The sequence below is a fragment of the Pseudomonas sp. FSL R10-1350 genome (genome assembly GCF_009600525.1).
Taxonomy (GTDB): domain Bacteria; phylum Pseudomonadota; class Gammaproteobacteria; order Pseudomonadales; family Pseudomonadaceae; genus Aquipseudomonas; species Aquipseudomonas helleri.
This window is the reverse complement of sequence record NZ_WIVR01000030.1, coordinates 1-56,125: the sequence shown is the minus strand read 5'-3', so window position 1 is coordinate 56,125 and position 56,125 is coordinate 1. Positions and strand designations below refer to the sequence as shown.

The 56,125-nt window shown below is 58.1% G+C and carries 47 protein-coding genes, 2 pseudogenes and 1 riboswitch; of the genes and pseudogenes, 26 read left to right on the top strand and 23 right to left on the bottom strand.

Features of this window, described 5'->3' with window-relative positions:
* Window positions 1-78: 78 nt before the first annotated feature.
* Window positions 79-426: pseudogene (locus GHO25_RS14825) on the bottom strand (2Fe-2S iron-sulfur cluster-binding protein); the annotation flags it as partial.
* Between the two features lie 348 nt (window positions 427-774).
* Between GHO25_RS14825 and GHO25_RS14820 the strand changes: the two are divergent.
* Complete coding sequence (locus tag GHO25_RS14820; RefSeq protein ID WP_048391500.1) at window positions 775-2,298, top strand: fumarate hydratase; 1,524 nt, start codon at window positions 775-777, stop codon at window positions 2,296-2,298.
* 184 nt (window positions 2,299-2,482) lie between these two features.
* Here GHO25_RS14820 and yiaY read toward each other — a convergent pair whose 3' ends face one another.
* Window positions 2,483-3,631: an L-threonine dehydrogenase gene (yiaY, locus tag GHO25_RS14815; protein WP_048391502.1), complete on the bottom strand. Its 1,149-nt coding sequence runs from the start codon at window positions 3,629-3,631 to the stop codon at window positions 2,483-2,485.
* A gap of 148 nt (window positions 3,632-3,779) precedes the next feature.
* Between yiaY and GHO25_RS14810 the strand changes: the two genes are divergently transcribed.
* From GHO25_RS14810 to GHO25_RS14795, 4 genes are all read left to right on the top strand, one after another.
* Entirely contained in the window at window positions 3,780-4,805 is a 1,026-nt protein-coding gene (locus GHO25_RS14810) for a DUF4917 family protein (protein WP_153391104.1), read from the top strand.
* A gap of 174 nt (window positions 4,806-4,979) precedes the next feature.
* Complete coding sequence (locus GHO25_RS14805) at window positions 4,980-5,519, top strand: RNA polymerase sigma factor (protein ID WP_048370618.1); 540 nt, start codon at window positions 4,980-4,982, stop codon at window positions 5,517-5,519.
* Window positions 5,516-6,466, top strand: a complete 951-nt coding sequence (locus GHO25_RS14800) for a FecR domain-containing protein (RefSeq protein ID WP_153391103.1) — start codon at window positions 5,516-5,518, stop codon at window positions 6,464-6,466. Before GHO25_RS14805 ends, GHO25_RS14800 begins: the two co-directional genes overlap by 4 nt.
* Before the next feature lie 123 nt (window positions 6,467-6,589).
* Window positions 6,590-9,142, top strand: a complete 2,553-nt coding sequence (locus GHO25_RS14795; protein WP_153391102.1) for a TonB-dependent receptor — start codon at window positions 6,590-6,592, stop codon at window positions 9,140-9,142.
* 136 nt (window positions 9,143-9,278) lie between these two features.
* On the opposite strand, the gene GHO25_RS14790 is transcribed toward GHO25_RS14795, so the two are convergent.
* From GHO25_RS14790 to GHO25_RS14780, 3 genes are all read right to left on the bottom strand, one after another.
* A complete protein-coding gene (locus GHO25_RS14790; RefSeq protein ID WP_048370622.1) occupies window positions 9,279-9,590 on the bottom strand; it encodes a ribbon-helix-helix domain-containing protein in 312 nt (103 codons plus the stop codon).
* A 15-nt stretch (window positions 9,591-9,605) separates the two neighbouring features.
* Window positions 9,606-10,187: a DJ-1/PfpI family protein gene (locus tag GHO25_RS14785; protein ID WP_048370625.1), complete on the bottom strand. Its 582-nt coding sequence runs from the start codon at window positions 10,185-10,187 to the stop codon at window positions 9,606-9,608.
* Between the two features lie 117 nt (window positions 10,188-10,304).
* A complete protein-coding gene (locus tag GHO25_RS14780) occupies window positions 10,305-11,522 on the bottom strand; it encodes an SAM-dependent methyltransferase (protein ID WP_153350849.1) in 1,218 nt (405 codons plus the stop codon).
* Between the two features lie 221 nt (window positions 11,523-11,743).
* On the opposite strand from GHO25_RS14780, the gene GHO25_RS14775 reads away from it, so the two are divergent.
* Window positions 11,744-16,495, top strand: coding sequence for a dermonecrotic toxin domain-containing protein (locus GHO25_RS14775; RefSeq protein ID WP_153391101.1), 4,752 nt, complete (start codon window positions 11,744-11,746; stop codon window positions 16,493-16,495).
* A gap of 30 nt (window positions 16,496-16,525) precedes the next feature.
* Here GHO25_RS14775 and GHO25_RS14770 read toward each other — a convergent pair whose 3' ends face one another.
* From GHO25_RS14770 to GHO25_RS14760, 3 genes are all read right to left on the bottom strand, one after another.
* On the bottom strand, window positions 16,526-17,140 hold the full coding sequence (locus GHO25_RS14770; RefSeq protein WP_153391100.1) for a TPM domain-containing protein: 615 nt from the start codon (window positions 17,138-17,140) through the stop codon (window positions 16,526-16,528).
* 27 nt (window positions 17,141-17,167) lie between these two features.
* Window positions 17,168-17,911, bottom strand: coding sequence for a YgcG family protein (locus GHO25_RS26755; RefSeq protein ID WP_153338291.1), 744 nt, complete (start codon window positions 17,909-17,911; stop codon window positions 17,168-17,170).
* 114 nt (window positions 17,912-18,025) lie between these two features.
* Window positions 18,026-18,634 (bottom strand): LemA family protein, encoded by a 609-nt coding sequence (locus GHO25_RS14760; protein WP_048370634.1) that lies wholly within the window; start codon window positions 18,632-18,634, stop codon window positions 18,026-18,028.
* A 264-nt stretch (window positions 18,635-18,898) separates the two neighbouring features.
* Between GHO25_RS14760 and bglX the strand changes: the two genes are divergently transcribed.
* Window positions 18,899-21,190 (top strand): beta-glucosidase BglX, encoded by a 2,292-nt coding sequence (gene bglX, locus GHO25_RS14755; RefSeq protein WP_153391099.1) that lies wholly within the window; start codon window positions 18,899-18,901, stop codon window positions 21,188-21,190.
* 697 nt (window positions 21,191-21,887) lie between these two features.
* On the top strand, window positions 21,888-24,761 hold the full coding sequence (locus GHO25_RS14750; RefSeq protein WP_048370638.1) for a ribonucleoside-diphosphate reductase subunit alpha: 2,874 nt from the start codon (window positions 21,888-21,890) through the stop codon (window positions 24,759-24,761).
* Between the two features lie 106 nt (window positions 24,762-24,867).
* Here the strand turns inward: GHO25_RS14750 and GHO25_RS14745 are convergent, their stop codons facing one another.
* From GHO25_RS14745 to GHO25_RS14720, 6 genes are all read right to left on the bottom strand, one after another.
* Window positions 24,868-25,818: a hypothetical protein gene (locus GHO25_RS14745; RefSeq protein WP_153391098.1), complete on the bottom strand. Its 951-nt coding sequence runs from the start codon at window positions 25,816-25,818 to the stop codon at window positions 24,868-24,870.
* Window positions 25,802-26,812, bottom strand: a complete 1,011-nt coding sequence (locus GHO25_RS14740; protein WP_153391097.1) for an HEXXH motif-containing putative peptide modification protein — start codon at window positions 26,810-26,812, stop codon at window positions 25,802-25,804. Before GHO25_RS14740 ends, GHO25_RS14745 begins: the two co-directional genes overlap by 17 nt.
* A 13-nt stretch (window positions 26,813-26,825) precedes the next feature.
* Window positions 26,826-27,752 carry an acetamidase/formamidase family protein gene (locus GHO25_RS14735; RefSeq protein ID WP_153329516.1) on the bottom strand — a complete coding sequence of 309 codons (927 nt, stop codon included), beginning with the start codon at window positions 27,750-27,752 and terminating at the stop codon, window positions 26,826-26,828.
* Entirely contained in the window at window positions 27,736-28,335 is a 600-nt protein-coding gene (locus tag GHO25_RS14730; RefSeq protein WP_153391096.1) for an ATP-dependent Clp protease proteolytic subunit, read from the bottom strand. Before GHO25_RS14730 ends, GHO25_RS14735 begins: the two co-directional genes overlap by 17 nt.
* Before the next feature lie 28 nt (window positions 28,336-28,363).
* Window positions 28,364-29,263, bottom strand: a complete 900-nt coding sequence (locus GHO25_RS14725) for an FkbM family methyltransferase (protein WP_178110097.1) — start codon at window positions 29,261-29,263, stop codon at window positions 28,364-28,366.
* Window positions 29,264-29,765: 502 nt separating this feature from the next.
* A complete protein-coding gene (locus GHO25_RS14720) occupies window positions 29,766-30,035 on the bottom strand; it encodes a short-chain dehydrogenase (RefSeq protein ID WP_153391094.1) in 270 nt (89 codons plus the stop codon).
* 637 nt (window positions 30,036-30,672) lie between these two features.
* Here GHO25_RS14720 and codB point away from each other — a divergent pair.
* The 4 genes from codB (at window position 30,673) to GHO25_RS14700 (ending at window position 35,534) form a co-directional block, all read left to right on the top strand.
* Window positions 30,673-31,923 carry a cytosine permease gene (codB, locus tag GHO25_RS14715; RefSeq protein ID WP_048370653.1) on the top strand — a complete coding sequence of 417 codons (1,251 nt, stop codon included), beginning with the start codon at window positions 30,673-30,675 and terminating at the stop codon, window positions 31,921-31,923.
* Window positions 31,920-33,143, top strand: a complete 1,224-nt coding sequence (locus GHO25_RS14710; RefSeq protein ID WP_048370655.1) for a PucR family transcriptional regulator — start codon at window positions 31,920-31,922, stop codon at window positions 33,141-33,143. The genes codB and GHO25_RS14710 overlap by 4 nt, the downstream gene beginning before the upstream one ends.
* A complete protein-coding gene (codA, locus tag GHO25_RS14705; RefSeq protein ID WP_153391093.1) occupies window positions 33,140-34,381 on the top strand; it encodes a cytosine deaminase in 1,242 nt (413 codons plus the stop codon). Before GHO25_RS14710 ends, codA begins: the two co-directional genes overlap by 4 nt.
* 127 nt (window positions 34,382-34,508) lie before the next feature.
* Complete coding sequence (locus tag GHO25_RS14700; protein WP_153391092.1) at window positions 34,509-35,534, top strand: hypothetical protein; 1,026 nt, start codon at window positions 34,509-34,511, stop codon at window positions 35,532-35,534.
* A 72-nt stretch (window positions 35,535-35,606) separates the two neighbouring features.
* On the opposite strand, the gene flgE is transcribed toward GHO25_RS14700, so the two are convergent.
* The 6 genes from flgE to GHO25_RS14670 all read right to left on the bottom strand — a co-directional run bounded on the left by flgE (window position 35,607) and on the right by GHO25_RS14670 (window position 40,624).
* Window positions 35,607-36,935, bottom strand: a complete 1,329-nt coding sequence (flgE, locus tag GHO25_RS14695; RefSeq protein WP_048370659.1) for a flagellar hook protein FlgE — start codon at window positions 36,933-36,935, stop codon at window positions 35,607-35,609.
* A 10-nt stretch (window positions 36,936-36,945) separates the two neighbouring features.
* Window positions 36,946-37,671 carry a flagellar hook assembly protein FlgD gene (gene flgD, locus GHO25_RS14690; protein WP_153391091.1) on the bottom strand — a complete coding sequence of 242 codons (726 nt, stop codon included), beginning with the start codon at window positions 37,669-37,671 and terminating at the stop codon, window positions 36,946-36,948.
* A 15-nt stretch (window positions 37,672-37,686) separates the two neighbouring features.
* Window positions 37,687-38,130: a flagellar basal body rod protein FlgC gene (gene flgC, locus GHO25_RS14685; RefSeq protein ID WP_048370663.1), complete on the bottom strand. Its 444-nt coding sequence runs from the start codon at window positions 38,128-38,130 to the stop codon at window positions 37,687-37,689.
* A gap of 3 nt (window positions 38,131-38,133) precedes the next feature.
* Entirely contained in the window at window positions 38,134-38,541 is a 408-nt protein-coding gene (gene flgB, locus GHO25_RS14680; protein ID WP_048370664.1) for a flagellar basal body rod protein FlgB, read from the bottom strand.
* A 277-nt stretch (window positions 38,542-38,818) separates the two neighbouring features.
* Entirely contained in the window at window positions 38,819-39,646 is an 828-nt protein-coding gene (gene cheR, locus GHO25_RS14675) for a protein-glutamate O-methyltransferase CheR (RefSeq protein WP_153330123.1), read from the bottom strand.
* A gap of 45 nt (window positions 39,647-39,691) precedes the next feature.
* A complete protein-coding gene (locus tag GHO25_RS14670) occupies window positions 39,692-40,624 on the bottom strand; it encodes a chemotaxis protein CheV (RefSeq protein ID WP_153391090.1) in 933 nt (310 codons plus the stop codon).
* A 75-nt stretch (window positions 40,625-40,699) separates the two neighbouring features.
* On the opposite strand from GHO25_RS14670, the gene flgA reads away from it, so the two are divergent.
* The 4 genes from flgA to GHO25_RS14650 all read left to right on the top strand — a co-directional run bounded on the left by flgA (window position 40,700) and on the right by GHO25_RS14650 (window position 43,284).
* Complete coding sequence (gene flgA, locus GHO25_RS14665; RefSeq protein WP_173430610.1) at window positions 40,700-41,470, top strand: flagellar basal body P-ring formation chaperone FlgA; 771 nt, start codon at window positions 40,700-40,702, stop codon at window positions 41,468-41,470.
* Between the two features lie 140 nt (window positions 41,471-41,610).
* The gene (gene flgM, locus GHO25_RS14660) at window positions 41,611-41,940 is read left to right on the top strand and encodes a flagellar biosynthesis anti-sigma factor FlgM (RefSeq protein WP_153391089.1); all 330 of its coding nucleotides are present in this window, start codon (window positions 41,611-41,613) and stop codon (window positions 41,938-41,940) included.
* A 49-nt stretch (window positions 41,941-41,989) separates the two neighbouring features.
* Window positions 41,990-42,457 (top strand): flagella synthesis protein FlgN, encoded by a 468-nt coding sequence (locus GHO25_RS14655; RefSeq protein WP_048370672.1) that lies wholly within the window; start codon window positions 41,990-41,992, stop codon window positions 42,455-42,457.
* A gap of 134 nt (window positions 42,458-42,591) precedes the next feature.
* Entirely contained in the window at window positions 42,592-43,284 is a 693-nt protein-coding gene (locus GHO25_RS14650) for a flagellar brake protein (RefSeq protein WP_153330132.1), read from the top strand.
* Window positions 43,285-43,347: 63 nt separating this feature from the next.
* On the opposite strand, the gene GHO25_RS14645 is transcribed toward GHO25_RS14650, so the two are convergent.
* Window positions 43,348-44,679, bottom strand: a complete 1,332-nt coding sequence (locus GHO25_RS14645) for an MFS transporter (protein ID WP_153391088.1) — start codon at window positions 44,677-44,679, stop codon at window positions 43,348-43,350.
* Between the two features lie 272 nt (window positions 44,680-44,951).
* On the opposite strand from GHO25_RS14645, the gene GHO25_RS14640 reads away from it, so the two are divergent.
* Window positions 44,952-45,218 (top strand): hypothetical protein, encoded by a 267-nt coding sequence (locus tag GHO25_RS14640; RefSeq protein ID WP_153330121.1) that lies wholly within the window; start codon window positions 44,952-44,954, stop codon window positions 45,216-45,218.
* Here the strand turns inward: GHO25_RS14640 and GHO25_RS14635 are convergent.
* Window positions 45,212-45,973, bottom strand: coding sequence for a FadR/GntR family transcriptional regulator (locus GHO25_RS14635; protein WP_048389530.1), 762 nt, complete (start codon window positions 45,971-45,973; stop codon window positions 45,212-45,214). The genes GHO25_RS14640 and GHO25_RS14635 overlap by 7 nt on opposite strands.
* A 268-nt stretch (window positions 45,974-46,241) precedes the next feature.
* Between GHO25_RS14635 and GHO25_RS14630 the strand changes: the two genes are divergently transcribed.
* The 9 genes and pseudogenes from GHO25_RS14630 to GHO25_RS14590 all read left to right on the top strand — a co-directional run bounded on the left by GHO25_RS14630 (window position 46,242) and on the right by GHO25_RS14590 (window position 54,940).
* Window positions 46,242-46,982, top strand: a complete 741-nt coding sequence (locus GHO25_RS14630; RefSeq protein ID WP_153391087.1) for an SDR family oxidoreductase — start codon at window positions 46,242-46,244, stop codon at window positions 46,980-46,982.
* 153 nt (window positions 46,983-47,135) lie between these two features.
* A complete protein-coding gene (locus GHO25_RS14625; protein WP_153391086.1) occupies window positions 47,136-47,984 on the top strand; it encodes a fumarylacetoacetate hydrolase family protein in 849 nt (282 codons plus the stop codon).
* Between the two features lie 13 nt (window positions 47,985-47,997).
* Window positions 47,998-49,275, top strand: coding sequence for an L-fuconate dehydratase (locus tag GHO25_RS14620; protein ID WP_048370685.1), 1,278 nt, complete (start codon window positions 47,998-48,000; stop codon window positions 49,273-49,275).
* 32 nt (window positions 49,276-49,307) lie between these two features.
* Window positions 49,308-50,171 (top strand): amidohydrolase, encoded by an 864-nt coding sequence (locus GHO25_RS14615; RefSeq protein WP_153391085.1) that lies wholly within the window; start codon window positions 49,308-49,310, stop codon window positions 50,169-50,171.
* Window positions 50,168-50,943, top strand: a pseudogene (locus tag GHO25_RS14610) (SDR family oxidoreductase). Before GHO25_RS14615 ends, GHO25_RS14610 begins: the two are co-directional and overlap by 4 nt.
* 154 nt (window positions 50,944-51,097) lie before the next feature.
* Window positions 51,098-52,324: a sugar MFS transporter gene (locus GHO25_RS14605; RefSeq protein ID WP_153391084.1), complete on the top strand. Its 1,227-nt coding sequence runs from the start codon at window positions 51,098-51,100 to the stop codon at window positions 52,322-52,324.
* 49 nt (window positions 52,325-52,373) lie between these two features.
* Entirely contained in the window at window positions 52,374-53,690 is a 1,317-nt protein-coding gene (locus GHO25_RS14600; protein WP_153391083.1) for an MFS transporter, read from the top strand.
* A gap of 149 nt (window positions 53,691-53,839) precedes the next feature.
* Window positions 53,840-53,947, top strand: a riboswitch (cobalamin riboswitch).
* Between the two features lie 27 nt (window positions 53,948-53,974).
* Complete coding sequence (locus tag GHO25_RS14595) at window positions 53,975-54,187, top strand: CbtB-domain containing protein (RefSeq protein ID WP_048370696.1); 213 nt, start codon at window positions 53,975-53,977, stop codon at window positions 54,185-54,187.
* A 15-nt stretch (window positions 54,188-54,202) separates the two neighbouring features.
* Window positions 54,203-54,940 carry a CbtA family protein gene (locus tag GHO25_RS14590; RefSeq protein WP_082148739.1) on the top strand — a complete coding sequence of 246 codons (738 nt, stop codon included), beginning with the start codon at window positions 54,203-54,205 and terminating at the stop codon, window positions 54,938-54,940.
* A 75-nt stretch (window positions 54,941-55,015) separates the two neighbouring features.
* Here GHO25_RS14590 and GHO25_RS14585 read toward each other — a convergent pair.
* The coding region (locus GHO25_RS14585; RefSeq protein WP_153391082.1) for an efflux transporter outer membrane subunit at window positions 55,016-56,125 on the bottom strand (1,110 nt) is incomplete at its 5' end.

Below are 56,125 nucleotides of genomic sequence, written 5' to 3'. Positions count from 1 at the left end.
GTCCCGGGATCATTTCCCACGAAGCTGTCAGCCCGGCCAGAGAATTTTCAATGTAGTGTCTGGCTTTTTCGACCCTGCCGGGCGCTGCGCCCCCAAGCGCAGGCGCAACACCGTGGCGCTGAGCCAGTCGACTGCCGCCACCTCGGCGGGCAGGCCGTCGCGTTGCGGGTCAAAGGCTTCTATATGCAGGTCAGCGCTCACTTGGCACTGGCACGCCAGGCGCCAGCCTTGCTCGCGCTGCGCACGGCTCAGCGCCTCGGGCTTGAGGTCATGCGGCTCACCTTGCACACAACGCACCAGACAGGCATGGCAACTGCCCGCCCGGCAACTGTAAGGCACAGACACGCCTGCCTGATTCAAGGCATCCAGCAAATTGCAGCCATCAGCAACTGACCAGCGTTTGTCAGCGACGTGTAACTCGGGCACTTCTGGCCTCCTGTAAGCAGTTGAATCTGTAGCAGTTGCCGAAGGCTACGTCCGATCGCGAAGCGATCGTAAAACCTGAGTGTGCGGTGTAACTGAGGTACCGCGGTAGGGGATTCTACGACGGCTTCGCCGCCGGACGTAGCCTACGGCAACTGCTACGACGCCCCCTACTTTCGTTTGGCCCTCAGCAGGTGTAACAAAGACAGGGGCGGGTTATACTGCCGCGCCTTTTTTGTACCGGTCATGCGTGCCCGGTACATCTCTCAAGTTGTTTACGACAGACCGAAACACCCAGGTCGCAAACACCTTATTGATTGAATGTTCCCGTCTTATAGAGGAGCGCGACCCATGACCGTGATCAAGCAAGACGATCTGATCCAGAGCGTTGCTGACGCCCTGCAATTCATTTCTTACTACCACCCCGTTGACTTCATTCAGTCCATGCACGAAGCCTACCTGCGCGAAGAATCGCCAGCGGCCCGTGACTCGATGGCGCAAATCCTGATCAACTCGCGCATGTGTGCCACCGGCCACCGCCCGATTTGCCAGGACACCGGCATCGTCACCGTGTTCGTGCGTGTGGGCATGGATGTGCGCTGGACCGGCGCCACCATGAGCCTGGACGACATGATCAACGAAGGCGTGCGTCGCGCGTACAACCTGCCAGAAAACGTCCTGCGTGCATCCATCTTGGCCGACCCGGCCGGTGCTCGCCGCAACACCAAGGACAACACCCCGGCAGTCATCCACTACTCCATCGTCCCGGGCAACACCGTGGAAGTGGACGTGGCGGCCAAGGGCGGCGGTTCCGAGAACAAGTCGAAAATGGCCATGCTCAACCCGTCCGACTCGATCGTTGACTGGGTGCTCAAGACCGTTCCGACCATGGGCGCGGGCTGGTGCCCACCGGGCATGCTCGGCATCGGCATCGGCGGCACGGCTGAAAAGGCGGCAGTGATGGCCAAAGAAGTGTTGATGGAGTCCATCGACATTCATGACCTGATCAAGCGCGGCCCGAGCAACCGTATCGAAGAGATGCGTATCGAGCTGTTCGAGAAGGTCAACCAACTGGGCATCGGCGCCCAGGGCCTGGGCGGTCTGACCACCGTGCTCGACGTTAAAATCATGGACTACCCGACCCACGCCGCTTCCCTGCCGGTGTGCATGATCCCGAACTGCGCGGCCACCCGCCACGCGCACTTCGTGCTCGACGGTTCCGGCCCTGCCGAACTCGAAGCGCCGCCGCTCGACGCCTACCCGGAAATCGTCTGGGAAGCCGGCCCGTCGGCCCGCCGTGTCAACCTCGACACCCTGACCCCGGAAGACGTACAAAGCTGGAAGCCGGGCGAAACCGTATTGCTCAACGGCAAAATGCTCACCGGTCGCGACGCGGCGCACAAGCGCATGGTCGAAATGCTCAACAAGGGTGAAACCTTGCCGGTCGACCTCAAAGGCCGCTTCATCTACTACGTTGGCCCGGTTGATCCGGTAGGCGACGAAGTGGTTGGCCCGGCAGGCCCGACCACCGCTACGCGGATGGACAAATTCACCCGCCAGATCCTCGATCAAACCGGCCTGCTGGGCATGATCGGTAAATCCGAGCGCGGCCCGACTGCCATCGAAGCGATCAAGGAACACAAAGCCGTGTACCTGATGGCCGTGGGCGGTGCAGCCTACCTGGTTGCCCAGGCGATCAAAAAATCGCGCGTGGTGGCGTTTGCCGAACTGGGCATGGAAGCGATCTACGAGTTCGACGTTAAAGACATGCCAGTGACCGTGGCAGTCGACAGCAAAGGCGAGTCGGTGCACATCACCGGCCCGGCGATCTGGCAACAAAAGATCCACGACAGCCTGGCCGTAGAAGTGCAATAAGCACATCCACGCCAGACACAAAAACGGCCGGGTGAATAACCCGGCCGTTTTTTTATGCGCGCCTCCTTGTGGGAGCGGGCTTGCTCGCGATTCAAGCGATACGGTTTGCCTGATGAACTGCGGCGATGCCATCGCGAGCAAGCCCGCTCCCACAGGTTTTCAACAGTCCAAACCTGCCCTGCGCTTAGAACGCGTTACGGAAGATCTCTTCAATCTGCGCCTGATCAGCCTTGCGCGGGTTAGTGAAGCCGCACGCATCTTTCAGCGCATTGGTGGCCAGGACCGGGATGTCATCCAGTTTGGCGCCCAGATCACGAAGGCCTGCCGGGATTTCTACGTCCTTGGCCAAAGTACGAATTGCCGCAATGGCCGCCTGTGCGCCCTCTTCCGGGCTCAGGCCGCGCACGTCGGCGCCCAGCGCGTGTGCCACGTCCGTCAGGCGCTGCGCACAGACATTGGCGTTAAAGGTTTGCACATGGGGCAGCAACACGGCGTTGCACACACCGTGCGGCAGGTCGTAGTAACCGCCCAACTGGTGCGCCATGGCATGCACAAAACCCAACGACGCGTTGTTGAACGCCATACCCGCCAGGAACTGCGCATACGCCATGTTTTCACGCGCTACCAGGTCTTTGCCGTCACGCACCGCCTGACGCAGGTTCTGGCTGATCAGCTCCATGGCCTTGATCGCACAGGCATCGGTAATCGGCGTGGCCGCCGTCGACACATAGGCTTCAATGGCGTGGGTCAAGGCATCCATGCCAGTGGCGGCAGTCAGGCCTTTAGGCATCGCCACCATCAATTCAGGGTCATTGACCGACAACAGCGGGGTCACGTTACGGTCGACAATGGCCATTTTTACGTGGCGCTCTTCATCGGTAATGATGCAAAAACGCGTCATCTCACTGGCCGTGCCGGCCGTGGTGTTGATCGACACCAGCGGCAGTTGCGGCTTGGCCGACTGATCGACGCCCTCATAGTCACGAATATGCCCACCGTTAGTGGCGCACAGGGCAATGCCCTTGGCGCAGTCATGGGGCGAGCCGCCGCCCAGTGACACCACGAAATCACACGCGTGCTCCTTGAGGACTTTCAAACCGGCTTCGACGTTAGCAATGCTCGGGTTCGGCTTGGCCCCGTCAAAAATCACCGATTGCACGTCCTGCAACGCCAGCTTTTCAGCAATCAACGTCGCCACCCCGGCCTTGGCCAGCCCTGCGTCCGTAACGATCAACGCCTTGCGAAAGCCATAATTGCGAATCGCGGCCATGGCTTCGTCCAGACAGCCGTTGCCCATGATATTTACCGCAGGGATGAAAAAGGTGCTGGTCATCGAGAGTCCTCAGCGCGGGCACTGCCCGCAACGCTTGTTGTGTCGGTGGGGGTAGCTTCCTCCAATCAAATGGCGCAGATCTTGACTTGGCTCAACGGTTGGGCGTGATAAAGTCCCGCACCGCCCCAGTATCGAGACACAAATAGACATGACCCCCTTCCAGGAATTTGATGCCGAACTAGAAGACTGGAACACGCTCAGCGCCAGCCAGCCTTGCAGCGGGTTGCTGCTGGGTAACGGCGCGAGCATGGCCGTGTGGCATGACTTTTATTACGACTCATTGTTTGAGAAAGCCAAAAGCGTCAGCGAAAAGCCCCTGAGCCAGACCGAACTCAGCGTGTTTGACGCCTTGGGCACGCGCAACTTCGAACACGTGCTCAGCGCCCTGAAAACCGCGAGCAAGGTCAACAAAGCGCTGGCGATCAGCTCGGCCTCGCCGCGCAAACGCTATTACGCGATCAAAGAAGCCCTGATCAACTGCACCCAGGATGTGCACATCCCGTGGCGCTTGATGCAGGCCGACACCTTGCGCTGCTGGCAGCAGGAACTGGCTCGCTACGCCACCGTGTACTGCTCCAACTACGACCTGCTCACCCCATGGGCGGTGATGCAGGCGCCCAAGCAATTCAATGACCTGTTCGACACCCCAAGCGCCACCTTTGAGTTGGGCTACGCCCTGGGCAAAGGCAAAGCCACGCGGGTGCTGTACCTGCACGGCGCCATGCACCTGGTAAAAAACCAGGAAGGCAAGGCACGCAAACTCAACGCAGACGAAGCCACCTTGCTCAGCAGCTTTGCGGTCAACCATTCGATCAGCGCCCTGGATGATGTGCCGCTGTTTGTCAGCGAAGGCAGCAGTGATGACAAGCGCAAATCCATTCGCTACTGCGACTACCTGAGCTTTTGCCACGAACAACTGATGACCCACAAAGACGCGCTGTGCCTCTTTGGCCACAGCTTGAGCGAGCAAGACCAGCACCTGATCAACGCCCTGCGCCAGGCACCGCTGAAAACCCTGTGCATCTCGATCTACCCGCGCAGCGAAGCGTTTATCCGCTTCCAGAAAAACCACTACGCGGCGCTATTTGCCGACAAAAAGCTGACATTGCGTTTCTATAATTCAAAAACTCACCCGCTCGGCTCCAGCAAACATTCAGTCCCGGTAGAGGTGTAACCCCTCATCACAACTGTAGGAGCGAGCTTGCCTCGCGATCTTTTGATCTTTCGCAGCCTTCGTACCTCGGCAGCGACTACAGGATTCAGAGACATCGGTAATAAAACGAGACAAATAGCAATAATTCTCGATACCATTCGCGTCTTATTGCTCCGTTTTCCTACAGGGATGTACATGTCTCGCCTCAAACCCGACCCGCTGGCGGCCGAATCCTTTCGCGAGTTCTATACGCAAATTCTGCACTTCCTGCGCAAGCGTACTGACAACGCCAGCGATGCCGCTGACATGACTCAAGATGTGTTCACGCAATGGCTGGGTTATCAGGACCGGGCCAACGTCGAGCAACCGCGGGCGTTTCTGTTCCAGGTGGCGCGCAATCTGCTGCGCGATCACTGGCGTCGGCAGCAGGTACGCCATGAGGCACACAGCGAGCACCTGCAACCGGCAACCGAGCCTTTAAGCGACGAGAGGGATGAGCCCATGGCCGCTGCCCAGCGCCTGCAACGCCTTGAGCAACTCAAAAGCGTACTCGCCGAACTCTCGCCCAGACGCCGCGAAGCCCTTATGCTGCACCGCTTTGAAGGCTTGAGTCAGGCACAGATAGCCGAACGCATGGGGATCTCCGTCAGCATGGTGGAAAAACACATTGCCTTTGCCTTGTTGCATTGCAAGCAGCATTTACACCGGGATAGCGGCAAGGAACAGCCAAAATGAGCCCTTTTCACACAAGCGACACCGACAGCATCGACGCGCAAGCCGCCCTGTGGTTTACCCGTAACCGTGACGCGCACAACGCCCCCGCAGACCCTGCGTTCAGCACTTGGCACGCGGTCCCGGCGCATGCCCGGGCCTACGCCGAATTCGAAGCCTTGTGGGCCGACCTGGGTGAACTTGAACACCTGAACAAGCCCGTGCCGTTGCCCGTCAAAAAACCTTCACGCACCGGTTACGGCTTCGCCGTGGCCACGGCGGCCGCGATTGTATGCGCCCTCTTCGCCCTCAACCTAGGCACGCCGGTGGCGCTTTATCAGCAGCCAGTGGCCACGTACCGCGAAGGGGCAAAAACCCTGCAGCTGCCCGACGGAAGCACGCTGAACGTCAACGCCAATACCCAGCTGCGAATCGACTTCACCGCTCAGGTGCGCAACATTTACCTGGAACAAGGCCAGCTCTACATCGACGTGGCGCCCAACAAAGAGCATCCGCTGGTGGTGCATGCCGGTGACGCGCAGATCAAAGTGGTGGGCACCGGCTTTGATGTCCGTCGCAGCCAGCGCCAACTGGAAGTCAGCGTCGCCCATGGCCAGGTGGCATTTATGCCCGATGCCAACACCGCGACCTTGCTCGGCGCCCAACAACAAGCCACCTATGACTACGCCAAAGGCACCCTGCAAACGCACACGTTGAATGCCAATGAAGTGGGCAATTGGCGCAGTGGCCACTTGTCCTTTCGCAATCGCGAGTTGGCCAGCCTGGTGGATGAACTGGATCTGTATCGCCCTGGGGTCATTGAATTGGCGAGCGGGCCGCTCGAGCACTACAAAGTCTCGGGCAACCTCAATACCGCCGACCCACTGGCGCTGGTCAAAGCCCTGCCCGCCCTGATCCCGGTGAAAACCGTGCTGCTGGACAGCGGAAAAATCCGTATCGAACCGCGCTAAAAAAACAACTGCGAATATTTTGCATTCGCATATGTGGTTTTTCATGCCTGCCGCGTCTTCCTCCGGTCTGCGTTGCTAACGCACGCCTTTTTTTTGGCCTTTGTTGCCGCTCTGGGGGATTTCATGTTTCGCGCACCACATCACTTCTCGTATTTGTGCACCCGCCCGACCTTGCTCGCCGCGTGCATGACGTTCAGCCTGTATGCCCAAGCCGACTCGATCCAGTTGCAACTGCCTGCGCAATCGCTGGCCAGTTCGTTGAGTGACATCGCGCAACAAGCGAACATCGCCCTGCTGTTCGACGAAGCGCTGCTGCGCAACATCAAAGCCCCGGCACTGAGCGGCGACTACAGCCCGCAAGACGCCATCCAGCGACTGCTCAAAGACACCGATTTCAACCTGATCCTGGTCGACAAAACCTACGTGGTGCAGCCCAAAGAGCAAGGCACCACCACCAGCAACAGCCTCGAACTCGGCGCGCTCAGCGTGGTGGGCAGCGGTAACGAGGTCGACTCCAGCAACGTCGGCAAGTCGACCATGACCCAGACCGAAATCAACCGCTACCAGGCCAACAACATCCCGAGCCTGCTGTCCACGTTGCCCGGCATCTACCTCGGCGGCTCGCTCAAACCTGGCGGCCAGACCATCAATATATGGGGCCTGGGCGAAGCCGAAGACGTGCAACTGACCGTCGATGGTGCGACCAAAAGCGGCTTTGAGCGCTACATGCAAGGCACAATTTTTGTCGAGCCCGAGCTGATCAAGCGCCTCGAAGTCGAAAAAGGCCCCCACGACGTGCGCACCGGAAATGGCGGCTTTGCCGGTGCGGTGCGCATGATCACCAAAGATGCTCCGGACCTGCTCGAAGACGGCAAAAACACTGGCGGCATGCTCAAGTACGGCTATAGCAGCAACGACCACCAACAGGTGTACAGCGGCGCCGTGTACGGGCGCACCGACGATGGCCGCGCCGATGCGCTGGTGTATTACACCAAGCGCGACGGCGACGACATGAAGCTGGCAGGCCGCATGCCCGACCCGAACAACAATTACCCGGTCAACCCCAAGCGCCTGCCCAATACCGCCCAGGACCTGGACGCGCAACTGCTCAAGGTCAACCTGCACTTCAACGAAGAACACAGCCTGGGAATGACCTACTCCCATGTGAACAACGCGCTGTGGGTGCCCTTCTCGGCGATCAGCTACCCGGCCCCGCCCACCCAGGCCAACATCGATAAATACGGCTATGACGGCGCCACCCGCAGATTCTTGTCCAACCGCTCGACCATCGACAACACCTGGACGAGCCAATACAAGTACCAGCCCGTCAACAACCCGCTGATTGATCTGGAAGTGAAGCTCTCGCACTCCAAAACCGAGCAGACCGACAAGCGCGGCGAAAACGCCTTCTTCCAGCCTGCCAGCGGCGGTCGCAAAATGGACACCGCCTACACCGACAACATGCTTCAGATCGAAAACGTCAGCCTGATCCCCACCGGCCCGTTGAACCATGCGGTGACCACCGGCGTGCAAGTGCGCAAGCATCAACGCGACGTCGACATGTGGATGCCGGGCGGGATTTACGAGTCCGAAAAATACAACTACGGCCACTACCAGCCGGGCTTTATGCCCAAGGGCAAAGTCGACACCAACAGTTTCTATGTTCAGGACGCCATTACCTGGGGCGACTTCACCCTGACCCCGTCGCTGCGTTACGACCATGTACGCAACCGTGGCCAAGAAAACGACGCGCCCCTGTATAACCAGGCCGAACTGGGCCACGACTACAGCAACCAGACCTACACCGGTTGGTCGCCGCGGCTGTCAGCCTTCTGGAAAGTCACCCCCAATACCGCCTTGTTTGTCGACTACAGCAAAACCTGGCGTGCGCCGGTGATTGATGAGCAGTATGAAGTGCAAGGCACGGGCAACCGCACCACCACCAGCCTGGACCTGGACCCGGAGCGCATCACCGGCTGGCGTGCAGGCAACATCACCAACTTCGATCATATTTTTAGCGACAGCGACCATGCGCTGATCCGCACCACGTTGTTCCGCAACAAAATCGACAACGAGATCTTCAAGGCCACCGGCGTCGGCTGTGCCCAACAAACCACCGCAGGCGGCATGTCCAAGGAATGTGCAGGCATGCTGCCCATGTCCAACTACCGCAACATCGGCAGCGTGACCATCAAGGGCTTTGAAGTTGAGAGTTTCTACGATTCGACCTACGTTTTTGGATCGCTGTCATACGCCTGGATGACCGGCAAACACGAAGGTGCTTACACCAACCCGTGGGGGCCTGATGTGTGGGCGCGCGACATTCCGGCACCTAAATGGATTGCGGTACTGGGCACCAAAATCCCGAGCCTCGATGCTCGCGTGGGCTGGAAAGGTGAGTTCGTGCGCAAGACCGACCGCCTGCCAAGCGACAAATACGGCCCAGGCCCGTTGACCGCTCTGGGGGACAGCTACTACAACCAATACGCCAACGACGACTACAACGTGCAGGGCCTGTTCGCTGAGTGGAAACCCCAGCAACCGTACCTCAAAGGCACCGAAGTCAACTTCACCCTGGACAACATGTTCAACAAAAGCTATCGCCCGATGCTCAGCGGCGCCAACGCCTACAGCCAGGGCCGCAACGCCAAAATCAGCATCACGCGGTTCTTCTGAGCCATCCCGACCTCGCGATCTTTTCATCGTTAAAAGATCGCGAGGCAAGCTCGCTCCTACAGACCTGTCGATGTCCCCCAACCTGTAGTCGTTGACGAGCCTGCGAGGCTACGTCAAAACCAACCACCCCGACTTTCTACGCATGCCCGCTGCTACGCGGCACCACTGTCAATTCCGGGGCTTGTACCCGGCGCTGGCTCAAATAGCGCGTGCAACTGACCCGCAAGAACGACGCGAAATTGACCACTTCGCCGCGATAATCCATCACTTCTTCATACAGCTTGGCCACCAATTGGTTGGTGGTCAGGCCATCCGCTTCTGCGATTTCGGTGAGAATGTCCCAAAACTGGTTTTCCAGGCGCAAGGTGGTGACCACGCCACAGATACGCAATGAGCGCGAGCGCGATTCATACAAGATCGGGTCGGCTTTTACATAGAGCTCACACATGGTCACGCCCTCTTCTTACAAAGTGATCCGGGTGCCCAACAACCCCAGGAAAGCCGCCAGCCAGGTCGGATGCGCTGGCCAGGCCGGTGCCGTGGCCAGATTGCCCTGCACATGGGCCTTGGTCACGTCGATATCAATGTAAGTCCCGCCCGCCAGACGCACTTCTGGGGCGCAGGCCGGGTAGGCACTGCATTCACGGTCTTTGAGCGTGCCTGCGGCAGCGAGCAATTGCGCACCATGGCAGACCGCAGCAATCGGTTTACCCGCCTTGTCGAAATCGCGCACCAGCTCCAGAACCTTTTCGTTCAAACGCAGATACTCCGGCGCACGGCCACCCGGTATCACCAGCGCGTCATAGTCGCTGGCCTTGACCTTGTCGAAATCAAAATTCAGGGCAAACAGATGGCCGGGCTTTTCGCTGTAAGTCTGGTCGCCCTCGAAATCATGGATCGCGGTGCGCACGGTCTGGCCAGCTGTTTTACCGGGGCATACGGCATGCACCTGGTGACCGACCATCAACAGCGCCTGAAACGGCACCATGACTTCGTAGTCTTCGACGTAATCGCCAGCCAGAATCAGAATTTTCTTTGCCGCCATGGTGCGTGCTCCTTACAGGTAAGACCTTGGGCCAATAAGAGTAGCCAAGGTAAACCCTATGCGCCTGCACGGGTAATAGCCAACTACTACGTACCCGAGCAGACGCTTCGCGCACGCTTACTTCAACAAGCCATCAGCCTGCAGCAAGGTTTCAAGGCAGTGCTCTTGAATGTGGTAGAACGCCTTGAGTTCCTGAATTTTCACCAACAACTGCGCCGGGTCTTGAGGTTCGGCACGTTTGACCGCGAGGATCATTTTGTTTTTGTTGGTGTGTTCCAGCGAGATGAACTCAAACACCTTGGTTTCATAGCCGCAGGCTTCAAGGAACAACGCACGCAGGCTGTCGGTGACCATTTCGGCCTGCTGGCCCAGGTGCAAGCCGTATTGCAGCATCGGCTTGAGCAGCGCCGGGCTCTGGATTTGCAGGCGGATCTGCTTGTGGCAGCACGGCGAACACATGATGATCGCGGCCCCGGAACGGATGCCCATGTGAATCGCATAGTCGGTGGCAATGTCACAGGCATGCAGGGCGATCATCACGTCAATCGGGGTCGGCGCAAAACTGCGCACGTCGCCGTGCTGGAAGCTCAGGCCCGGATGCTCCAGACGCTGGGCAGCGTTGTTGCACAGCGTGACCATGTCTTCGCGCAACTCAACGCCGGTGACCAGGCCTTCAGCGTGCAGGCTGTGACGCAGGTAGTCGTGGATGGCAAACGTCAGGTAACCCTTGCCTGAACCGAAATCCACCACTTTGACCGGCTGATCGAGCTTGAGCGGCGAGCTGCTCAAGGCGTGGGAAAACACCTCAATAAATTTGTTGATCTGCTTCCACTTGCGCGACATCGCCGGGATCAGCTCTTGCTGCTTGTTGGTGACGCCAAGGTCCGCCAAAAAAGGCCGTGTCAGGTCCAGAAAGCGATTTTTCTCACGGTTGTGCTCAGCCGACGGCACTTCTCGCGCTTGTTGGCTTTTGCCTTTAAACAGCGAGCTTTTGCCTTTTTTGCTGTACTCCAGCTGCACTTCGTCGGTCAGCGTCAGCAGATGCGCGTTTTTGAACGCTTCGGGCAACAGACCGGCAATCGTTGCAACGGCCTCGTCGAGTGCAAAGTTCTTGGTGATGTCACGGGTTTTGTAGCGGTACACAAACGACAGGCAAGGCTGATCCTTGACCGTGACCTGCTTGATGATGACCCGCTGCAACTCGGCCTCCGGGCCGACATATTTGGCCAGCACCAGCTTGATAAACGAGTTTTGCGCCAGACCGGTTTCCAGCAGGTTCAAAAATTGCGCACGATGATCCGGCACAGACGGGGCGGTGGTAGCAGTCACTGACATTTAAAAAGGTGCCTCGAGGGGTGCAGAAGAGGAATTCGCAATGGCCGCCATTTTAGGCGTGTTGACGGCCGGGGGCACGGGGTTATTTCGCAATCCGGGCCGTGCATAGCTATGTACCGCGTCTGTGCCCCGGCCATTGCGTTAAATCAAGGCCTCGATCTTCGCCGGATAAATCCCGGCGCAGAAGCCTTGTTTTTTGATCCCTGACGCAATGGCACCTCATGAAAACACTCTCATCGACACCCGATTTCCTGGCGCGTTTTGTCGCCCTTGGCAGCTTCCCTCAAGACCAGTTTTTACCGCGCCCAACCTTTAAAAACGTGGTCGCCGAAGCCTTCAAGCAGGCCATGCTGGAGGCATACCCCGGGCTCAAGGCCGATGTGTCACACGCGCACATTAGCCAATCACTGCCCTCGGCCGATGCTCAACCCGCCCCGGCACCCGATCCACCCAGCACCTGGCGACTGATCGCGCCATCGACCCTGCTGATTCAAGGTTTTATCGATCAGCGCACACTCAACCTGTCAGCGGACAGACACCGCCTCACCATTGATCAGAAAGTCGAAAATCCCGCGCCCTTGAGCGTGAGCATGGCAACCCTTGAGAAGCTGCTCAATGAGTGGGCACCTCAGGTGATCGATGTTTTCGCCCAAGCCTTGATCCATTTCTGGAGCACCCCCTCACCCGCCGGTGTCAGCCCCTGGCTATGGTTGAGCCGGGTGCTGCAAGTCGGCTTGAGCGCCACCCACAACGACACCCATCGCCAGCCCGCATTGACTCAGGAACAGTCAGCCGGGCTGGGCGCCTTGTCAGGCTTCGCGGACAAAGAGCAGCGATTGAAGCTCACGATGGAAACCCCGCTGCACGCTTATCTGGTCAACATCGACACCACCGATGCCCAAGGCCCGCGGCGCTTGCAGATCCCGGGGCTGGCACTGATTACCCGCAGCATCGGTGAGCGCCTGATCGTCATGGCCTGGTCACTGGCCGACGGCATAGAGCTGTTTGATTCACTGCAGGACTTCGCCCAGACACTGCCCCAACGCATACCGGGCCTGGCAGATGACAGCCCGGTGGTCTGGAGCGCGTATGAGCCCGAAGGCCATTTTTTTCAGGCATTGGCCCAAACCCTGCTCGACAAAACCCTGCGCACGCTCACTGCCCTGGGCCAAACCGCCCGGGCTGAACGCTGGAGCGCTGGCCGACTGGCATTGGCGCTGGATGAAGAGGCGTTGATGTTTCATTTTTTCAGCGCCCAGGAATCCAAAGATTTTGAGCAACTGGTCAGCAAACTCCCTCAATGGTTGACCACCGCTGCACGCGCAGACATTCGCGCCTACAGCCGCCTGCTGGCCAATCAAGTGGCGCAACAACAGAGTGCAGAGGGCAAAACCTTCCTCGATGACATTCCCACGCTGCTGGATTTCGCTCTGCAAACCCTCAATGCCCGAATGCAGCAAGATCACCCGGACGACCCGGTGGACGCGGCCCGGATCGACATCCATGACATTGCCATCCAGGACCTGCAAATGGCCTGGCTGACAGAAGACGTCATGCCGCTGACCGAGTTTTCACTGACCTACGTGGGCGGTAAACCGGCGGCGTTTATCCAGGTTAAAGAGCGCAGCGGCCTGCCTCTGCCCACTTGGCTGAACGCCAGCTATATCAAAAATTTGCTGGAAGAAATCGACATCGGCTCGCTGTACATCAGCCTGCTTAAAGCCAATCTGGTGGACGATGCCGAGCAAGTGACGAAGCGCAAGGCGCTGTTCAAATCCCAGTTGCAGGCGCAACTGCCACTGCTGGCGCTGGAGCATAAAATCCGCGACAGGTTCGGCTTCACAGAGGCGGGCTGGCAGCTCGTCGCACGCCTGATGAGGTCTAGTGCCGTGCCCCTGAATAGTCAGGACTGCATTCGGCCACTGGCTTTCACCTTATATGACGGCGCCTCCGCCAACATCGTGGGCAACATGTTTGTGCTCGGTCCCAGAGACCTGAGCAGCGGGCCCTTAGTGCTCTACCGCCCTTTCGCCACTGATTCACTGCTCGAATTTGCTGACCGCGAGGCCCTGATGAAGGCTATCCAGCAACCCGGCGAACTTCAGGACCTGGTCGTGGCCTGGCTGCCCGATTCGGTGCGCAGTTATTACGCCGATGGTGGCTTTGAACGTCCGCACCTCGAAAGCGTGGTTAATGCCGGGTTGCTGGCGCTGCTGCCCATAAGCCCTGCCCAACTGGCGGATCTGATCATTCAGGACGATGCGCTGGCGTATGCTTTCGACAGCCATATAGAGGCCCTGATCACGCTGTCGGACAAACAGACTGTGTCCAGTTCCGAGCGGCGCTGGATTCTGTTCAAGCGCTACGCCTGGATGCTGTTCAACGGCCTGACGTTTTTTGTCAGCGGCCCGTTGCAAAAAGCCGCCTGGGTTTTCCAGACCCTGATCAGCATCGACGAAACGCTGCAAGCCCGAATCGAAAGCGACCCCGAGGCGGCCAAACAAAGCGTGATCAGCCTGCTGCTCAATCTGAGCCAGGCGCTGCTATACGAGGGGCTGAGTTTTCACGCAGCCCTCAATGTGCACTCACGCCTGCAAGCGCCTGCCGACCTGCCCATGCCAGCACCGCTGGAGCTGCCAACTCATTCCTCCCCAAAACTCCCGGCAGCCAGTTCGCCAGCACAGGCCGTGAGCCGTAAAACCGGCCCGGACCCGGATGCTCAGGCCGCCAGGGCCTACTCAACACTGGATTTTTCGTGGTTCAACGGCCAACCCCGCCCATCAACCCGTCAGCGGGCAGCCCTGGACACCTTCATCACCGATCTCGATATAAGCAGCGGCACGCCCATTGAAGTCGGGCCGTTAAAAGGCCTGATCAACTTTCAGGGCAACACATACGCCGTCATCGATAAAAAAACCTATCGCATCAGCCGTCAGGATGATGGCGTAGTCATTCAGGACGCCAAACAACCGACCCGTTTGGGGCCCTGGTTGATGAGCGATGACACCGGACATTGGGACTTCGACCTGCGTCTGAGGCTGCGCGGTGGCGGGCCTAAAAAGCGCATTGCACAAATGCGCGAAGAAAAAAAACAGGCGCTGACACAGTTAGTCGCCGAAGAAACACGGTTGATGACTGAAAAGCTGGCCCGTGATCGAGTACTGACGCTCACCGAAACACTCATGGCGGCGCCCAGCGGGCGCGAAGCAACCTTCTTCGAGCGTTATGAAACAGAATTTACTCAATGGAGCATCAGTGCCCGCGCGCTGATCAAAACTGTACAAAAGATGAACGATATAACCCCCGTTCCCTCCTTTGAGGCAAAAATGCAGGCGTTGTGGGCAGAACTGACCCTCAAACTATTCAAAATGCAAAACCACCTTGAAGAGCAGCGCAAGGACCTGCCCCTCACAGCGTTCAGTGCAGAATTCAAAATCCGCCTGAGCGTTGCCATAAACCAATTGGGTGCCGACAATCAGCAGCCTTACCTCGAACTCGTCGAACACCTTAAAAAAGCTGAGGTGCTCGAACGCAAAGCATTTGATATCGCATTAATGGAATCTGAAGGGATTTTGGAGACCAGCAAGTTGCCCATACCGCGCGACTCACCGCTGGCAGACCTGTTCCTGAAAAAAGATAAACATTTTTTCGACCGCCACTGGGCAGTCATCTATATGGAAACGCTGCAGGAACTGGTCTTGAACCGGGCGGCCAGCGACCTCAACGCCGAAGAACTGCACGCTTTCAACCACCTCAACACCGATGTCTTCGTCAATATGGGCTGGTCGCAGTTAAGACTGCGCCTCCAGGAAGGGCAGATCGGTGTCGAGCACATTGAATTTTACGAGTCGGCCATCACCCTCTACCAGGGTTTAACAGCCACCTGCGAAAACTTGATCACTCTCAAGTCGGAACATTTTCGCAATGAATACCTGCCCTCTTTACTGGCAGCCATCAAACCGCTGCAGTCGTTTGCCGAAATGCAATTGTCGAAGGTGATATGGGAGTCAGAAAGCTCAAGCTCCGAGTCTGATGAGCCGCAGCCCGGCCCCAGCTGGAAAACAGCGCTGCCGCCCGCCAAAACAAAAACCGGCGCGCCCCGACAAAAAGTCTTCAAGACCACCGACAAACAAGTTCTGGTGGGCGTGGTCCGTAATCGCAGCCCTGACGACCCCACTGAAATTGTCGATGTGGTGGATGCCTTCAGCCAGATGAAAGTCAGTTCTTACCGGCGTGGTGCGAGCGATGAATGGGAGCAAATCGAAAACCTCAGGCCCGCCACCCCCACTGTGGTATCCCATGCCAAATCCCTTGCCAGGCTGGAGGCCGACGCCGTCAAACTGCTGGGCAGGGTCGAGGCCAGCATTCAACAGACACGCGCGTTCGCCAAAACGTCGAAAATCCCGGTAGAAATCGAAGAAATACTGGAGTTCAAAAGCCAGTCCCTGGACGAAACGGCCAGGCAAATGCAAGTTCTACTCGCCGCTGAAGGCCCGGACGTCGAACCTCTGACACGCAGTCAAAGGGGCATCGCCAATGGGTTGATCGCTCAGCTAGAGCTCAATTCAGTACGGCTGCGTGCGGAAGGTAAACGCTTGCGAATCAGCCTGATTACCGACTTGCCCCCCACCGCGGCGAATATCGACTACCTCAAGACCCATGACCAGGTGGAGATTGTGCGACTGGGCAAACGTCGCCCGATGAGCGGGCCAAGAAAGGATTACGTGCAGGAATATGAGGTCCGCAGTCGCGATGGCAAAGCTTTGTGGTACGCGCATTTTCATTACAGCTCGCCGGATGCAGCGCCCGCAGCCTTTACCGCCGCACACTTGAAAACAGAGGCGCATCGGTTCATGAGTGCTCAGGCCTTGTATGCCCAAGCGGGCTCAACCTCCGATGTGATTCAGATTTACCGCAGCAAGATCACCCTGGCGCTTGCAGAAAAACTGTTCCTGGCGGTCCAGTCAGTGTGATGAAGGCGCCATACAGGCGCCTTCAAACGGTTACAACACCACTAACCGATTCGGCAATTGATTACGCGTAGCGGTTTTGGGTACGTGTTTTTCAAGCAGTTCGGCACTGGCGTCGATGCAGGCGATAAAGCCTTCTGCGGTGTGCCCCAGTGCAACGCGGCGTACAAAATCGCTGACGATGTTGCCCCAATCGCTGTTGTCCAGGCGCTGGGAGATGCCTTCGTCGACGATGATCTCGACGTAGCGCTCGGCTTCACTGACAAAAATCAGCACCCCGGTGCGGTCTTGGGTGTGGTGCAGTTTTTGTTCGAGAAACTGGCGCCGCGCCAGGTTGCTGGCCCGCCAGTGGCGAACCCGCGCCGGGATTAAAAAGGTGGTCAGCACCGGGATACGGAAGATCAAACTGAGGAAGACAAAAGTGGCCCATTGCAGCATGAGCAATGTGTAGATCGTCATGTCGCTGTCTATAAAGTGCACCAGCGCCGGTACCACCAGGGCGATCAAGCTGGCCCAGAGTAAGGGGATGTAGCTGTAATCGTCGGCGCGCGGTGCGAGCACGGTGACGATTTCGGCGTCGGTGCGCTGTTCGGCGCGGGTCACGGCCTCTTCAACCTGCCGTTTTTGCTCTTGCGTGAGTAAAGCCATAAGTGTCGATGCCCGTTTAAAAATGAATTACCAGCCGCCCGAAGCGCCGCCGCCACCAAAACTGCCGCCGCCTCCTCGAAAACCACCGCCGCCACCGCCACGTCCAAAGCCACCGCCGCCAAAGCCGCCGGAGCGCGAGCCGCCACCTCCACCGGAGTTGCAAATGCCATAGAACTGGCAGGCGGCGACCACCACGACGAACGCTAAAAACAACAGCAGCACCACGCCGGGATGCTCAGCCAAAAAGTCATCACCACCGCCCTGCCCGCTGGCGTAGGCAGGCTCAGCCAGCGGCGCACCGCCCAGCACCTGAAGCATGGCCGCCACGCCGTCGCTGATGCCCTGGCTGAACTGTCCGGCTTTAAACGCCGGGGTGATCACCTGGTTGATGATGACCGACGCTTGCGCATCGGTGAGGCGGTCTTCCAGGCCGTAGCCGACTTCGATGCGCAGTTTACGGTCATCCCGGGCGACGATCAGCAACGCGCCGTTGTTTTCATCCTTTTTGCCTATGCCCCAGGCGCGCCCCAATTGGTAGCCGAAGTCTTCAATGGGTTCGCCTTGCAGGTTCGGCACTGTGACCACCACCACTTGCTCGCCGGTGGCTTTTTCGTGGGCTTCGAGGGTCTGTGTCAGTTGTTGACGCGTGGCGGGGTCGAGCATTTGGCCATCGTCCACCACCCGCCCACTCAGTGTCGGAAAAGTCAGCGCCTGTGCGCTGGCTATAAATAGCCAAAGCAGCAGGCCCACGCCCAGTTTTGATACGCGCATCAGCACCTCGTGTGGTTATTGATACGGTAGGAGCGAGCTTGCCTCGCGATCTTTTGATCTTTAAAAGCACAAGATCGCGAGGCAAGCTCGCTCCTACAGTAGGGGGGCAAGCTGTTAGAACTTCACCTCGGGGGCTTTGTCGGCATTCGGGGTGGTGGCTTCGAAGGTCGCACGCACCGGCAAGTCGCTGTACATCACTGCATGCCACAGGCGACCGGGGAAGGTGCGAATCTCAGTGTTGTAGCGTTCAACCGCGAGAATAAAGTCCCGACGGGCCACGCTGATGCGATTTTCGGTGCCCTCAAGTTGCGACTGCAACGACAGGAAGTTCTGGTTGGACTTGAGGTCCGGGTAACGCTCAGACACCACCATCAAACGGCTCAAGGCCCCGGTCAGCTGGTTCTGCGCATCCTGGAACTGCTTGAGTTTTTCCGGGTTGTCCAGGGTGCTGGCATCGACCTGAATCGAGGTGGCCTTGGCCCGCGCCTCAATCACTGCCGTGAGGGTCGCCTGTTCTTGCTTGGCCGCACCCTTGACCGTCTCGACCAGGTTGGGGATCAAGTCGGCACGCCGCTGGTACTGGTTCTGCACTTGCGACCAGGCCGCCTTGACCTGCTCATCCAGCGTCGGGATGGTGTTGATCCCGCACCCCGCCAGCACGCTGCTGAGGGCCAGCAATGCGACAACCTTCCAGCCCATCCGTTTTACGCTCTGTATGTGCATGCATCGACACTCCGTTTTAATTCCATTGCGTTCATTGACCCGCCAACCCGCTTAAAACTCCCTGACCGCGCGCCAATATCTCCCGGCACCACTGGATTGCGCACGGCGAATCAGCTAAAAGACTGCATCCTGCGCAGGAATACTCACTTTAACGATAGGATATTTCCTTAAGTTGAGTAGCTCATGCGCCTTTCCCAGAACAATATCGCTACGAAAGCGCGGGCCTCCCTTCGCGTTCACCGAGCGGCCGCGTAGAAGAATCTCATGAGAAACCTGTGTTTGCTGGGCCTGGCCATCAGCCTGGCCAGTCCTTCGGTATGGGCCCAAACCCCGACAGCGCCGCTCCCGCCCAAAGACGTTTTTGTCGCAGACCTGATGAAGCAGATGACTGAAGCCGAAAAAATCGGCCAGTTGCGCCTCATCAGCATCGCCACCGACATGCCGCGCGAACTGATCCGCAAGGAAATCGCGGCCGGGCACATCGGCGGCACTTTCAACTCGGTGACCCGCGACGAAAACCGGCCCATGCAAGACGCCGCCATGCGCAGCCGCCTGAAGATCCCGATGTTTTTTGCCTACGACGTGATTCACGGCCATCGCACGATTTTCCCGATCAGCCTGGGCCTGGCGGCCAGCTGGGACATGGACGCCATAGCCCAGAGCGGGCGTGTTTCTGCCCAGGAAGCCAGCGCAGACGGCATCGACATGACCTTTGCGCCGATGGTCGATATAGCCCGCGACCCGCGCTGGGGCCGGACCTCGGAAGGCTTTGGCGAAGACACTTATCTGGTCTCGCGCATCGCTGACGTCATGGTCAAGGCTTATCAGGGCCTCTCCCCCGCCTTGCCCGGCAACATCATGGCCAGCGTTAAACACTTCGCACTGTACGGCGCTGTTGAAGGCGGACGGGACTACAACATCGTCGACATGAGCCCGACACGCATGTTCCAGGACTACCTGCCGCCCTATCATGCCGCGATCAAGGCCGGGGCTGGCGGGGTGATGGTGGCGCTCAACTCGATCAACGGCGTGCCGGCCACCTCCAACATGTGGCTGATGCAAGACCTGCTGCGTAAAGACTGGGGCTTTAAAGGCGTGGCCATCAGCGACCACGGCGCGATTATCGAGTTGATCAAGCATGGCGTAGCCAAAGACAACCGCGAAGCTGCCAAGCTGGCGATCAAGGCCGGTATCGACATGAGCATGAACGACAAGGCCTACGGCGAAGAGTTGCCGGGCCTGCTGAAGTCGGGCGAAGTGCCGCAGAGCGATCTGGACAATGCCGTGCGTGAAGTGCTCGGGGCCAAATACGACATGGGCCTGTTTGCCGACCCGTACCTGCGCATCGGCAAGGCCGAAGATGACCCGGCCGACACCAACGCCGAAAACCGCCTGCACCGCCAGGAGGCCCGCGACGTGGCACGCAAGAGCCTGGTGCTGCTGAAAAACAACAACCAGACCCTGCCGCTCAAAAAGCAGACGCGTATTGCTCTGGTTGGCCCGCTGGCCAACTCCAAGGTCGACATGCTGGGCAGTTGGTCCGGCGCCGGGGTGCCTGCACAATCGGTGACAGTGTATGAGGGCCTGCAAAAAGCCATGGGCCAGCAAGGTTCAGTCACCTATGCGCGGGGCGCGAACATCTCCGACGATCCAAAAATCGCCGAGTACCTGAACCACATCAACACCGGCGGGATCGACGTCAAAGACGACCCACGCCCGGCCCAAACAATGATCGACGAAGCGGTCAAAGCCGCGCAGCACGCTGATGTGGTCGTCGCCGTGGTGGGTGAGTCGCGCGGCATGTCCCACGAGTCATCGAGCCGCACCTCGCTGGACATTCCCGATAGCCAACGCGCCTTGATCAGCGCACTTAAAGCCACCGGCAAACCTTTGGTACTGGTGCTGATGAACGGCCGCCCGCTGTCGATCGAGCAGGAACAGGCGCACGCCGATGCGGTGCTGGAAACCTGGTTCAGCGGCACCGAAGGCGGTAATGCCATTGCCGACGTGCTGTTCGGTGACTACAACCCGTCTGGCAAGCTGCCGATCACCTTCCCACGCTCTGTTGGCCAGATTCCTAGCTACTACAGCCACCTGAGCATTGGACGGCCCTTTACGCCGGGCAAGCCGGGCAACTACACCTCGCAGTACTTCGACGCCGAGAACTCACCGCTGTACCCGTTCGGCTATGGCCTGAGCTATACCGACTTCAGCCTGTCGCCGGTTACGCTGTCGTCGAAAACGTTGAAGCCCGGGGGCACTCTCACCGCCAGCGTCACCGTCAAAAACACCGGCAAGCGCGATGGCGAGACGGTGGTGCAGTTGTACCTGCGTGACGTCACCGCCTCCATGGCCCGCCCGGTCAAGGAGCTGAAGAACTTCGAAAAAGTTATGCTCAAGGCAGGCGAGCAGAAAGTGGTGCGCTTTACCCTCAGCGAAGACGACCTGAAGTTTTACAACGCGCAATTGAAGTACGCCGCCGAGCCGGGCGAGTTCGACGTGCAAATCGGCCTCGACTCACAAAACGTGCAGCAAAACAGCTTCGAATTGTTGTAACCACGCGCAATAACCGAAAAGGTCTGCAAGGGCCTTTTCGGCCCCTCTTTCGAGCATTTTGTGCTTGACCTTTATGATCTTTGCGCCCGCCTGAAAATGCGTTCGGACAGGGCTGTTTTTTGTGGTAGGGTTCGCGCCCTCAAAATTCAGACGGCTCGATTGGGTGCTGAAAAATTCAGTGACAAGCGGTTCAATCCAGCGTCTATGCGGCCTACATGGTTTATCAACCCTTCATACACACTTTACGCACAGAGTTATCCACAGGTCGTACATTGCACAGCGCCACTAAAACGCATATCTTGTATCTGTCGCGCCAAAAACACCTACATATAGGGTTTTAGGCCAATAACCCAACACAACTCAGACGAGAATTTCAAGCCCTTTTCTCGCGCCTGTCGGGTTAAACCAAACGCAGTTCTCAAAGTCCAAACCGCTCATGCGGATGGCAACCGTTTTCCGGCTCCACAGCAGGAAAGCGGCCCGGGTGTTGCAGTAAAAATACTGTCACCCACGAGGAATACGGTTTGAGGCTGCACGCACAGACCAAGACTTCGGCACGGAAGCGGCTTAACCCCCCCTTTCTGTACGTCCCGAGGTTGTTATGCCCGGTTCATGATCGGTTGTAGTGCTTCAGGACGGAACGGTGGGCCCCCAAAAGGAGCCCAAATAAACATAGAGAATGTGGAGACACCCCCCCATGCAAACCGACACAGCTCGCGAGAACTCGCAGGGTTCCGATTCAAATCTGGATCTGTCTGCGACCGCGCCAGGCCAATTGCGCGTGATCAAACGTAACGGAACCGTGGTTCCTTACACCGACGACAAGATCACCGTCGCCATCACCAAAGCGTTTCTCGCAGTTGAAGGTGGCAATGCTGCTGCCTCGTCACGAATCCACGACACCGTTGCGCGCCTGACCGAACAAGTCACCGCGACCTTCAAGCGTCGCATGCCATCGGGTGGCACCATCCACATCGAAGAAATCCAGGACCAGGTTGAACTGGCCCTGATGCGCGCCGGCGAGCAAAAAGTCGCGCGTGACTACGTGATCTACCGCGACTCGCGCGCCAAAGAACGCGCCACTCGCGCCCCGGCCGAAAGCGCCGTGGTTGCTCACCCGACCATCCGCATCACCCGCGCCGACGGCACGTTCGCGCCGCTGGACATGGCCCGCCTGAACACCATCGTCAGCGAAGCCTGCGAAGGCCTGGCAGAAGTCGACGGCGACCTGATCCAGCGCGAAACCCTGAAAAACCTCTACGACGGCGTGGCCCTGAGTGACGTCAACACCGCCCTGGTGATGACCGCCCGTACCCTGGTTGAGCGTGAGCCCAACTACTCGTTCGTGACCGCCCGCCTGCTGATGGACACCCTGCGCGGTGAAGGCCTGGGCTTCCTGAACGTTGCCGAAAGCGCCACCCACCACGAAATGGCTGACCTGTACGCCAAGGCACTGCCGGCTTACATCGCCAAAGGTATTGAGTTCGACCTGCTGAACCCGGTGCTGGCCACCTTTGACCTGGAAAAACTGGGCAAGGCGATCAACCACGAGCGCGATCAGCAGTTCACCTACCTGGGCCTGCAAACCCTGTACGACCGTTACTTCATCCACAAGGATGGCGTGCGTTTCGAACTGCCGCAGATCTTCTTTATGCGCGTGGCCATGGGCCTGGCGATCGAAGAGAAGCAAAAAGAAGACCGCGCCATCGAGTTCTACAACCTGTTGTCGTCGTTCGACTACATGGCCTCGACCCCGACCCTGTTCAACGCCGGTACTCAGCGTCCTCAGCTGTCCAGCTGCTACCTGACCACCGTGCCGGACGACCTGTCGGGCATCTACCACGCGATCCACGACAACGCCATGTTGTCCAAATTCGCGGGCGGCCTGGGCAACGACTGGACCCCGGTCCGTGCTTTGGGTTCGTGGATCAAAGGCACCAACGGCAAGTCCCAGGGCGTGGTTCCGTTCCTCAAGGTTGTGAACGACACCGCCGTCGCCGTAAACCAGGGTGGCAAGCGCAAAGGCGCTGTCTGTGCCTACCTGGAAACCTGGCACATGGACATCGAAGAGTTCATCGAGCTGCGTAAGAACACCGGTGATGACCGTCGTCGTACCCACGACATGAACACCGCCAACTGGATCCCTGACCTGTTCATGAAGCGCGTCTTCGATGACGGCAAGTGGACCCTGTTCTCGCCGTCCGAAGTCCCGGACCTGCACGACCTGACCGGCAAGGCCTTCGAAGAGCGTTACGAGTACTACGAAGCCCTGACCGAGTACCCGGGCAAGGTCAAACTGTTCAAGACCATCCAGGCCAAAGACCTGTGGCGCAAAATGCTGTCCATGCTGTTCGAAACCGGCCACCCGTGGCTGACCTTCAAAGACCCGTGCAACCTGCGCAGCCCGCAGCAGCACGTGGGCGTGGTTCACAGCTCGAACCTGTGCACCGAGATCACCTTGAACACCAACAAGGACGAGATCGCTGTATGTAACCTGGGTTCGATCAACCTGCCTAACCACATCGTGGACGGCAAGCTGGACACCGCCAAGCTCAAGCGCACCATCGACGTCGCCGTGCGCATGCTCGACAACGTGATCGACATCAACTACTACTCGGTGCCGCAAGCGCGCAACTCGAACTTCAAGCACCGCCCGGTAGGCTTGGGAATCATGGGCTTCCAGGACGCGCTGTACCTGCAACACATCCCTTATGCCTCGCAAGCGGCTGTTGAGTTTGCCGACAAGTCGATGGAAGCGGTCAGCTACTACGCGATCCAGGCGTCCTGCGACCTGGCTGACGAGCGTGGCGCTTACGAGACGTTCCAGGGTTCGCTGTGGTCCAAAGGCGTGTTGCCACTGGATTCGCAACAGATCCTGATCGAGCAGCGCGGCCAGAAGTACATCGACGTTGACCTGAACGAATCCCTGGACTGGGCACCGGTTCGCGCCCGTGTACAAAAAGGCATTCGTAACTCCAACATCATGGCCATCGCACCGACCGCCACCATCGCCAACATCACTGGCGTGTCACAGTCGATCGAACCGACCTATCAAAACCTGTACGTGAAATCCAACCTGTCGGGCGAATTCACCGTGATCAACCCGTACCTGGTTCGCGACCTCAAGGCTCGCGGTCTGTGGGATTCGGTCATGATCAACGACTTGAAGTACTACGACGGTTCCGTGCAGCAGATCGAACGTATCCCGCAAGAGCTCAAAGAGCTGTATGCCACCGCGTTTGAAGTTGACACCAAATGGATCGTTGACGCGGCCAGCCGTCGTCAGAAGTGGATCGACCAGGCTCAGTCGCTGAACCTGTACATCGCCGGCGCATCGGGCAAGAAACTCGACGTCACCTACCGCATGGCCTGGTACCGTGGTTTGAAAACCACCTACTACCTCCGTGCCCTGGCGGCGACCAGCACCGAGAAGTCCACCGTTAACACGGGCAAGCTCAACGCAGTATCGAGCGGCAAAAACAGTGAAGACGTAGCAGCAGCGCCTGCTGGCCCGGCCCCCGTGCCAAAAGCCTGCGCGATTGACGAGCCGGATTGCGAAGCTTGCCAATAAGCTGAATGGCCAGGCGGCTTGACCGCCTGACTAAAAACCCCCGTTAAACCCTGGTAACAGTTGGGTTTGGCGGGGGTTTTGTTTTTTGGGGCTATCACCCAAGCTATTAACGGCTTACACGCTTACGTTGTTCAACTGTCAGAACTATCAACACGCAGGCATTAAAAAAAATAACCGTAGCGACGATGCTATCGACTGTTATTTTAAAAAAAACACTTTGGATAAGCACCGCAAACGCGGGTGCTGCAGATAAACCTATTGTAGTGAGCGATGCACCTAACCACGCAATTGCGAACTGCAGGGAAACCTGAATCAAGAACATAAAAGACGACAGCAACACCACATCAACCCAAGCGACCTCGATCGTTGAAAACAAATCAAATTTTAGACACAGACCAAAACAGCAGAACACCACCAAAATACTCCGTAAAGCATTAACCTTTATTGGAGACTGCTTGAGAACACCGAGCCTCGCTGACACGCGCGTGTTTATATAAATAGCTATACCGCACAATATAGACAAGACAATACCAGCATTAATACTAGCCCCGGAACCACTTGCTCCGGAGACTGCAATACCACCTCCAGCACTGGCTATAAAAACGGCACTTAAAACGACAAGAATCGAAAGCAAGATATTGAGTACACTTAACCGAACACCCTGCGTAAAGGGCAATATTATCGCCCCCACAGAGACCGCAATTGAGGAAAAAGCCCCCGGAAGCAAATATTTAATAGCCCAAAAACCAGACGCCCAGCTTAGCAACGTAAAAAAATTTATTAATCCATACAAATAGACACAACGGACAAAGCCTGCACGCTGTCTAAAATCAGTCACCACACAACTGAATTTAACGCCTGAGCGCAACCAGTCCCTCAGCATCAAACCTGCCAAAGAAATCAATGACAGCAACGAGAAGCAAAACATCAAGACAAACGGATCAATCTCACGATACAAGAAATACGCCGAATAGATCATCCTAAAAGCATCGCCGCTCAAAAACACTAACAACGCGACTACGCCCCCCACCGCGGCACCTTTATATTGCAATTTCACATCCTTCTACCATTTCCTGACACGATTTAATTAACGACCTCCCATAAGCCGTAAGCTCTGCATGTTCATAGACAACCCCTAGCGCCTGAAAAAACTTATCCTTAAATGAAGCATCATTACCACGCTCATTATAATTAGTTCTCACCTTACTAAAATCCAAAGCACCCGGATCAGCTTTATATATTCTTTCAAACACATAAATAGTTCGCGCCAGCACAAAGGCAGCATGATAAATAGCGCTGAGTGGTCTAGCCTGCTTACGAAAGGGAGTTGGATACAATCTGTCATTATGATTTTCAAAGAGCGGATCATGCACCCAATGCGCATATAATAAATTGTGTGCTGACTCGTGAACAACGTGCTCTATGTACCTAGAGACAGTATCGTGCACTGAACACGACCCGACATAAATCATACCCAAGGCATTAAAATTAGTTCCCGCCCGACAATATCCAGACTGAAAAATTCTAATCTCATCCACGACCTGCGCCATTTCAGCATACAACGCATCGTCCGCACACCTAATAATTTCAAGCGCATGAATCATCAAACGCCTGGATGCCAGAAATTCACCCTCACTACCAATCTCCTTTGGCAAAGCAACATTGGCATCCGCGTCTTCATAAGTCTTTCTAATATCTGAATAGACGACAGAATTGCATATTTCATTTTGCAACCCCGACGACATTAAAAAGGGAAGCACCTCCAGATTAGAGTGGCGTTCGCAACTTGAAAAACATAATAACCTTTCACTTAAACTCTTGCTAACCTCCTCTCCACGCACGTAGTAACTTATCAACGTTTCATGGGCTGCAAAAAAGAAAGGAGGCGCTTTAGGGCAGTTACGATACTCTGAAATCAACCCAAAAAAACGGCTGTCTTCCTGACCAATAGATCTCAACAAATATTCAAAACTTGCCCACAACCTCGCCGAAACATTTTCGAACAGTGTAGTCGCCACCAGCACATCAGGAGCAGCACTAATAGTGTACATCGCGGACACCTCGTTATTTTTTTATAAAAAACGCCGATTCAACACCCACCACTACAACATTCGGGACGCCCAATTTCATCACGTGCAGCGAAGCACAATGCCCAAGTAACAGCCGGGCAACAGACTCTGCCACACCGTTACCGAGCAGCGCCTCAAATGCATATCCATAGGCAAGACGAACACTGGCATTAAAATCTTCGTTCACGCCCATAAAATAAACGAAGCCCCCCACATTAATATGCAAGCAACTGTGCAGCGGTTGACTGCATTTATCTACAGAAAATACAATTTCACCGGACACTTCAATACCCGAGCCGCCCACCTCACCCACACACTGATTAAAATGAATATCTCCCATATAAAAGAACGCGTTGTCATGGGCAACAGGTAAAAACAGGGTGGCTCCCTTTTTAAAAAAGGTGCAGTCGACGTTGCCGCCATATTCATCAGCGTCAATCGATGACAAACCCTCCCCCTTGCCCACTGGGTCAGAGCAACGAATACACCCGATCATCAACTCCTGCCTGACTGAAAGCAGGTTCAACCCTGTGTCGCTTTGGCTCACAGGAATGCCACGATCTCCAGTAATCTGCCAACAAACGACCTCCTCTCCCACCACAGGCTGGCTGTATTTTTCATTTATAAATTCTGGCAATATGCCTTGCGAAGACAACCCAACATTCCGAGTAATTCGGATATCCAAGACTGTTATGGCAAGCACATCACCACACTTGCTTCCCTCTAAGAAATACGGACCTGACAACGGATTAAAGTAAGTGCTGACACGATCCAGGCACTCATCAAACCCTAAGTTATCAATCGTTCTCGTCGCGTACGCACTGCCTGGTTTCAAAGAATAGAAATCACTCTCTCGCCCTGAAAACGACTGATAATATTTTTTCTGCCGTGGCAGATCCTCTACTTCACTTATGAATTTCATTTTCCTTTACGACAATTGAGTGTACGAGCCCATATTCAACAGCCTCTTCTGCACTCAGCCAAAAATCTTTATCCGTATCGATTCTGACTTTTTCAATAGGCTGCCCTGTCGCATCAGAAAAAATCCTGTTAAGTCTTTCTTTCATCTCTATAATTTCTTTTGCATACGCGTCAAAATCCATCGCTTTACCTTGAAAACCACCCGAGGGTTGATGAAGTAAAAAACGGGTATTGGGCAATGAATAACGATTTTCTTTATCCGCAGCGACATAGATAAGTGCACCCGCACTTGCCACCCAGCCCGAGCCAATGGTGATGACCACCGGCTTAATAAAGCGTATCGCATCAAATATCATATCCCCTGACTCTACATGCCCCCCAGGCGAGCTAATAAAAACAATAATTGGCTCATCACTCATATAGGCAAGCGCATGCAGTTGCTGCACGGCATCCTTGGCCATTTTTGTATTGATCTCTCCTGTAATAAATATTTTTCTTGCCGCAATCGTGCTGTCTAACAACTTGAAACTTAACGAATCCATCCCTCCCGACTCACGATCCTTCTTCTCACTTAAATGGGGCATCACACATGACCTCTCAGGAAAATCACTGTCAGATAAGACTCAATTTTTTAATCATGCCTTCCATTATCCATTCACTGTCTTCCCCCTCCTCAACATCAACACCCTTCTCCTGCAAGTAACGCACATACTCATGACAATAAACGCTCCCGCCCAACTGATCGCAGCGCTTTAATGCATGCACGGCAAAGTCATACGACTTGTAAACACAATGAAAAATACAGGCCAACTTAACCAGACGATTCGAAACACCCCAAAATTCATTATCATCGAGCCGATGAAAATAAAATGCATCAGCCCATAACCATTGATTGATCCCATTTACCGAACTGCCGTCTACTTTCACGCCACGAGGTGATCGAGTACCGTAGCCGGTAAAACAGTGAAACGTGAAGTCGCGCTCAGCTAAAAAAACATCTACATCACGAAACAAAGGCTGCCCTACATATTTTTCTACAAAAGAAACTTCTATATGTATACCCAAGAGATTTTTTATATTTCTACCTCCTGACTTTAAGACTTCCAACTCATACCCTTGCACATCGATATCAAGATAATCGAAATGTGCATCAGAGAACACAACATCGAACCCATAGGTCTTAATAGCGTTTACCTTCTCAACCCTATAAAAAAACTCCATGCCGGAATAGAACTCCAGACATGCTTTATTGGGAGCCAACATCGATGAACACGAGGCTAATTGACAGACATGCATCTCATGGACACCCCCATCGCCGATCGCCACATTGTGGATCTTATCGATTGCTCTATTCGTCAACCACTTATTAGCCTTAGCATCCGGCTCCACTGCCGTTACGACACAGGCATTACTATCTACTAACGCCTCATAATGAAACCCCTCCGGAACAGCACGGGCACCTACGTCAATTATTTTTATCTTGTTTGCGGACAGGTCAAACGGAAATTTCATAAAGAGCCTCATATACGGAAACATGCAGGCGTGCCTGCCTCATAAAAGACACGCCTGCAAACCATGAGAAGGACTTGTCCTAATTTGTCACTGCCAGAACGACCTTTCCATTTTTCCCATTCAACCCAAATATTTTTTTCAGGTCAATTTCTTGAACAGCGGGTACTTTTTTGCTTTTACATTTGCTAGCCATAACGCACCTCATAAATTTTAGTTATGCAGCGGTACATTTACGCAAATTACAAATAAAGCTATAACTCACTATGCAAGCAAGGTCAAAATATCACGATCAATTTCAGACATTTCCTACACTCACACTTACCCACTAAACTTCAAGACAGAAGTTAAATTTCTTACAGAAAAATCTCACCCCCCTCATGAAATATAGTTAACCATCACCCTAAACCCTTATAGCTCTTGCCTTTAATACAACTCTTTATGAAATCTTTTATTAAACGTACAAGAGCCGAGCTACTGCGATGGTATTTACACAGCCTTTTGTTCAGCCGGGCTGCAAACGCCAGCTCACCACATTCATCAGGTCGCAGCCATCACGCAGCAACAGCATGGCCGTGGTTGCCAGGTGTTTGAGGTCGACCGCGTCGGCCTGCTCTATCTCGCGGCAGGAAAAGGTTTCCATCAATTGGGTAACCGCCAGCACACGGGCCATGGCGTTAGCATGCAACACATCCAGCGGCGCGTTGCGGTCAATCAGTAAGGCGGGAATGGTGCAGTCGATCGCGGTTAACGGGATGTAGGGGGATGCAGTCATGAGTAAAGCTCCTTGTTGCTGATTGGAGCCATCCACATTCGTCGCCAAACAAAGGTAGGTGGCAGCTGTACGCAGGTTGGCGAACCGGTAGAACAAGGAATACCGGCAGATCCAAAGATCTCCCACGCACAGCTGCCATAAAGCAGCGCGATGCAAAATACACGCTCTGCCATATATCACAACAACTACACGCAACCATTGTTCATTCCCAAGTCGCCAAACCCGGTCGCCCAAACGGCGAGCAACGACTATAGGCGTCGCCCCCTTAGCCCGGCAATTGGCAAACCTGTGCGAAACATCCCTGAAAATCGTGAGCCACTTGACCCTGCCACCTCTGTAGGAGCGAGCTTGCCTCGCGATCTTTTAAAAAGATCAAAAGATCGCGAGGCAAGCTCGCTCCTACCGAGGGGTTACCTTTCTCCCCGCCTAAAACAGTGCACGCGCGCTTCAAAATAAAGCAAAATGCACACCATCCTTATAAAAATACAACTCGGTATGTGCACAGTGAACACCCTTCATTATTACTTCTGCCCGCTTTTATTCAGCATGTTGCCACCTAGTAAAATAGGCCCGGTAATTGCTTTGGCCCAGCCAGGCCACGGACCACGGCCAACCCACTAAAGGCGGAGAAAATCTCATGAGTTCACACGGTGAATTTGCGTTGAGCGAAGCACCCAGCACTGCTCGCAAGGGCCTGCTACCGATATCGATGGTGTTGTTCAGTTTTACCTTTTTCACCGGCACCATGTTCGCCGGCGGCAAGTTGGGCATGGCGTTCAATTTTGTCGACATGCTGTGGATTGCCGCTATCGGCAATGGTTTGCTAGCCCTGTATGCCGCCGCGCTGGCGCTGATCGCATCGCGCAGCGGGCTGAATACGGTGTTGATGGGGCGCTTTTGCTTTGGCGAGGCCGGTAGCCGTCTTTCGGACTTTATCTTGGGGTTCGCCGAACTGGGCTGGTACGCCTGGGGCGCGGCGACGGTGGCGATTGTGCTGGTCAAAATGCTCGGCCTGGCCGAAGGCTTTACCGTCCCGCTGATGATCGTGTTTGGCTTTGGCTTCAGCATTACCGCCATCATCGGCTTTAAAGGGCTGGATGTGCTGTCGCGCATTTCAGTGCCGTTGATGCTGGTGCTGATGATTGTCTCGATGGCCCTCGCCACCCAGCACGTCGGCGGTTTCAAGGCGCTGGCAGCGGTGATCCCGCATGAAACCATGACCTTCTCGGCCGCGATCACCATGGTCTTCGGCACCTTCGCCAGCGGCGCGACGCAAGCCACCAACTGGACGCGCCTGTCGCGTACCGGGCGGGTTGCAGTCATCGCCAGCGTGGTCAGCTTTCTGCTCGGCAACGGCCTGATGGTGGTCGCCGGTGCCTGGTGCGCCATCGTTTACCAACAGGCCGATATCGTTGAAGTGATGATGCTGCAAGGCTTGTCATTCGCCGCGGTGATTATGCTGTGCCTGAATTTGTGGACCATTCAGGGCCCGACCATTTACAACGTGTCGGCCGCTGCCTGCCACTTGGTGCGCACTGAACGTCGCCGCACCATGACCCTGATTGCCGCCGCCATCGGCGTGGTGCTGGCCATCGGCGGCATGTATGAAATGCTGATTCCGTTTCTGGTGCTGCTCGGCTCGGTGATCCCGCCCATCGGCGGCGTGATCATGGCCGACTTCTGGTATCGCCATCACGGCAAGTACCCGCAACTGGCCTCGGTCAGCCTGCCACGCTACAACCTGCGGGGCCTGGTATCGTATGCCGTGGGCGCCGTGCTGGCCTACTCATCGCCCTGGATCGCGCCGCTGGTAGGCATTGCCGCTTCGGCCCTGTGCTACGTGGTGCTGCTTGAGATCGGCAAACACCGCACGCAGGAGGCGGTTTGAGCCTCACCGTTGAAGAAATTCTGGCGCTGCCCGGCCTTGAAGAAATGGCCATTCGGGCAGGAGCCCGCAACCTGCATCGCACCGTGCGCTGGTCGTACGTGGCCGAGAACGAAGGCATTGGCGAGTGGGTGATGGGCGGCGAGTTGGTGTTTGTCACCGGGATTAACCACCCCCGCGACGAAGCCAACCTGCTGCGCCTGGTGCACGAAGGTGATGCCAGCGGCATCGCCGGGCTGGTGATTCTGACCGGCGAGGCGTTTATCCGGCGCATCCCCCAGGCCGTCGTGGAACTGGCCGAGCACTATGGCTTGCCGCTGATAGAGCAGCCGTACCTGCTGAAGATGGTCATCGTCACGCACCTGATCGGCACGGCGCTTGTGCAAATGGCCCAGGCCAAGCGCTCGCGCCATGACATTCTGGCGCAATTGCTCAGCGGCGATTACCCAAGCCTTGCCACCGCCCGCCAACGTGCCGCGCATTTAAAGCTGCCGCTGGACAGCCCGCGACGCCTGGTAGCGCTGCGCCTGTCGGCGGTTGCAACGCTGTTTGACAACCACGCCCCGGATGAAGCCGAGCGCTTGCTGCAACTGATTCGTCAGGCAGTCCAGGACCACCTCGACGCCTGGAGCCGTGCCCTGCCGGATGCGCTGCCAGTGGTGGTGCAAGGCGATCTGTTTATCTTGCTGCTGGCAGACCACGACAACGTTCGCGCCGACCTGGCCCGCCTCTCTCAGCAGTTGCAACCGGTGATCGGCGACCTGGCGCTGTTTATGGGGCTGGCAAGCAAGGTCGACGCCTGTGAGCACTACCCTCAAGCCCTCAATCAGGCCCGTCAGGCGCTGGACGTTGCCGAGAACCTGCGCCCGGCCACCGGCCTGTGCGACTTCAACGAACTGGGTGTGCTGCGCTTGCTGCAGGCCATTGGCGATCGCTCGGTGATCGACCTGTTCGTCAAGCAAACCCTCGGGCGGATGATCGAAAGCCGCCGCAAACAGCCCAACAGTTTGATCGACACCCTGGACGCCCTGCTCCAGGAAAACGGCAACGCCCTCAAGGCCGCGCAGCGTTTAAGCATCCACCGCAACACCCTGAACCAACGGATTCAACGTATCGAGCAGCTCAGCGGGCAATCGCTCGATGATCCACTTTTTAGAATGAACGCTTCGGTCGCCCTGCTGGTATGGCGCATGACCGAAGCCCAACGACAGGACCGACCATGAACATCATCAACGCCACCTTGCGCAAAACAACAGGCCTGTACACGGTCAGCTGTGAAGGCGAGCGCATCAGCGCCATCACCCTGCAAACCGGCAGCGTCGCGGCACAACCCGGCGATATCGACGCTCAAGGCCAATTGGTGATCGCACCGCTGGTTGAGCCGCATATCCATCTGGATGCAGCGCTCACCGCCGGCCAACCCGAATGGAACCTCAGCGGTACGCTGTTCGAAGGCATCGAGCGTTGGGCCCAGCGCAAAGAAACCATCACCCACGAAGACACCAAGCAGCGCGCCCACACCACCATTCGCATGCTGGCCGAAAACGGCATTCAGCACGTGCGCACCCACGTCGACGTCACCGACCCGACACTCGCAGCGCTCAAGGCCATGCTCGAAGTGCGTGAAGAAGCGCGCCACCTGATCGACCTGCAAATCGTGGCCTTCCCCCAGGAAGGGATCGAGTCGTACGCCAATGGCCGCGAACTGATGACCCGCGCCGTGGAGATGGGCGCAGACGTGGTGGGCGGGATTCCGCACTTTGAAAACACCCGCGACCAGGGCGTCAGCTCGATCAAGTTTTTGATGGACCTGGCCGAGCGCACCGGTTGCCTGGTGGACGTGCACTGTGACGAAACCGACGACCCGCACTCGCGCTTTCTCGAAGTGCTGGCCGAAGAAGCTCGCGTGCGCGGCATGGGCAGCCGGGTCACGGCCAGCCACACCACCGCCATGGGTTCTTACGACAACGCTTACTGCTCCAAGCTGTTTCGCCTGCTCAAGGCCTCGGGCATCAACTTTGTCTCGTGCCCGACCGAAAGCATCCACTTGCAGGGCCGTTTCGACACCTTCCCCAAACGCCGCGGCGTGACCCGCGTGGCCGAACTGGACCGCGCCGGCATGAACGTCTGCCTGGGCCAGGACTCGATCAAAGACCCGTGGTACCCGCTGGGCAACGGCAACATCCTGCGCGTGCTGGATGCCGGTTTGCACATCTGCCACATGATGGGCTTTGAAGACCTCAAGCGCTGCCTGGACCTGGTCACCGACAACAGCGCGCGCACCCTCAACCTGGGCGAAGGCTATGGCATTGCCGTCGGCCGTCCGGCCAATCTGGTGATCCTCGACGCAGAAAATGATTACGAAGTGTTGCGCCGCCAGGCCAAGGCTCGCGTCTCGATCCGCGCCGGTAAGGTGCTGATGAACCGCGTTCCTGAGCGCGTTGAGCTGATCGGCGCGTGATCAAGCCCCGCCAGCCGCCGCCTCGGGGCAGCGGCTGGCGGGTTATCGAGCCCTGCACGTTTACGGCATAATGTGCACCGCTGGACAACCCGACCTTGGGCTAACGCACACTTAAAAGCATGGATGTATGGATTCCTCCCACCTGTTGTACCTGCTGTACGGTGGTAATGCCGTTTACCGCCAAGAAGCCAAACTCAGCATCCTGTCGGCCCTGCGCGAACGACGCACGCCCGACAGTTTCACCATCACGTTAATGACCGATGAGCCCCAGACCTTTGAAGGCTGGCCCGTCACGGTCATCGCCCTGAGCACCGAGCTACTCACGCAGTGGAAAGGCGCCTACGGTTACACCCATCGCCGCAAAGCCTGCGCCATCGCCGCCGGGGCCAAACTCGCGGACAAGACCATCTTCGTCGACACCGACACGGTGTTCTTCAAAGACCCGGCCCTGCTGTTTGAACGCGTCAGCGATCAGCAGTACTTAATGGATGAATTTGAATGGGAGTGGGCCGAAGCCAAGTTGCGCGCCGATTACGTGGCGTTTTCAGATGAACTGATCGCCAACGGCAAAGCCCCTGCCGACAGCCTCAAGCTGTACAACAGCGGGATTTGCGGCATGACCCGCGCCAATGCCGGGCTGCTGGACAAGGCCATCGCGCTGATCGATGAATGGAACGGGCATTACGCCAAGCTGCACACCATCGAGCAGATCGCCGTGTCCTTTGCCATGGCCGGCACTAACGTGGTGACCGCCAATGACTGCATCCACCACTACTACTCCAAAAAACGCTATCACCACACGATGAACCAAGGGTTCTTCGAGCATCACGGTGAACGCTACCACGCCGACCTGCCGACCCTGGCAGCCTCGGTGCCGGTGCACTTCCCCAAGCCGTCCTTGCTTGCCAAGGTCAAGGCGCAACCGCGCCTGATCGCTGTCAACAAAGCGTTCAGGCCTGCGGCCAAATTGATGATTCAGGGGCAAAAAGTGGCCACGGCGGAGTATCTGCAGCCTTATTGCCGCAAAGCCCTGTGGGTCAGGGCGATTGAGTTGCTGCAGCAAAAGCACGCAACCGCCCGGCAAATCGAGCATTTGATCAAGATCTGCATCGCCCCGGCGCAGCAGGCCGAGTTCAGGGCGTTGCTTAACTAAAACCTTGCCTCGCGATCTTTTGATCTTTTAAAAGATCGCGAGGCAAGCTCGCTCCTACAGGTTCGGCGGTTATCAGGTCATCTGGATGATGGTCTGCATGATGGTGCTTTGGGTCGAGATGGTTTTGGCGTTGGCCTGGTAGTTGCTCTGCGCCTTGATCAAGTCGACCAGCTCGTTGGTCAGGTTGACGTTGGAGTCTTCCAGCGAGTTAGAGGCAATGGCGCCCAACGTGCCGGTTTTCGGCACGTCAAAACCGGCCTGTCCCGAGGCGTAGGTTTCTTTCCAGGCGGTGCCGCCTACCGGTTGCAAGCCCTGCTCGTTGGTAAAACTAGCCAAGGAGATCTGGCCAATGGCACGGCTCTGGTTGTTGCTGAAGTTGGCGAACATCACGCCCGAACCATCAATGGTCAGGTTGTTGATGTGGCCGGTCGCGTAGCCGTCCTGGGTAGGCGGGTTGCGGGCGGTGTCGGTATTGTACTGAGTGGTATTGGCCATGTTGATGGCAATCCCCTTCTCGTTGGCCCCCGCGCCATTGGACACCCACGCACCGTTCACGGTCGCGCCCGGCATCCAGTTACTGATGGTCAGCGTGCTGCTGACGATCGGGTCCCCACCGGCCACCGGATTAGGCGTGGTCACACTGACCAAGCCGCCGCTGGAATCAAAGCTCATAGTCGAGGGCACGGGCGCTTTGGCGTTTTCGCCGGTGGCCACGCTGCCATCGGGGTTGCGGCCGTCAATCAGGGTGTAGGTGTTCCAGGTGTTGGAACCGGTCTTGACCATGTACTGATCCATCGGGTGCGGGTTGCCCTGGGTATCGTAAATGGTGGTGCTGAATTTTTTGCTGTAGGACGACGTCTCATTCGGGTCGAACGGCGTGGTGGTCTGGTTGATCACGTCCGACGTGGAGTTCAGGTTGATCGTCGAGTCCACTTTGCTGCTGGCTTTAGGCGCCAGGTTCGAGGTGTCGATGCGCAGGTCGGTCAACACGCTGGTGTTGATCACGCCGTTAGCGTCCACGCCATAACCTTGCAGGCGCGCCGTGCCATTGGTATTGGTCACGTAGCCGTCTTTGTCAGCCTTGAACGTACCGGCCCGGGTGTAGCTCAGGGCGCCGTTGTCGCTCAGCACGAAGAAGCCGCTGCCTTCAATGCCCATGTCCAGCAGGTTGCCGGTGTTGTTGACCGCACCCTGGCCAAAGTTTTGCGACACGTTGGCCAGGTTGACGCCGCTGCCGATGGTCTTGCTGCCCACGCCCAGCTTGCTGGCCGAGTACACGTCCGCGAATTCGGCACGCGAAGACTTGAAGCCCGTGGTGGCAACGTTGGCAATGTTGTTGCCGGTCACGTCGAGTTGTTTGTTGGCTGCATACAGGCCGCTAAGGCCGATATTGAATGACATATGTCTCTCCTTAAAGGCCTATCGTCTGGACTTTTGATATACCAATGCTGCCCAGCCCGGCGAGGTTGAGCATGATTTCGCCACCGGTCTTGCTCAGGGTCACGCTGTTAACCGTGGCTGGCAGGTAGGTGGTCAACGCCGTTGTACCGGCGTCGGTTTTGGTCGAGGCGCTGAAGGTGTAAGAGCCCTTCTCCAGCAGCTCGCCGTTGGCGTCTTTGCCGTCCCAGGTGAAGTCGACATTGCCGGCCTTCTGCACACCCATGTCGATGGTTCTGACCACTTCGCCGTCGGCATCCTTGATGGTGATGGTCGGCCGCGAGTCGGCGTCTTTGACCACCACGGTGCCGCTGAACGGTTTGCCGCTCGACGGGTCGACATAGGCTTCGCCGGTTTGCACGATCACCGAGCGACCCACCAGCGACGACGCTTGCAACGCTTGCGAAGACTGCAAGCCGCCCGACAACGAGGTCACGGTATCGTTGAGGGTGGTGATGCCTTCCAGGCTGCTGAACTGCGCCAACTGCGCGACGAACGCGGTGTTGTCCTGCGGGTCGAGCGGGTTCTGGTTTTTCAGTTGGGTTACCAGCAGTTGCAAGAACGCGTCCTTGCCCAGCGACTGGTTGCCGGTTACCGCCCGGGATGCCGCGCCCACGCTGGTGTCGGTGGTGGTGGTCCGGGCAGAGTTGGCGAGGATCTGATTGAGGGTCAAACCACTGGTGCTATCGGTCACGCTCATGAGTGTCGCCCCTTATCACTGACCGAGGGTCAGGACCTTCTGCATCATGGTTTTGGCGGTGTTCATCATTTCAGCGTTGGTCTGGAACGAACGGCTGGCAGAAATCATGTCGGCCATTTCTTCAACCACGTTGACGTTGGGGTAGTACACGTACCCTTTGGCGTCGGCAGCCGGATGGTTGGGTTCATAACGTGCTTGCAACTCGCTCTGGTCTTCGACCACGCCCAACACCTGCACGCCCTGACCGGCAGCGTCCTGATTGTTGAACAGCGAGTCGCCGTTACCGCCCTGCGCGCCCTGGAACATGGTGGCGAACACCGGGTGCCGGGCGCGGTAGGTCTGATCGATGCTCGACGACACGGTTTCGGCGTTGGCGATGTTACTGGCGACGGTGTTCAGGCGGGTGGTCTGAGCGCTCATGCCGCTGCCGGCAATGTTGAAAACACTGGCTAGGGACATGACTTACTCTCCACGCAGGGCCGACATCAGCCCTTTGAATTTGCTGTTGAGCAGCGTAAAGCTGGCCTGAAAGTTGACCGCGTTTTCGGCGTAGTTCGACTGTTCGAGCTGAGCGTCCACGGTGTTCTGGTCGATGGAAGGCTGCATCGGCGTGCGGTACTGCAGCGATTCATCGCCACTGCTCAGGCCTTGCGCTTCGATATGACGGCTGTTGGTCATGTTCAAGGCAAAGGTGCCGTTCTGGTTTTTATCGTTTTGTGCGGCGAGCACAGACGCGAAATCCAGATCCCGAGCCTTGTAGTTCGGGGTGTCGGCGTTGGCGATGTTGTTCGCCAGCACTTCCGCGCGCTTGGCGCGAAAGCCCAGGGCTTGCTCATGGATACCGAGCGCTTTATCGAAGCTGATGCTCATGTCGGGAAACCTGTGTGGACTGGCCTGAGCGTGTACTTCAGGCATTGCATGACATGAACACAGCAAACCCCGTGCCAGTTTGCGCAGGGCCGTGTTTCAAGGGTTTGCGGGGGGGATGGAAAGCGGCAACGGCCCAAAAGCGGCAACGGATTTCCGCTGCCTGCCGCTTTTCTGCCGTCCAGAGAACGGCACAACACCCTGTAGGAGCGAGCTTGCCTCGCGATCTTTTAAAAGATCAAAAGATCGCGAGGCAAGCTCGCTCCTACAGGGGCAGCGTTTATTTCGCCTGGTAGATGATCCCAGGGCTGCACTGGACCATCTGGTAGTGATCAGGCAAGCCGTTCAGCGCTTCGGAGGCACCTAAAAACAGGTAACCGCCCGGTTTCAGGGTGCTGTGGATGCGCAGCAGGATGTCTTTTTTCACTTCAGCCGAAAAGTAGATCAATACGTTGCGGCAGAACACGACGTCGAATTTGCCGAACCCGGCGTAGCTGTCCAGCAGGTTGAAGGGGCGGAACTCGACACGACTTTTGATCGGCGCCTTGATCACCCAGCGGCCCGGGCCTTTGGGCTCGAAGTAACGCTGCAAACGCTCTTGCGACAAGCCGCGGCCGATGGCCAGGCTGTCGTATTCACCGCTTTTGCAGATGTTGAGCATCGAACTGGACAGTTCGGTGGCGACGATTTGCACACCCGCTTTCAATTGCCCCAGGTTGCTGCGCTCGAACTCATCAATCGCCATCGACAGCGAGTACGGCTCCTGCCCCGACGAGCATGCCGCCGACCAGATGCGCAGGCGCTGGCCCGGATGGGCCTTGATCAGCTCGGGCAGGACTTTGTTTTTCAGCACTTCAAAGGGATAGGTGTCGCGAAACCACAGGGTTTCGTTGGTGGTCATGGCATCGACCACCTGCTCGCGCAAGCCGCTGCGTGGCTGGCTCTGAATGCGCTGAATCAGCTCGCCCAGGGTTTTGATCCCCTGCTGCTCCATCAGTTTGTTAAGACGGCTGGAGACCAGGTATTGCTTGTTTTCACCGAGCAAAATGCCACAGGCTTTTTCCAGGAAGACCCGGAATTGTTCAAAATCCAAATTAGCCGTCGACAAGTGATCGTGCCTCTAAAAACCTATTGATCGCCATGGGCATCGCCCCTAGCTGTGATCTGCTGCCTTGATCCGGTCGACAACCCGGGATGCCAGGTCATCAGGGCGGAACTTGGCCAAAAAGTCATCCGCGCCGACTTTCTTGACCATCGCCTGATTGAAAACACCGGACAACGACGTATGCAGAATGATGTGCAAGTCTTTCATCCGCGGATCGTTACGGATCTCGGCGGTCAGGGTGTAGCCGTCCATTTCGGGCATCTCGATGTCCGAAATCATCATTAAAAACTCGTGCGCCGGGTCTTTGCCTTGCTCGATCATCGCGCGCAGGTACTCCAGCGCCTGGCGCCCGTCATTGAGTGAAACCACCTCAACCCCGACCGATTGCAGGCAACGGGCAACCTGTTTGCGCGCCACCGACGAATCATCCACGGTCAGCACCCGCAACGACAGAGCTTTTTCCTGGGTCTCAACGTCCACCACACCGTGAGAGATGGTTTCCGGTGAGGGCGACACTTCAGCCAGCACTTTTTCAACGTCGATGATTTCGACTAACTGATGGTCCAGTTGAGTCACAGCTGTCAAATAATGGTCACGCCCGGTGCCCTTGGGTGGCGGATGTATGGCCTCCCAGTTCATGTTGACGATGCGTTCCACCGCACCCACCAAAAACCCCTGAGTCTTGGTGTTGTATTCGGTGATGATCACAAACGGATTGCTGTGGTCTCTCAGAGCCCCCGCACCGGTGGCCATCGCCAGATCGAGAATCGGGATGGTTGCGCCGCGAATGCTGGCCACGCCGCACACCACCGGGTGGGATTTGGGCATCACGGTCAGCTTGGGGCATTGCAGCACCTCGCGGACTTTGAACACATTGATCCCGTAGAGCTGCGGCCCACCCAGACGAAACAGCAACAGCTCCAGGCGGTTTTGCCCGACCAGTTGAGTGCGCTGGTTAACCGCATCCATCACCCCAGCCATACTCAGCTCCTTTAAAAATCGTTAAGTTGCGACACGCTGCCCGGTAAACGGCACGGGCTTTGCTATTTATCCGCCATGAAGCCGAAAACGACAAAAACCTGCCACCGATCACGCTTTCAGCCCTTGCGTCGCTGCGCACTGCGCCTGCTCGCGGCCGGGTGCCTGCTGAGTGTAGGCACACCTGCCGGTGCCGACACATTTACCTCTTCTGACCAGCTTATCGGCGTGACCCAAGGGTTTCTTGAGTTCACCGTCGAAGACTATTTGGCCACGGGGCAAATTGAGGGCCGCTACGAGATCCAGGTCAATCAACTGGACCCGCGCGTGCGCCTGGCGCATTGCGACAAGGATTTGACAGCCACCCTCGAAAGCCCTGCCCAGCCCATGGGCCGCGTGACGGTCAGGGTACGCTGTGAAGGTAGCTCGCCGTGGACCATCTTTGTACCGGCACAGGTCAAGTTATTCCGAGATGTGGTCACGGTCACGCATCCACTCAAGCGCGGGGCGATTATCGACTATGGTGATGTGACCTTGCGCGAGCGCGATGTCGGCCTGATCAGCCAGGGGTATCTCACCGCCGTGGAGTTGGCGGTGGGGCAAAAACTGCTGCGCCCGGTGGTCTCCGACCAGGTGCTGACACTCACGCATCTGGAGCAGGCCGCGACGGTGCGCAAGGGTGACCACGTGATTATCAGTGCCCGCAGTGGCACATTAAGTGTCAAAATGCCCGGCGAAGCGCTGTCCGATGGCGGCCTCAGCGAGCAGATCCGGGTTAAAAACCTGAATTCAAACCGGATCATCAAGGCCCGCGTGACGGCGCCTGGTCAGGTTGAAGTCGCGTTGTAGAGCGTTTGGCGTGTTTCTCTCAGCCGGCGTTGACGCAGATCAGTACAGCGTTGTGTGAAGCTATGATTAATCGGGCCTAAAGTTTTCTCGGGTTTGGCCGAAAACAAGGCAAGCGTCCAAATACCCAGAGGTTTTTCGTTATGGTTATCGACTTTAGTCGTCTCAACAGCGCCCCACCCCTGCCCGGCAGCACGCGCAGCAACGCCAACCAGGAAGCAGGCAGCGCCACGCAAGCGGCCCCTGCAGCCAAAACCGCTGAAAACACCGGCTCCGAAGCCGCGAGCGGTGAATCTGTGCACCTGAGCCCGCAAGCTCAACAGCTGCAGAAAGTCAGCGATTCGCTGCGTGATCAGCCAGTGGTCAACAAAGAACGTGTGGCCGCGTTGAAACAAGCCATTGCCGAGGGCAGTTACACCGTCGACAGCAACAAGGTCGCCAGCAAACTGCTGAATATCGAAGCCGAGCGCTAGGCCCAGGGCCGGTGCCAGGCTTTTGGACGCCTAATTCCTAGAGCCCGACATGCACGACGAGAATCTGCTGCAACTGATCAATGACGACCTGGCACCTGCCGAGCAACTGCTGGGCCTGTTGCAGGACGAGTCTGTCGCCCTCAAGGGGCGCGACATGGTGCTGCTGGAAAACATTCTGGCGCGCAAGCATTCATTGGTTATCTTGCTTGAGCAGCATGGCCGCAAACGCAGCGAAATCCTTGCCAGCCTCGGCTTGCCGACCAATCGCAGCGGCCTCGAAAGCCTTGCCAGCCACTCAAGCGTGGGCGATCAATTGCTCAGCCAAAGCGAGTTGCTGAACCAGTTGCTGGCTCAGTGCCACGCCGCCAACCAGGCGAACGGCCAGTCGATCCAGACCCAACAGGCGATCACCGCCAACCAACTGCGCATCCTCCACGGCGGCGAAACGCCCTCGCTGTATGACGCGCGCGGCACCACCTCGCTCCTCAACAAACACCGCGCTTACAGCCAGGCCTGAGCCTGCACTATCTACACCCGCAGCATGATGGCAGAATGCCCTTTTTTGCGTGTTGCCGTTTTTTGTCTGGAGATTGACGACCCGTGCTAGATGCCCAAGATGCTCCGCAACCGCCCAAGGTGCTGACGACGCCGATGGAGATCGCCTCAAATTTGCGGATGCTACAAGAGAGCCATGACCCGCTGATCATCACCTTCAACGACCGTACCCAACGTTTTCAGAGCTACATGGTGGATGTGGACCGTGACAACCAGCTTATGACCCTGGACGAAATGGTCCCACGGGACGGCGAGCGTTTTCTGGCGGCGGGCATTCCTTTTCGGGTCGAAGGTTTCCACGACGGCGTGCGCATTGCCTGGGAATGCAACACCCCGCTGAGCATCGACGACAGCGGCCCGCACCGTTGCTATCACGGCGCGTTGCCCAAAGAAGTGATCTACCACCAGCGCCGCAATGCGTTCCGCGCCGCCCTGAAACTGGCGCACCTGGTGGACGTCAACGTGGCGGGCGACAAGCTCGGCAAAGCGATCAAGGGCAAATTGCTGGACGTGTCAGCCACCGGCTGCAAATTGCGTTTTGAGGGTGATATCAGCGAGCTCATCCAGCTGGGCCAGGTGTACGAGCGCTTCAGCGCCGCCCTGCCCTTCGGCCACATGACTACCCCGGTCGAGTTGCGCCACCTGTACTTCGAAGAGCGCCTGAACATCACCTTTGCCGGCATGCGCTTTCACAACATCAGCGGTGCAGTTCAGCGCCAGGTCGAGCGTTTTGTTTACCAGTTGCAGCGCGATGCCCGCCGGTTCGACAAGGATGACGATTTTTACTGAGTGCCCGGCCTGATCTTGCTCGCGATCTTTTGATGTTTAAAAGATCGCGAGGCAAGCTCGCTCCTACAGTTTGGGGTCAGCCTCGGGGCCGCCGAATTCCGGGGCTATTTCTGGCTCAATTTCAGGCTCGACCCCTTCGACCATTTGCTCCTGCACCACCTGCTCATCGACCCGTGGGTCAAGTGCTGCGGCCAAGGGCGAGGTGGACATGCTGTCAGGCATGGCAACGTGTTGCAGCGGTGCGTCGTCGACCTGGTGCAAATTGGTGACCGCGTTCGGGCGAATGCGCCACACCAGAATCAAGCTGGTGAAGCTGAAAAACGCATACAACATATGGCTGCCGAGCACTTTCATCAGCACCCCGGCTACCAGCGGGCCGACGCTGGCGCCAATGCCGTAGGTGACCAGAAGCATCGCGGTCAGCGACACCCGGCGCTCGCTTTCGATGTGGTCGTTGGCGAAGGCCACGGCCAGCGGGTAAATGCAAAACTGCAGCAATGCGCTCAAGAACCCCGCCACGAACAGCACCTCGACAGGCACCTGCGGGAAGATCGCCAGCGGCAACGCCGCCGCACACAGCAACAGCGCAAACACGCGAATCAGCAGTGGCCGGTCATAGCGGTCCGACAACCAGCCCAGCGGCCATTGCGCCAGCAACCCGGCAAAAATACAGCAGCCCATGTACCAACCGACCAGCTCGGTAGACAACCCTTGCTGCGAGGCGTAAAGCGGCGCCAAACCGTAGAACGCACCAATCAACAGGCCTGCGCCCATCACTGCGATCAGCGATTGCGGCACCCGCTTGATAAAGAATTTAGGGTCCATGGGCGCGGGCCGCAACGGCGCCGGGTGGATGCGACGGGTCATGGCCACCGGCACCAGACACAAGGCAAAACACATGGCTACGAGCATCAGCAGTTCAAGGCCCAGTTGCGGGTGAACCACCAGAATCAGCTGCCCGAGCACCAGCCCCAGGTACGAGGCGATCATGTACAGGCTGAACACCACGCCGCGCTGTTTGGCGTCGGCCTGCTCGTTAAGCCAGCTCTCGATGACCATGTACTGGCACATCATGCCCAGGCCGACGATCAGACGCAGCAGCAGCCAGATCGGCAGCCAGTCGGTCAAACCGTGACACAACACCGCCGCACCGACGATCCCGGCACAGGTGGCGTACGCCCGGATATGCCCCACGCGGGCAATCAGCCGGTGCCCAAGCTTGCCGCCCAGCACCAGACCAAAATAGTTGGCCGCCATCAAGGCACCGACCCATAAGCCGTCGACGTCATCGGCAGCCAGGCGCAACGCCAGGTAGGTGCTCAACAAACCTGAGCCGATCAACATCATCAGCGAGGCAAAATACAACGCTCGAAACGACTTCCAGATTTGGCGCATTGGCTTTCCGTACGGCTCCTTGTGCATGGTCCATGGATTCAAACAGGCAGTGGCGACCTGAACGACTAAGCCCAAGCCACCAAAATACGCAGTACACCTTCAAAAAAACAAGTAGTCGCTGCCGCAGGCTAAGAAGGGTTGCAGCGCAACCCGTTTCTCAAACCCTCCAGCACCTCCCCGTTACCCACCTCTGGATACCACCCCCGGACGTGAGATACATTCAAGGCGCGATCTACCAAAACAGCAGCCCCTCAACCGACAAAGGGTGCCACTTGAATAAAAATCAAAAATTGCGAACCTTCGACCTGATCCGTGAAGCGGTACTGCCTGAGTACCGCGACCGTGTAGACGACTACCTGACCTTGTACGAACACGCGTTGCATGCTGAACCTGCCGACGCCGAGAAGTTGCATGCCATGGCCCATGAGCTTAAAGGCTACCTGCGCGGCCTCAACACCACCCGCGTGATCGGCATGGCCGATTTTGAAGAGCTCGACCGCCGCGTCACCGAGTCCTGGCTGGAAGTTGAGCCTTACTGAGCGTTGCGGCTAAAGATGCGGATCACTTCATCCAGATGCTCAGCCATGGCCTGACGCGCCGCATCCGGGTCATGTTGCTCCAGTGCCTGAAGCACGCGCCGGTGCTCGTCCTCCGAGCGGTGCGGCATGTCATCTGAGGTGTAGTGGCTTTGCAGGCGCTGGAACATGCTGCCGTAGCTGTGCCCCAGCAAGTGCTGAATCATCAATGCGTAGGCCGGGTTGTCCGACGCCTGGGCAATGCGGATATGAAACAAGCGGTCGCCGGGGTGCGTGTGCGAACCCTCGCGGTTGTCTTGCACATTGCGCTCAAACGCTTCGCGGATCCCGGCGAGTTCTTCATCGCTGGCGTTCACGGCCGCCAGCGCCGCCGCTTCAGGCTCGATCAAGCGCCGCGCCTGGAGCAAGGCGAACGGCGGGATCTCGGCGCTGAAATCCACGGCAATGCCCAACTCCGGGTCCAGCTCGCGCCATTGGTCACGGGTGGCCTGGGCCATCACCGGCTCATTGGACACCGCCTGCACCGGCGGCTCACACACCAACACACCATTGCCGACGCGCACATCCACCAGGCCGATCACTTCCAGGGCAATCATTGCTTCGCGCACCGACGCCCGGCTCACGCCCAATAACTTGGCCAATTCGCGTTCGGCGGGTAGCCGACTGCCCGGCGGGAATTCACCGCTGTCGATCAAGGCCCGCAACTGATCGGCGATCTGCCGATAAAGTCTTTGGTTATCAATAACTTGGAATGGCATCGTGAAATTGGCTCTGGTCTGTGCAACGGCTCGCGAGCGCTTTTTGAAAAAAAAGTCACTTGTTGAAGCGTGAGGTGCATGCTAAAAAAGGTTCAATGGCCTGACCATTGGATGGATAACGTACAGCGATCATAGCTAAAAACGTATCCCGACGCTGCGTCGTTTTGCCAGTTGCTACGCCCACAATGGCCTGACCATTAGTCCAAAAGGCACAATGGCGAAGGGTTCAGGCCAACAATAAAAACAATCACATCGTTACGGAGTACCCATGGATCTTTCCGGCAAACGCGTGCTGATCACGGCCGCAGCCCAAGGCATTGGCCACGCCAGTGTCCAGGCATACCTCGCCGCTGGCGCCGAAGTCTTCGCCGCCGACATCAATGCTGGCGCCCTCGACGCTCTTACAGGCGCTCACAAAATTGTTCTGGACGTCACCGATGCCGCCGCCATTGAGCGCCTGGCCAACGAGCTTGGCCCGCTGGATGTGCTGTTCAACTGCGCAGGCGTGGTACACAGCGGCAACATCCTGGAGTGCAGCGAAAAAGACTGGAACTTCGCCCTCGACCTCAACGTCACCGCCATGTACCGCATGATCCGCGCCTTTTTGCCGGGCATGCTGAGCAACGGCGGCGGCTCGATCATCAACATGGCCTCGGTGGCCTCCAGCGTCAAAGGCGTGCCAAACCGCTTTGCTTACTGCGCCAGCAAAGGCGCGGTGATTGGCCTGACCCGCTCGGTGGCGGCAGACTTTGTTAGCCAGAACATCCGCTGCAACGCCATCTGCCCCGGCACCGTTGACTCCCCTTCCCTGCGCCAGCGCATCCGCGAGCAAGCCGAACGCGAAGGCCGCAGCGTGGACGAGGTATACGCCGCTTTCGCCGCGCGCCAACCCATGGGCCGCATCGGCACCGCCGAAGAAATCGCCCAATTGGCCCTGTACCTGGGCTCAAGCGCCAGCGGCTTCACCACCGGCACCGCACAAATCATTGATGGCGGCTGGAGCAACTGATCCCGCCCAATTCAGGTAGTCGCTGCCGAAGGCTGCGATAAGGGCCGCAGGACCTTCGCTTTTAAAAGCGCGGCCCCTTCGGGCTCGATCGCAGCCTGCGGCAGCGACTACAGGACATTTGTGCACTCTTTTAATGAAAACAAAGGACTCTTTATGAAACTGCTGCGCTACGGCGAAAAAGGCCAGGAACGTCCCGCTCTGCTCGATAACAACGGTGATCTGCGTGACTTGTCCGCAGTGGTCACGGATATCGCAGGCGAGGCCCTCAGCCCGCAAAGCATTGCCCGCCTGCAAGACATCGACCCGGCCACCCTGCCGCTCGTCCAAGGCTCGCCACGGATCGGCGCCTGCGTCGGCCAGGTCGGCAAGTTCATCTGCATCGGCCTCAACTACGCCGACCACGCCGCTGAAACCGGTGCGGCCATCCCGGCTGAGCCGGTGGTGTTCAACAAGTGGACCAGCGCCATTGTCGGCCCGAACGACAACGTCGAAATCCCGCGTAACTCCCGCAAGACCGACTGGGAGGTCGAGCTGGGTGTGGTCATCGGCAAGGGCGGCCGCTACATCAGCGAAAGCGACGCGCTGGAACACGTGGCCGGCTATTGCGTGATCAACGATGTGTCCGAGCGCGAGTTCCAGCTGGAACTGGGCGGCACCTGGGACAAAGGCAAAGGCTGCGACACCTTCGGCCCGCTCGGCCCATGGTTGGTGACCCGTGATGAAATCGCCGACCCGCACCAGCTCGACCTGTGGCTGGAAGTCGACGGCCAGCGCTACCAGAACGGCAACACGCGCACGATGATTTTCCAGATCCCTAAAATCGTCAGCTACCTCAGCCAGTTCATGAGCTTGCAACCCGGCGACGTGATCTCTACCGGCACCCCGCCCGGCGTCGGCCTGGGCATCAAACCAGACCCTGTGTACCTGCGTGCGGGCCAACACATCCGCCTGGGCATCAGCGGCCTGGGTGAACAAAACCAACGCACCGTCGACGCCGAATAAGCCGGAGAACGCCATGACTACCATTACTGCTGTACGGGTTGAAGACATTCGCTTCCCCACTTCGCAATCGCTGGACGGCTCGGATGCGATGAACCCGGACCCGGATTACTCCGCGGCCTACGTCATCCTCGAAACCGACACCCCGAACCTCGAAGGCCACGGCCTGACCTTTACCATCGGCCGTGGCAACGAGATCTGCTGCGCCTCGATCAAGGCCCTGGCAGGCCTGATGGTCGGCCTCAAGCTTGAGTGGATCGCCGAAGACATGGGCCGCTTCTGGCGCTACGTGACCAGCGACAGCCAGCTGCGCTGGATTGGCCCGGACAAGGGCGCCATCCACTTGGCCACCGGCGCGGTGGTCAACGCTGCCTGGGACCTCTGGGCCAAGGCCGAAGGCAAGCCGGTGTGGCGTCTGGTGGCCGACATGAGCCCCGAGCAACTGGTGCGCTGCATAGATTTTCGTTACATCACCGACTGCATCACCCCCGACGAAGCCCTGACCCTGCTGCGCGAGCGCGCCCACGGCAAAGCCGAGCGTTTGGCCCTGCTCGAAGCTAAAGGTTATCCGTGCTACACCACCTCGGCCGGCTGGCTGGGCTACGCCGACGAGAAGCTCCGTCGCTTGTGCCAGGAAGCCGTCGACGCGGGCTTCTCGCACATCAAATTAAAAGTCGGCCACGACCTGCAAGACGATATCCGCCGCGTGCGCATTGCCCGCGAAGTGATCGGTCCGGACCGCAAGCTGATGATCGACGCCAACCAGGTCTGGGAAGTCGACGCGGCCATTGACTGGGTACGTGAGCTGTCGTTCGCCCAGCCGTGGTTTATCGAAGAACCGACCAGCCCGGACGACGTCGAAGGCCACCGCAAAATCCGCCTGGGCGTCAGCCCGGTCAAGGTCGCCACCGGCGAAATGTGCCAGAACCGCATCGTCTTCAAGCAACTGATCATGCGCGAAGCGATCGACGTGGTGCAGATCGACGCCTGCCGCCTGGGCGGGGTCAACGAAGTGCTGGCCGTCATGCTCATGGCCGCCAAATACAACTTGCCGGTCTGCCCGCATGCCGGTGGCGTGGGCTTGTGCGAGTACGTGCAGCACCTGTCGATGATCGACTACCTGTGCATCGCCGCCACCCATGAAGGCCGCGTGGTGGAGTTTGTTGACCACCTGCACGAACACTTCGAAGACCCCTGCGTGATCCGCGACGCCGCCTACATGCCGCCACAGGCGCCGGGCTTCTCGATCCAGATGAAAGCCGCCTCCCGCGAGCAGTACCGCTACCGGGGCTAAACCAGCGTTTGAAGGGACGGAGTACAACAACAATGTCGTCCACACAGCCACCACGCCTGGATGCGCATCAGCACTTCTGGCGGTATGACGCAGCCGGTTACCCGTGGATCAGCCACGACATGCCCGGCCTGCGCCGCGACTTTATGCCCGACGACCTGCGCCCCTTGCTCGATCAGGCAGGGCTCGACGGCTGCATTGCCGTGCAAGCCCGCGCCTGCGAAAGCGAGACCGACTGGCTGTTGAAGCTGGCCGGGCAATACCCGTGGATTCGCGCCGTGGTGGGCTGGGTCGACCTGTGCGCCGCCGACCTTGAACACTCGCTGGAACGCTGGGCGCAGGCCTCGGTGCTGCGCGGGTTTCGTCATCAGTTGCAAGACGAACCCGCGCCTGCCGAGTTCATGCAACGGGCCGATTTCAACCGTGGCCTGGCGACGTTACAGCGCCAGGGCAAGGTCTATGAAGTGCTGATCAAGGCCTGCGACCTGAGCGCCGCAACGCAGCTGTGCCAGCGCCATGACCAGCATCACCTGGTGCTCGACCACCTCGCCAAGCCAAACGTGCAGGCCAATAACCTGCGCCAATGGGCCGAGCAACTGGCGCCGCTGGCCGCATTGGCGCATGTCAGTTGCAAATTGTCGGGGCTGGCGACCGAGGCCGATTGGCAACACTGGCAGCCCGAACAACTGACCCCGTACCTGGACACCGCGCTGCACCTGTTTGGCCCTGAACGCTTGATGTTCGGTTCCGACTGGCCGGTGTGCCTGCTGGCCAGCGACTACCGCACCACCCACACCCTGGTCGACAGCGTATTGCAGCACCTGAGCGCCGCCGAACAAGCGGCGATTTGGGGCGCCAACGCCTGCGCCGTCTACGGGCTTGAAGGAGTGACACGATGAATCTGCATCTGCAAGACAAGGTCTTTATCGTCACCGGCGGCGGCTCCGGCATTGGTGCCGCGATTTCCCTGGGGCTGGCCGATGAAGGCGCGATCCCGGTGATTTTCGGCCACAGCCCGCTGTCGGATGAACTCGCCCGGCAACTGGATCAACGCGGCGCACAAAGCCTGTTTGTGCAGGTCGAACTGCGCGACGAAGACGCCTGCCGCGCCGCCGTCGCCAGCGTGCTGCAACGCTTCGGGCGCATCGACGGGCTGGTCAACAATGCCGGCGTCAATGACAGCGTGGGCCTGGACGCCGGGCGCTCGGCCTTTGTCGAGTCGCTGGAAAAAAACCTCATCCACTACTACCTCATGACCCACCTGTGCGTCGACGCGCTCAAGGCCAGCCGTGGCTCCATCGTCAATATCAGCTCCAAAACCGCCCTCACCGGCCAGGGCGGCACCAGCGGCTACACCGCCGCCAAAGGCGCGCAACTGTCGCTGACCCGCGAGTGGGCCACCTCGTTGCTGGCCGATGGCGTGCGGGTTAACGCGGTCATCCCCGCCGAAGTCATGACCCCGCTGTACGAGCGCTGGATCAACAGCTTCGACGACCCGCAGGCCAAGCTGGCGAGCATCGTCGAGAAAATCCCCCTCGGCCAGCGCATGACTACTTCAGAAGAAATCGCCGACAGCGTGCTGTTCCTGTTATCCCCCCCGCCTCCCACACCACCGGGCAATGGCTGGTGGTCGACGGCGGCTACACCCACCTGGACCGGGCACTGACATGAGCCACCCATGCACTGACCCTGTGGGAGCGGGCTTGCTCGCGATACAGGCGACGCGCGCTGCCTGATACACCGCACAGATGCCATCGCGAGCAAGCCCGCTCCCACAAGAATTGATCCATGCAAGTCGCTCACAACAATAAGAAGGAGATGCGTCATGTCACTCAAGCACTCGAACGTCGCCGCGCCGCCCTTTACCAAGGCGGTGACGTCTTACCGCTGGGCACTGATTCTGGTGACCTGCCTGTTCTTTCTCTGGGGGTTGTCGTATGGCTTGCTGGATGTGCTCAACAAGCACTTCCAGGAAACTCTGCACGTCAGCAAGGCCCAGTCCGGCTTGCTGCAAAGCGCGTACTTCGGCGCCTATTTTCTGATCGCCCTGCCCGCCGGGTTCTTGATGGACAAGTACGGCTACAAGGCGGGCATTCTGCTCGGCCTGTGCCTGTATGCCTGCGGCGCCCTGCTGTTCATGCCCGCCGCGGCCGCGCAAAGCTTTCAGTTCTTTTTGTTCGCGCTGTTTGTGATTGCCTGCGGCCTGGGCTGCCTCGAAACCGCTGCCAACCCGTATGCCACGGTGCTGGGCTCACCGGATGGGGCTGAGCGGCGCTTGAACCTGGCGCAGTCATTCAATGGCCTCGGGCAGTTTTTTGGCCCCTTGATCGGCGGTGCGCTGTTCTTCAGTGGTGCCAACAGCACTGACACCACCCAGTCGCTGCAAATGACCTATCTGGTGATTGCCTCGCTGGTGCTGCTGGTCGCCGTACTGATCGCCCGCACCCCGCTGCCGGACCTGCGCGAACAAGAAGTTCAGGCCCAGCAACTGAGTGATAAAGGCCTGTGGCAACACCGCGAGTTTGTCACCGGGGTTATCACCCAGTTTTTTTACGTCGGCGCGCAAGTCGGCGTCGGGGCGTTTTTTATCAACTACGTCACCGAGCACTGGGCGCAGATGGGCAGCCAGCAAGCGGCGTATCTGCTTTCGGTGGCCATGCTCAGTTTCATGTTTGGGCGCTTCTTCAGCACCTGGCTGATGGGCCGCGTCAATGCCCAGCGCCTGTTAATGATTTACGCACTGATCAACGTGGCGCTGTGCGCGGTGGTGGTGCTGGGGGTTGAAGGCGTGTCGGTGGTAGCGTTAGTAGCGACCTTCTTCTTTATGTCGATCATGTTCCCGACCCTGTTTGCCATGGGCGTGAAAAACCTCGGCGCGCATACCAAGCGCGGCAGCTCGTTCATGATCATGGCCATTGTCGGCGGGGCCCTGCTGCCCTACGTGATGGGCCTGATCGCCGACCACTCCTCCACCGCCGTGGCGTATCTGTTGCCAATGGGCTGTTTTGTCATCGTTGCGGCCTATGCCCGCTCCGCCTTGAGAGCCCGTTAATCGCTGTCCCTGTTGTTGAACTCCACAAAAAAAATAATCGGAGCCACCCATGTCCAATCCTGTGTTGAATCAGGCGCTCAGCAAGATTCGCTGGCGCATTCTGCCCTTTGTCGCCTTGATGTTCGCGATGGCGATCATTGACCGTTCCAACATTGGCTTTGCCAAACATGCCCTGCAGGCAGACACCGGTCTGAGCAACGCCGCGTTTGCCTTGGGCGCGGGCATTTTCTTTATCGGCTACGCCGTGTTTGAAGTGCCCAGCAACCTGATGCTGCACAAAGTCGGCGCACGCATTTGGCTGAGCCGGATCATGATCACCTGGGGGCTGGTGTCGGCCGCCATGATGTTTGCCCACAACGAAACCAGCTTCTACATCCTGCGCTTTTTGCTCGGCGTGGCCGAAGCGGGACTGTCGCCGGGCGTGGTGCTGTACCTGACCTACTGGTTCCCGCAGAACAAGCGCGGCGCCGCCTATGGCATTTACTACTTCGGCGTACCGGTGTCGCTGATGGTCGGCGGCCCGGTGTCGGGCTGGCTGCTGGAAAGCGCGCAATTTGGCCTGACCGGCTGGCAATGGATGTTCGTCACCGAAGGCCTCGCCGCCTCGGTCATCGGCGTGTTTGCGCTGTTCTACCTCACCGACAAACCGCGTACGGCCAAATGGCTGACCGAGCAAGAAAAAGCCGCGGTCGAGCACGAGCTGGAAAAAGAACACCTGCTCAAGGCTGATACGGGGCCGTCGTCCTGGCGCTCGGCCTTGATCAACCCGACGGTGCTGTACTTCACCCTGATCTACTTCACCATCCAGGTCAGCGTGTACGGCGTGTTGTTTTACCTGCCGACGCGCATCGCCGAACTGCTCGGCACCGGCATCGGCCTGGAAGTCGGCCTGCTGACGTCCATCCCGTGGATCGCCACCGTGATCGTGCTCTACGCGGTCACCCGCTACGCCGACCGAAAAGGCCTGCAAACCCGCTTTGCCGCGCTGATGCTGGCCCTGGCTGCGGTCGGCATGGTCGGTTCGACCTTGAGCGCCAGCCTGCCGCTGGTCATCCTCGCGTTCTGCCTGGCGGCCGCCGGTTTTATCACCGTGCAACCGCTGTTCTGGACCTTGCCGACGCGCTTTCTGAGTGGCGCCGCCGCGGCCAGCGGGATCGCCGTAATCGGCGCCCTGGGCAACCTCGGCGGCTTCCTGGCACCCACGGTTAAAACCTGGGCCGAACAGCAATTCGACAGCACCCATGCCGGCATGTACTTCCTCGCGGCCATGGCGTTGCTGGGTACATTGATGTTGTTGCGCTCGGCCAGAGCGGCGGGCACGCCGAATCAAAAAGTCGGCGCGGCGCGGGCGGCAACGGCGCCATAACACCATCCTCCGCGGAGCTGCCGAAGGCTGCGATCTTTTGACCTTAAAAGATCGCAGCCTTCGTGCCTCGACAGCTCCTACAGTCGTTATTACCCGTCAACGATGAGTCATGGTTTTTTCCCGGGCCAAGCGCGTACACTGCCAGCGTTGTTTCAGTATGTTACGAAGGAAAGAAGTCGGTCCGAATCCGACGCGGTCGCGCCACTGTAGTCGGCACCTTGCCGAGAGCCAGATCTTCCTTTGCCTTTGCACTCTTGCCGGGACGCGTAATCCCAGAGGTAATCATGGTTTCTAACGCTGCTACTCACTCTGACCTCTCCATTCCTGCCATTCCCCTGCGCGATGTATTGCCGTGGGCGATTTTCGGGGGCCTGTTGCTGTTGCTGGCGATTTATTTCGTCGGCGCTGAACAAGGCGCCACCGCCGTCTTCAAGGGCATGTACGTGCACGAGTTCGTACACGACGGTCGCCACCTGCTGGGCTTTCCCTGCCACTGATCCGAGGGGTTTCACATGACTGGTCGTTTACTCGTCAGGGGCATGCTTGTCGGTCTGTTGGCCGGCCTGCTGGCCTTCAGCTTTGCCAAGGTGTTCGGCGAACCCGAGATTGATCGCGCTATCGCCTTCGAAGAAGGCATGTCCCATTCCCACTCCCACGGTGACGCCGAGGAAGAAGAACCCGAGCTGGTCAGCCGCGAAGTGCAAAGCACCTTCGGTCTGTTGACCGGAGTGCTGGTGTACAGCGTGTCGCTGGGCGGCATTTTTGCCCTGGTGTTTGCGTACTCACTGGGCCGTGTCGGTAACGTCGGCCCGCGTGGCCTGGCCGCACTGCTGGCGCTGGCCGCCTTTGTGGTGCTGTATCTGGTGCCGGGGCTGGTGTATCCGGCCAACCCGCCCGCGGTGGGCAACCCGGACACCATCGGCAAGCGCACGCAGTTGTTCTTCCTGATGCTGCTGGTGTCGCTGGCCGCCGCGATCATTGCCGTCAGTGCAGGCCGTAAATTCATCGCCAGCTCTGGTCTGTGGAACGGCGTGATCAAGGGCGTGGTGCTGTACCTGGTGATTGTCTCGATAGCAGGCTTTTTGTTCCCGACGTTCAATGAAGCACCGGACGGTTTCTCGGCCCTGCTGCTGTGGAAATTTCGCGTCGCCTCGCTGGGCATTCAAGCGGTACTGTGGACCGCACTGGGCCTGATCTTCGGCGTCGTCGCCGAACGTTTGCTGCTGCCCAACAAGCCTTACAAAGCGTAAAGCCCTGTAGGAGCTGCCGAGGAACGACGGCTGCGATCTTTTAAAAGATCATAAGATCGCAGCCTGCGGCAGCTCCTACGGGGTTATTGCCCACCCCCCGCCCAAACTCTGGATCAACTCCACGCTGCCCTGGCTCAATTGCCCCTGGGTGTCGCGCAGGTTCTGCTCGGTCTGCAACAAGATCAATTGTTGGGTCAGGACGTTCTGCTGGCTGACGGTGCCGGCTTTTAACTGCGCCTGCTGGCTGCCGAACAGTTGCTGATTGCGCGTGTAGATCTGCTGGTAGGTGTCCGCCTGCACGTGCAGGTGGTTGATCGCCGACAGGTTGTCTTCGACGTTCTGCAAGGCCGACAACACGGTGCCCCGGTAGGTCGCCGCGTCCTGGTCGTAGCTGGCTTGCGCCTGTTGCACTGCCGCTTCGCGGGCGCCGCCGTCAAACAGGGTCGCGGCCAATGCCGGGCCCAGGGTCCAGATGCGGTTCGGCACGCTGAACAGGCTGCCCAGCGCACTGGCGCGATAACCGCCCTCAGCGGTCAAGTCCAGGGTCGGGAAAAACGCCGCGTCAGCCACGCCGATTTTGGCGTTGGCCGCCGCTGCCGTGCGCTCTGCGGCCACCACATCGGGGCGGCGCAGCAACAAATCCGAGGGCAAGCTTAACGGCGGGCGCGGCACCGCAAAGGCGTACTGCGCCACCGACGCCACACTAAATTGCGACGGCGCCTCGCCCACCAGCACCGCCAGGGCATGTTCGTATTGCTCGCGCGAGCGCTGTGCGGTCTGCAACGCGGCCACCACGGTGCTGAGTTGGTCCTGGGCTTGCAGCAGTTGGTCATTGGCCGCCGTGCCCTGGGAATATTGGGCCTGGATCATGTCGAGTAATTGCTGGTTGATCTGCTGCTGTTGCTGCAACAACCCGATGTCGATGTCCTGTTGGCGCAGGGCCAGGTAATTGCTTGCCACACTGGCGCTGATGGACAAACGCACCCCGGCTAACAAGGCGTCGGAGGCTTGCGCAGAGGCGCTGCTGGACTCAATGCCGCGTCGCACCTGGCCCCATAAATCCGGCTCCCAACTGGCGGTCAGGGTGGCGCTGACCGAGTTCTCAACCCCGCCTGCGCTGCTCGCCCCGCTGCTGGAACCGCTGCCGCCCACCCCGCGTGAGCCGGAAAGCCCGGCGCCCAGGGT

Bases quoted from the DNA above. Each gene is read 5' to 3' on its own strand.
- GHO25_RS14820 (WP_048391500.1), top strand. From the start codon at position 775: ATGACCGTGATCAAGCAAGACGATCTGATCCAGAGCGTTGCTGACGCC.
- yiaY (WP_048391502.1), bottom strand. From the start codon at position 3,631: ATGACCAGCACCTTTTTCATCCCTGCGGTAAATATCATGGGCAACGGC.
- GHO25_RS14810 (WP_153391104.1), top strand. From the start codon at position 3,780: ATGACCCCCTTCCAGGAATTTGATGCCGAACTAGAAGACTGGAACACG.
- GHO25_RS14805 (WP_048370618.1), top strand. From the start codon at position 4,980: ATGTCTCGCCTCAAACCCGACCCGCTGGCGGCCGAATCCTTTCGCGAG.
- GHO25_RS14800 (WP_153391103.1), top strand. From the start codon at position 5,516: ATGAGCCCTTTTCACACAAGCGACACCGACAGCATCGACGCGCAAGCC.
- GHO25_RS14795 (WP_153391102.1), top strand. From the start codon at position 6,590: ATGTTTCGCGCACCACATCACTTCTCGTATTTGTGCACCCGCCCGACC.
- GHO25_RS14790 (WP_048370622.1), bottom strand. From the start codon at position 9,590: ATGTGTGAGCTCTATGTAAAAGCCGACCCGATCTTGTATGAATCGCGC.
- GHO25_RS14785 (WP_048370625.1), bottom strand. From the start codon at position 10,187: ATGGCGGCAAAGAAAATTCTGATTCTGGCTGGCGATTACGTCGAAGAC.
- GHO25_RS14780 (WP_153350849.1), bottom strand. From the start codon at position 11,522: ATGTCAGTGACTGCTACCACCGCCCCGTCTGTGCCGGATCATCGTGCG.
- GHO25_RS14775 (WP_153391101.1), top strand. From the start codon at position 11,744: ATGAAAACACTCTCATCGACACCCGATTTCCTGGCGCGTTTTGTCGCC.
- GHO25_RS14770 (WP_153391100.1), bottom strand. From the start codon at position 17,140: ATGGCTTTACTCACGCAAGAGCAAAAACGGCAGGTTGAAGAGGCCGTG.
- GHO25_RS26755 (WP_153338291.1), bottom strand. From the start codon at position 17,911: ATGCGCGTATCAAAACTGGGCGTGGGCCTGCTGCTTTGGCTATTTATA.
- GHO25_RS14760 (WP_048370634.1), bottom strand. From the start codon at position 18,634: ATGCACATACAGAGCGTAAAACGGATGGGCTGGAAGGTTGTCGCATTG.
- bglX (WP_153391099.1), top strand. From the start codon at position 18,899: ATGAGAAACCTGTGTTTGCTGGGCCTGGCCATCAGCCTGGCCAGTCCT.
- GHO25_RS14750 (WP_048370638.1), top strand. From the start codon at position 21,888: ATGCAAACCGACACAGCTCGCGAGAACTCGCAGGGTTCCGATTCAAAT.
- GHO25_RS14740 (WP_153391097.1), bottom strand. From the start codon at position 26,812: ATGTACACTATTAGTGCTGCTCCTGATGTGCTGGTGGCGACTACACTG.
- GHO25_RS14735 (WP_153329516.1), bottom strand. From the start codon at position 27,752: ATGAAATTCATAAGTGAAGTAGAGGATCTGCCACGGCAGAAAAAATAT.
- GHO25_RS14730 (WP_153391096.1), bottom strand. From the start codon at position 28,335: ATGCCCCATTTAAGTGAGAAGAAGGATCGTGAGTCGGGAGGGATGGAT.
- GHO25_RS14725 (WP_178110097.1), bottom strand. From the start codon at position 29,263: ATGAAATTTCCGTTTGACCTGTCCGCAAACAAGATAAAAATAATTGAC.
- GHO25_RS14720 (WP_153391094.1), bottom strand. From the start codon at position 30,035: ATGACTGCATCCCCCTACATCCCGTTAACCGCGATCGACTGCACCATT.
- codB (WP_048370653.1), top strand. From the start codon at position 30,673: ATGAGTTCACACGGTGAATTTGCGTTGAGCGAAGCACCCAGCACTGCT.
- codA (WP_153391093.1), top strand. From the start codon at position 33,140: ATGAACATCATCAACGCCACCTTGCGCAAAACAACAGGCCTGTACACG.
- GHO25_RS14700 (WP_153391092.1), top strand. From the start codon at position 34,509: ATGGATTCCTCCCACCTGTTGTACCTGCTGTACGGTGGTAATGCCGTT.
- flgE (WP_048370659.1), bottom strand. From the start codon at position 36,935: ATGTCATTCAATATCGGCCTTAGCGGCCTGTATGCAGCCAACAAACAA.
- flgD (WP_153391091.1), bottom strand. From the start codon at position 37,671: ATGAGCGTGACCGATAGCACCAGTGGTTTGACCCTCAATCAGATCCTC.
- flgC (WP_048370663.1), bottom strand. From the start codon at position 38,130: ATGTCCCTAGCCAGTGTTTTCAACATTGCCGGCAGCGGCATGAGCGCT.
- flgB (WP_048370664.1), bottom strand. From the start codon at position 38,541: ATGAGCATCAGCTTCGATAAAGCGCTCGGTATCCATGAGCAAGCCCTG.
- GHO25_RS14670 (WP_153391090.1), bottom strand. From the start codon at position 40,624: ATGGCTGGGGTGATGGATGCGGTTAACCAGCGCACTCAACTGGTCGGG.
- flgA (WP_173430610.1), top strand. From the start codon at position 40,700: ATGAAGCCGAAAACGACAAAAACCTGCCACCGATCACGCTTTCAGCCC.
- flgM (WP_153391089.1), top strand. From the start codon at position 41,611: ATGGTTATCGACTTTAGTCGTCTCAACAGCGCCCCACCCCTGCCCGGC.
- GHO25_RS14655 (WP_048370672.1), top strand. From the start codon at position 41,990: ATGCACGACGAGAATCTGCTGCAACTGATCAATGACGACCTGGCACCT.
- GHO25_RS14650 (WP_153330132.1), top strand. From the start codon at position 42,592: ATGGAGATCGCCTCAAATTTGCGGATGCTACAAGAGAGCCATGACCCG.
- GHO25_RS14645 (WP_153391088.1), bottom strand. From the start codon at position 44,679: ATGCGCCAAATCTGGAAGTCGTTTCGAGCGTTGTATTTTGCCTCGCTG.
- GHO25_RS14635 (WP_048389530.1), bottom strand. From the start codon at position 45,973: ATGCCATTCCAAGTTATTGATAACCAAAGACTTTATCGGCAGATCGCC.
- GHO25_RS14630 (WP_153391087.1), top strand. From the start codon at position 46,242: ATGGATCTTTCCGGCAAACGCGTGCTGATCACGGCCGCAGCCCAAGGC.
- GHO25_RS14625 (WP_153391086.1), top strand. From the start codon at position 47,136: ATGAAACTGCTGCGCTACGGCGAAAAAGGCCAGGAACGTCCCGCTCTG.
- GHO25_RS14620 (WP_048370685.1), top strand. From the start codon at position 47,998: ATGACTACCATTACTGCTGTACGGGTTGAAGACATTCGCTTCCCCACT.
- GHO25_RS14615 (WP_153391085.1), top strand. From the start codon at position 49,308: ATGTCGTCCACACAGCCACCACGCCTGGATGCGCATCAGCACTTCTGG.
- GHO25_RS14605 (WP_153391084.1), top strand. From the start codon at position 51,098: ATGTCACTCAAGCACTCGAACGTCGCCGCGCCGCCCTTTACCAAGGCG.
- GHO25_RS14600 (WP_153391083.1), top strand. From the start codon at position 52,374: ATGTCCAATCCTGTGTTGAATCAGGCGCTCAGCAAGATTCGCTGGCGC.
- GHO25_RS14595 (WP_048370696.1), top strand. From the start codon at position 53,975: ATGGTTTCTAACGCTGCTACTCACTCTGACCTCTCCATTCCTGCCATT.
- GHO25_RS14590 (WP_082148739.1), top strand. From the start codon at position 54,203: ATGACTGGTCGTTTACTCGTCAGGGGCATGCTTGTCGGTCTGTTGGCC.